The 46,963-nt window shown below is 40.3% G+C and carries 43 protein-coding genes and 3 pseudogenes (1 of these 46 running past the window's edge); 31 read left to right on the top strand and 15 right to left on the bottom strand.

The genetic code is table 11. The features are described from left to right. The 5 genes and pseudogenes from IAE19_RS12535 to IAE19_RS12515 form a co-directional block, all read left to right on the top strand. A pseudogene (locus tag IAE19_RS12535) lies at nucleotides 1-462 on the top strand (type VI secretion system tip protein VgrG); the annotation flags it as partial. Nucleotides 463-469: 7 nt separating this feature from the next. Then, nucleotides 470-1,003 carry a hypothetical protein gene (locus tag IAE19_RS12530; RefSeq protein ID WP_200461250.1) on the top strand — a complete coding sequence of 178 codons (534 nt, stop codon included), beginning with the start codon at nucleotides 470-472 and terminating at the stop codon, nucleotides 1,001-1,003. Further along, nucleotides 1,003-3,420: a hypothetical protein gene (locus tag IAE19_RS12525; protein ID WP_200461249.1), complete on the top strand. Its 2,418-nt coding sequence runs from the start codon at nucleotides 1,003-1,005 to the stop codon at nucleotides 3,418-3,420. Before IAE19_RS12530 ends, IAE19_RS12525 begins: the two co-directional genes overlap by 1 nt. Nucleotides 3,421-3,422: 2 nt before the next feature. After that, nucleotides 3,423-3,914 carry a hypothetical protein gene (locus IAE19_RS12520; RefSeq protein WP_200461248.1) on the top strand — a complete coding sequence of 164 codons (492 nt, stop codon included), beginning with the start codon at nucleotides 3,423-3,425 and terminating at the stop codon, nucleotides 3,912-3,914. Nucleotides 3,915-4,014: 100 nt separating this feature from the next. Next, nucleotides 4,015-4,424 (top strand): annotated as a pseudogene (locus IAE19_RS12515) (LysM peptidoglycan-binding domain-containing protein); the annotation flags it as partial. A 468-nt stretch (nucleotides 4,425-4,892) separates the two neighbouring features. Here the strand turns inward: IAE19_RS12515 and IAE19_RS12510 are convergent. Then, the gene (locus IAE19_RS12510; RefSeq protein ID WP_200461247.1) at nucleotides 4,893-6,716 is read right to left on the bottom strand and encodes an acyl-CoA dehydrogenase C-terminal domain-containing protein; all 1,824 of its coding nucleotides are present in this window, start codon (nucleotides 6,714-6,716) and stop codon (nucleotides 4,893-4,895) included. A gap of 239 nt (nucleotides 6,717-6,955) precedes the next feature. On the opposite strand from IAE19_RS12510, the gene IAE19_RS12505 reads away from it, so the two are divergent. Beyond that, nucleotides 6,956-9,265 (top strand): hypothetical protein, encoded by a 2,310-nt coding sequence (locus IAE19_RS12505; RefSeq protein ID WP_200461246.1) that lies wholly within the window; start codon nucleotides 6,956-6,958, stop codon nucleotides 9,263-9,265. A gap of 49 nt (nucleotides 9,266-9,314) precedes the next feature. Here the strand turns inward: IAE19_RS12505 and aroE are convergent, their stop codons facing one another. Then, nucleotides 9,315-10,103 carry a shikimate dehydrogenase gene (gene aroE, locus IAE19_RS12500; RefSeq protein ID WP_200461245.1) on the bottom strand — a complete coding sequence of 263 codons (789 nt, stop codon included), beginning with the start codon at nucleotides 10,101-10,103 and terminating at the stop codon, nucleotides 9,315-9,317. A gap of 247 nt (nucleotides 10,104-10,350) precedes the next feature. Between aroE and IAE19_RS12495 the strand changes: the two genes are divergently transcribed. Next, on the top strand, nucleotides 10,351-11,790 hold the full coding sequence (locus IAE19_RS12495; protein ID WP_200461244.1) for an OmpA family protein: 1,440 nt from the start codon (nucleotides 10,351-10,353) through the stop codon (nucleotides 11,788-11,790). A gap of 140 nt (nucleotides 11,791-11,930) precedes the next feature. On the opposite strand, the gene IAE19_RS12490 is transcribed toward IAE19_RS12495, so the two are convergent. The 3 genes from IAE19_RS12490 to ribA all read right to left on the bottom strand — a co-directional run bounded on the left by IAE19_RS12490 (nucleotide 11,931) and on the right by ribA (nucleotide 14,003). Then, nucleotides 11,931-12,137, bottom strand: coding sequence for a hypothetical protein (locus tag IAE19_RS12490; RefSeq protein WP_200461243.1), 207 nt, complete (start codon nucleotides 12,135-12,137; stop codon nucleotides 11,931-11,933). 196 nt (nucleotides 12,138-12,333) lie between these two features. Further along, a complete protein-coding gene (gene hemF / locus IAE19_RS12485) occupies nucleotides 12,334-13,272 on the bottom strand; it encodes an oxygen-dependent coproporphyrinogen oxidase (protein ID WP_200461256.1) in 939 nt (312 codons plus the stop codon). Between the two features lie 128 nt (nucleotides 13,273-13,400). Further along, nucleotides 13,401-14,003: a GTP cyclohydrolase II gene (gene ribA / locus IAE19_RS12480; RefSeq protein WP_200461242.1), complete on the bottom strand. Its 603-nt coding sequence runs from the start codon at nucleotides 14,001-14,003 to the stop codon at nucleotides 13,401-13,403. 310 nt (nucleotides 14,004-14,313) lie between these two features. Between ribA and dxs the strand changes: the two genes are divergently transcribed. The 9 genes from dxs to IAE19_RS12435 all read left to right on the top strand — a co-directional run bounded on the left by dxs (nucleotide 14,314) and on the right by IAE19_RS12435 (nucleotide 23,528). Further along, nucleotides 14,314-16,227 (top strand): 1-deoxy-D-xylulose-5-phosphate synthase, encoded by a 1,914-nt coding sequence (gene dxs, locus IAE19_RS12475; RefSeq protein ID WP_200461255.1) that lies wholly within the window; start codon nucleotides 14,314-14,316, stop codon nucleotides 16,225-16,227. Nucleotides 16,228-16,345: 118 nt separating this feature from the next. Continuing rightward, on the top strand, nucleotides 16,346-17,176 hold the full coding sequence (locus tag IAE19_RS12470; RefSeq protein ID WP_200461241.1) for an inositol monophosphatase family protein: 831 nt from the start codon (nucleotides 16,346-16,348) through the stop codon (nucleotides 17,174-17,176). Between the two features lie 69 nt (nucleotides 17,177-17,245). Continuing rightward, entirely contained in the window at nucleotides 17,246-17,665 is a 420-nt protein-coding gene (locus tag IAE19_RS12465; protein WP_227612256.1) for a hypothetical protein, read from the top strand. Nucleotides 17,666-18,045: 380 nt separating this feature from the next. Then, nucleotides 18,046-19,890 (top strand): DEAD/DEAH box helicase, encoded by a 1,845-nt coding sequence (locus tag IAE19_RS12460; protein ID WP_200461240.1) that lies wholly within the window; start codon nucleotides 18,046-18,048, stop codon nucleotides 19,888-19,890. Nucleotides 19,891-20,291: 401 nt separating this feature from the next. Next, nucleotides 20,292-21,110: an ABC transporter ATP-binding protein gene (locus IAE19_RS12455; RefSeq protein ID WP_200461239.1), complete on the top strand. Its 819-nt coding sequence runs from the start codon at nucleotides 20,292-20,294 to the stop codon at nucleotides 21,108-21,110. Next, nucleotides 21,107-21,886, top strand: a complete 780-nt coding sequence (mlaE, locus tag IAE19_RS12450; protein WP_200461238.1) for a lipid asymmetry maintenance ABC transporter permease subunit MlaE — start codon at nucleotides 21,107-21,109, stop codon at nucleotides 21,884-21,886. Before IAE19_RS12455 ends, mlaE begins: the two co-directional genes overlap by 4 nt. Next, nucleotides 21,886-22,569 carry an outer membrane lipid asymmetry maintenance protein MlaD gene (locus tag IAE19_RS12445; protein ID WP_200461237.1) on the top strand — a complete coding sequence of 228 codons (684 nt, stop codon included), beginning with the start codon at nucleotides 21,886-21,888 and terminating at the stop codon, nucleotides 22,567-22,569. The genes mlaE and IAE19_RS12445 overlap by 1 nt, the downstream gene beginning before the upstream one ends. Before the next feature lie 19 nt (nucleotides 22,570-22,588). Next, nucleotides 22,589-23,221 (top strand): phospholipid-binding protein MlaC, encoded by a 633-nt coding sequence (locus tag IAE19_RS12440; protein ID WP_200461236.1) that lies wholly within the window; start codon nucleotides 22,589-22,591, stop codon nucleotides 23,219-23,221. A 13-nt stretch (nucleotides 23,222-23,234) separates the two neighbouring features. Next, complete coding sequence (locus tag IAE19_RS12435) at nucleotides 23,235-23,528, top strand: lipid asymmetry maintenance protein MlaB (RefSeq protein ID WP_200461235.1); 294 nt, start codon at nucleotides 23,235-23,237, stop codon at nucleotides 23,526-23,528. Between the two features lie 52 nt (nucleotides 23,529-23,580). Here IAE19_RS12435 and IAE19_RS12430 read toward each other — a convergent pair whose 3' ends face one another. Next, the gene (locus IAE19_RS12430) at nucleotides 23,581-24,594 is read right to left on the bottom strand and encodes a CorA family divalent cation transporter (protein WP_200461234.1); all 1,014 of its coding nucleotides are present in this window, start codon (nucleotides 24,592-24,594) and stop codon (nucleotides 23,581-23,583) included. 157 nt (nucleotides 24,595-24,751) lie between these two features. Here IAE19_RS12430 and IAE19_RS12425 point away from each other — a divergent pair, with 157 nt between their 5' ends. Together IAE19_RS12425 and IAE19_RS12420 are read left to right on the top strand one after the other, a co-directional pair. Continuing rightward, nucleotides 24,752-25,336, top strand: a complete 585-nt coding sequence (locus IAE19_RS12425) for a TIGR00730 family Rossman fold protein (RefSeq protein WP_200461233.1) — start codon at nucleotides 24,752-24,754, stop codon at nucleotides 25,334-25,336. 15 nt (nucleotides 25,337-25,351) lie between these two features. Further along, nucleotides 25,352-25,747: an NUDIX hydrolase gene (locus IAE19_RS12420; protein WP_200461232.1), complete on the top strand. Its 396-nt coding sequence runs from the start codon at nucleotides 25,352-25,354 to the stop codon at nucleotides 25,745-25,747. On the opposite strand, the gene IAE19_RS12415 is transcribed toward IAE19_RS12420, so the two are convergent. Beyond that, nucleotides 25,713-26,393, bottom strand: a complete 681-nt coding sequence (locus IAE19_RS12415; protein WP_200461231.1) for a ComF family protein — start codon at nucleotides 26,391-26,393, stop codon at nucleotides 25,713-25,715. The genes IAE19_RS12420 and IAE19_RS12415 overlap by 35 nt on opposite strands. After that, nucleotides 26,380-28,425 (bottom strand): ATP-dependent DNA helicase RecG, encoded by a 2,046-nt coding sequence (gene recG, locus IAE19_RS12410; protein ID WP_200461230.1) that lies wholly within the window; start codon nucleotides 28,423-28,425, stop codon nucleotides 26,380-26,382. The genes IAE19_RS12415 and recG overlap by 14 nt, the downstream gene beginning before the upstream one ends. 37 nt (nucleotides 28,426-28,462) lie before the next feature. Here recG and IAE19_RS12405 point away from each other — a divergent pair, with 37 nt between their 5' ends. Both IAE19_RS12405 and IAE19_RS12400 read left to right on the top strand, forming a co-directional pair. Then, a complete protein-coding gene (locus tag IAE19_RS12405) occupies nucleotides 28,463-29,296 on the top strand; it encodes an NAD-dependent epimerase/dehydratase family protein (RefSeq protein WP_200461229.1) in 834 nt (277 codons plus the stop codon). Nucleotides 29,297-29,371: 75 nt separating this feature from the next. Continuing rightward, nucleotides 29,372-30,358 (top strand): putative solute-binding protein, encoded by a 987-nt coding sequence (locus IAE19_RS12400; protein WP_200461228.1) that lies wholly within the window; start codon nucleotides 29,372-29,374, stop codon nucleotides 30,356-30,358. Nucleotides 30,359-30,401: 43 nt separating this feature from the next. On the opposite strand, the gene plsB is transcribed toward IAE19_RS12400, so the two are convergent. Further along, nucleotides 30,402-32,969 (bottom strand): glycerol-3-phosphate 1-O-acyltransferase PlsB, encoded by a 2,568-nt coding sequence (gene plsB / locus IAE19_RS12395; RefSeq protein ID WP_200461227.1) that lies wholly within the window; start codon nucleotides 32,967-32,969, stop codon nucleotides 30,402-30,404. A gap of 283 nt (nucleotides 32,970-33,252) precedes the next feature. On the opposite strand from plsB, the gene IAE19_RS12390 reads away from it, so the two are divergent. Beyond that, nucleotides 33,253-34,125, top strand: a complete 873-nt coding sequence (locus tag IAE19_RS12390; protein WP_200461226.1) for an acyl-CoA thioesterase — start codon at nucleotides 33,253-33,255, stop codon at nucleotides 34,123-34,125. 114 nt (nucleotides 34,126-34,239) lie between these two features. Continuing rightward, on the top strand, nucleotides 34,240-35,502 hold the full coding sequence (locus IAE19_RS12385; RefSeq protein ID WP_200461225.1) for a dicarboxylate/amino acid:cation symporter: 1,263 nt from the start codon (nucleotides 34,240-34,242) through the stop codon (nucleotides 35,500-35,502). Between the two features lie 71 nt (nucleotides 35,503-35,573). Here the strand turns inward: IAE19_RS12385 and IAE19_RS12380 are convergent, their stop codons facing one another. The 6 genes from IAE19_RS12380 to IAE19_RS12355 form a co-directional block, all read right to left on the bottom strand. After that, nucleotides 35,574-36,518, bottom strand: a complete 945-nt coding sequence (locus IAE19_RS12380; RefSeq protein WP_200461224.1) for a metal-dependent hydrolase — start codon at nucleotides 36,516-36,518, stop codon at nucleotides 35,574-35,576. Nucleotides 36,519-36,651: 133 nt separating this feature from the next. Next, nucleotides 36,652-37,452, bottom strand: a complete 801-nt coding sequence (gene yihA / locus IAE19_RS12375) for a ribosome biogenesis GTP-binding protein YihA/YsxC (protein ID WP_200461223.1) — start codon at nucleotides 37,450-37,452, stop codon at nucleotides 36,652-36,654. Nucleotides 37,453-37,542: 90 nt separating this feature from the next. After that, a complete protein-coding gene (locus IAE19_RS12370; RefSeq protein ID WP_200461222.1) occupies nucleotides 37,543-37,986 on the bottom strand; it encodes an RrF2 family transcriptional regulator in 444 nt (147 codons plus the stop codon). 77 nt (nucleotides 37,987-38,063) lie between these two features. Next, entirely contained in the window at nucleotides 38,064-39,275 is a 1,212-nt protein-coding gene (gene hmpA, locus IAE19_RS12365; protein WP_200461221.1) for an NO-inducible flavohemoprotein, read from the bottom strand. Nucleotides 39,276-39,486: 211 nt separating this feature from the next. Continuing rightward, complete coding sequence (locus IAE19_RS12360; RefSeq protein WP_200461220.1) at nucleotides 39,487-41,037, bottom strand: helicase HerA-like domain-containing protein; 1,551 nt, start codon at nucleotides 41,035-41,037, stop codon at nucleotides 39,487-39,489. Nucleotides 41,038-41,058: 21 nt separating this feature from the next. After that, complete coding sequence (locus tag IAE19_RS12355; RefSeq protein WP_200461219.1) at nucleotides 41,059-42,252, bottom strand: PLP-dependent transferase; 1,194 nt, start codon at nucleotides 42,250-42,252, stop codon at nucleotides 41,059-41,061. Nucleotides 42,253-42,421: 169 nt separating this feature from the next. Here IAE19_RS12355 and IAE19_RS12350 point away from each other — a divergent pair, with 169 nt between their 5' ends. The 9 genes and pseudogenes from IAE19_RS12350 to rpsC all read left to right on the top strand — a co-directional run. Beyond that, nucleotides 42,422-43,153 carry a type 1 glutamine amidotransferase gene (locus IAE19_RS12350; RefSeq protein WP_200461218.1) on the top strand — a complete coding sequence of 244 codons (732 nt, stop codon included), beginning with the start codon at nucleotides 42,422-42,424 and terminating at the stop codon, nucleotides 43,151-43,153. 261 nt (nucleotides 43,154-43,414) lie between these two features. Then, a complete protein-coding gene (gene rpsJ, locus IAE19_RS12345) occupies nucleotides 43,415-43,726 on the top strand; it encodes a 30S ribosomal protein S10 (protein WP_004725677.1) in 312 nt (103 codons plus the stop codon). Between the two features lie 59 nt (nucleotides 43,727-43,785). After that, complete coding sequence (gene rplC, locus IAE19_RS12340) at nucleotides 43,786-44,424, top strand: 50S ribosomal protein L3 (protein WP_200461217.1); 639 nt, start codon at nucleotides 43,786-43,788, stop codon at nucleotides 44,422-44,424. 11 nt (nucleotides 44,425-44,435) lie between these two features. Next, nucleotides 44,436-45,038 carry a 50S ribosomal protein L4 gene (gene rplD, locus IAE19_RS12335; RefSeq protein ID WP_004985328.1) on the top strand — a complete coding sequence of 201 codons (603 nt, stop codon included), beginning with the start codon at nucleotides 44,436-44,438 and terminating at the stop codon, nucleotides 45,036-45,038. Then, entirely contained in the window at nucleotides 45,035-45,355 is a 321-nt protein-coding gene (gene rplW / locus IAE19_RS12330; RefSeq protein ID WP_200461216.1) for a 50S ribosomal protein L23, read from the top strand. The genes rplD and rplW overlap by 4 nt, the downstream gene beginning before the upstream one ends. 11 nt (nucleotides 45,356-45,366) lie before the next feature. Further along, nucleotides 45,367-46,191: a 50S ribosomal protein L2 gene (rplB, locus tag IAE19_RS12325; RefSeq protein ID WP_200461215.1), complete on the top strand. Its 825-nt coding sequence runs from the start codon at nucleotides 45,367-45,369 to the stop codon at nucleotides 46,189-46,191. Between the two features lie 13 nt (nucleotides 46,192-46,204). After that, a complete protein-coding gene (rpsS, locus tag IAE19_RS12320; protein WP_004985338.1) occupies nucleotides 46,205-46,480 on the top strand; it encodes a 30S ribosomal protein S19 in 276 nt (91 codons plus the stop codon). A gap of 11 nt (nucleotides 46,481-46,491) precedes the next feature. Beyond that, nucleotides 46,492-46,821, top strand: a complete 330-nt coding sequence (gene rplV, locus IAE19_RS12315; protein WP_004754247.1) for a 50S ribosomal protein L22 — start codon at nucleotides 46,492-46,494, stop codon at nucleotides 46,819-46,821. A gap of 1 nt (nucleotide 46,822) precedes the next feature. Continuing rightward, a pseudogene (gene rpsC / locus IAE19_RS12310) lies at nucleotides 46,823-46,963 on the top strand (30S ribosomal protein S3) (it continues 679 nt past the right edge of the window).

The following is a 46,963-nucleotide window of genomic DNA, read 5'->3' as shown; positions in this document are numbered from 1 at the left end:
ACAGGTGGCTACTTCAAGGTAAAGAGTGGGCAGAATGTGTTTGAGAGTGGGAAAATCGTAAATGCTGAACTCCCTAAAATGCCTGAAAGTGGAAGCTTTAGTCGTCGATTTGATTTTAGTGGGTTGGTTAATGCGGATTTATTGAAAGACGGATTTAAATATAAAGTGATTAATCACGCTAAGAAAACAGAATACATCGGTTTTCTTGATCAGTTCGCAAGGACGGAGCGGATTTTTAGTGATAACCCAGATAGCGTCGAAATTCTTTTACTTGGTAAGAATGATGAGAGTTCAGATAAGTTACAACTGGTTGAAGAAGTGATCGCGGAAGAATAAGGTCATGGTTCAGATGAGGTTTGTTGTGGTGGCGATGATGATCATAACCATGACCACGATAGTGATGAACATATTGAAGATACAGATTTACAAGCAGATTTTGAAAGTTTTGGACTTAAGGATTAATTCAATAATGAATACTGTAAAGATAATGATTGGTGCATGTATTTTGCTAAATAGTATAAATTTACATGCAGGAAGTGCTAAAAATTGTATGAAATATTGGAGCGAGCCAGCAGTACAAGTGATTGTATTAGAAGATGTTCAGTGTCCTGATATATGGGAAGATAACTTTAGTAAAGAAAACAAAAAAATAGCAAAAAACATTGGCTTTGATTTAAAAGATAAAAATTGGACATCTACAGGAACATGTAATCATGTTCAGTATAAAAATAAAAATTATTATATTTATGGGGCAGAAATGAAACATAATAAAACTGATATTATCATGATTTATAATGATATTAATTCATTCGCATATTCAAGGGAAATAGATCAAAAAAAAATTAAAAATGGGTTTGGAAAAGAAGATTTCGTAGATGTGAATTTATCTTGTAGTAAAGTTGGAGATGATGCAAATATTGTATCCGTTTTAAATGGATATTTATTTAAAGAAACATCTATTAGTAATATTTCTAAGTATAAGATTAATGACAGGTTTAAATAATGAAAAAAACTATACAGTTTCAAGATGGGTCATTACAAAATTTTGAATTAAATAGAAATGGATTTATACAAGCTGTTAGTTATAAAGAATCAAGTGCTGATTTGAAGCTAAGCTTAAGCCACAAATCTAATATAATAGCAGCAGCCAAAAAAAGCTCAGGAGGATATCGTGGTTTTTTCCAAATGGGAGAGTCTGCCTTATTTGAAACTGGATACTATTTAGGAGATTTAGGTGTAGATTTTAGAAAGCTAAACCCAGAGAAAGAGAAACCAAGAATAGATACGATTAGAGCAACTTTTGATAAAAATGACTGGAAAGGGGAGTGGTCAGGTAAAAATGGAATTCATTCTTTCAATGATTTTCTTACAAAGCCTGAATTACAATTAATGGCAGTTAGTGATTGGATAAATTATTTATGTAAACGTATGCAGATATTAAACTTCAATCAATATTATGGGAAAATTATTAACGGGGTCGAGGTAACTGAATCCGGAGCAATAGCTAGTGCTCATTTAATGGGTGAAGGAGGACTAGCAACTTTTCTTGGCTCACCTGTATTTAAGAAAAAATCAGCTGTATCTGATGGTAATGGAACACATATTTCTTCATACTTATCAATGTTCGGTGGTTTTGATTTAGAAAGCTGTTGCAAAAGAAAAATTTATATTACTCTAAAAGAGAGTACAGGCGTAGAATTAAAAAATAAAGAAGTAACAATTGTTTCTAAAAATAATGGTAAATATATTTCAGGAGAAACAAGAGTTAAGGTTAAGAGTGATGAGAATGGTAACCTTCCTGTTATTGTTAGAAACCCAAACACAGAAATAAAAATAGTTGCTGATGGAAAAGAGTCGAATAGTATTATTCAAAAAGCAAATGAAAAACAAAAAGCAACTTTAAGTGATTTTAAAGTTACAAGCCATTCTGCAACTTTAGCGACAGATAGCGTACCTCAACCGAGACCTCAGGTTAATAAAACACCTCAAGAAGTAAGAAATGAACAGGGACAATCTTCGACCTCTCAAGAGGCAGAGGCAACTCCTGCATTTAAAGATGTAAACTTTAATATTGAAATAGTCGAAGGGGATTCTGGTAAGGCAATCTCTAATATGAATTTTTTTCTTACCTACAAAGGTAATATTAAAAAACATACAGCTGATAGTTATGGGGTTAAGCAAGGCATTATTGCGGAGGAAGGACAAGATGTTGAGGTTTCAGTAGAAGGTGATGGGCAGAAACAGGTAATTCATCATTTTCAAGTTACTAAGGCACTAAAAAATGCAACAGTCAAAGTGAAGCTTCCTGTACATCCTTTTAATATTTCAGTAACTCAAAACGGCAAACCTGTTCCAAACACATTGTTTAGTCTCTTTTACCGAGGTCGAGAAATACCGAAAAGAACAAATAATTGCGGTGTAATGAATGTACGAATGTTAACGGGTTTTGTTTTTGGTTTCGGTATAAGAGGAAAAAGTTTAGTTTTAAGTCGTGTTGAAAGATCGAGCCCAACTAAACCCTTTATCGTAAATGGTAGTGCTGTTCAGGCATCGAAATTATATGAAGTTGCAGATGCAAAACGTAAACAGGCTGAAGATCTAAAAAGACAACAGCAGCAGAAAGATGTTCAGGAAAAGAAAGCAAAAGAAGAAGCAGAGAAAGCAAAAACTGAGGCAGATAAGAAGAATCAAACGAAGCAAAATAATACGTATACAGAAAGTGGAGGAAAGCCATTAACAACGGTAAGTAATCAATCACCGCCAACAAGTGATACGACTCGATATCATATTTATTATGATGGAAAAATCAAACGAGAGAATAAAGCTGCAACTGGTTTTGCTGAGTTCATTTATTATGACCAGAATGGTAAGACTCATAATTTAGGGAAATCTAAATTTGTTAAGGCGCCTATGCGTAAAGCAGGAAATGAGGTTATTTCTGGAAGCTGTTATCTTATTGATTTTACGAAACATGGCTCTTATAGGAGTGAGAATATTGGATATAAATGGTTTATGACAGGAGGGAATATAAGATTTTATTTAAATGGTATTACCATGTCAGGAGTCCTTGGTACATTCATGAGTCTCGGTTATGAGGAATACCCAAGTTCAGGAGGGAGTCTTATTGATGGTAGTTCACAGGCACCAAGTGTTACACATCGTAATGGTGAAGCATGTGATTTCAGATACATAGGAAAAAACAATGCACATAGAACGAACGCAATTTGGACACAAAATAATGATTATGATGAACAAAGGAATATTACTTTAGTTCGTGAGTTAAGAAAGTTTGGCTTTACAGTATTTTATACTCAGGATGGTTATAATAAGAAACCTAAAATATCAGGCACAAGCTATGCAAAAAACCATTATCACCATTTACATATTGGCGCATGTTTGCCTAAAATTGAGGATATTTAACAATGTATAAGTTATATATTTTTCCTTTGTGTTTCATCATGATAGCGTGTAATGCTAAACAAGAAACTAAGACTGTAGATAATAATTATTCATTAAATAATTTATTATCTGAATTTAAAAATATGAATATAGGCCGAGATTACACTAAGTTGGAAAAAGAAGGTCTTGTAAAGCAAGTAGATGATACAGAAATTATTGATAATTGTTTATATGCAGAAACTAAAGATGAAAATATTGATTATTTAGTCTTTGATAATAAGATTTCAACTGCCTCATATCAAAAATCTGAATTTATGGGAATTACTGCTGCAGATTTAAAATCTAAGGTTAAAGACTTAAGTTTAGTAAAAAGTGCATATGATGACAATACATACTACTTGCAACACCAATTTGATAATAATAATGGTGTTAAATTTTATATTGTTGAGAATAAGGTTGCCGAGGTTACATATGGGACACTTGATAAATTGAAATATCAAGAGGGATGTTCATGAAGAAACCTTTTCTTCAATATTATTTTTTTAAATGAGCATTATTAATAAAACTTTTTTATTATCATTATGCTTGATATTGCTGGTATGTAGTCCCTTTCCAAAACCAAATCAGCAGGAGAAAACCAAAATTATTGTTGTTCAGCAAACCGATACTTTGCCATTAATTTCAAAATTTACAGGGAATAAAGTTGATGAAATTAAAAAGTTAAACAGTATTACTAGTGATAGATTGAGCCATAATCAAAAGTTTAGAGTTTATGATCGTCAAGTCGCACCAACAGCAGCAAAGAAAAAAGAAGAGAAAAAGCCTGCAACACCATTGAAAGTCACACCAGATGCTTCTAAAAACAAAGAAAAAACACCTGTAGCTAAGGTGGAATCTCCTACACCTGTCAGTGCAAATAGTCTATTCCCACAAGCGTCTGGTGGAGAAAACATTATAAAAGGACTTTAGCTCGGATAACTGAATTACATGCTGTGTATCAACCATATGTTATTAAGTTAATAAGTAATGAAGAAGCAAAGGATATATTACAGAAGGATTTAAAAATATATCTAAAAGAAATGAGCAAAAAAACTCTAACTAATTGTTAATAAATTATTTATTGGTTCTTAGAGTAAAAATATTGTGGAAAAATTCAATAAGTATAAAAAATGCCTCAAAGAGTTTTAAATAACCTGAATCGCGGATAAGAAATTGACTTGAAAAAAGAGGATTAGAGCCGTCAGTTGAGTTACTACACAAAACTCACAGCGTCAGTAATTTCGTCTAACAAAAAATTTAAAATTTTTTCATATGCATAACTGTACAAATTTTGATTTTTGCAAAAAGTCTATTGTTTGATTAACTATTTTTCTTATGTTCCTAATTCAAACTCCGCCTCACACCCGCCATTGTCTAGGACCTATTAAACCGCAATTTCAATAAAAAACGCAGTCTAAACTGCGTTTTTTTAATCTCGAATTTCAAAAGATTAATTAATAATCAAAACTAAAATATTCAGAATCAAGCGAAGTTAAAGTACGAGATGGCGTCACCATTGACTCAGCATGGCCTTGCGTGCGTGGTAATAAACGATCGAAGTAGAAATCAGCAACTTTGATTTTAGCTTTGTAGAACTCTGGTGTTTCTTTGCCGTCACCTGCTTCTAATCTCTCAGATGCAATTACCGCTTGTTGTGCCCAGAAATACGCCATCATTACGTAACCTGAGAACATCAAGTAATCAACCGATGCAGAAGAAACAATATCACGGTCTTTACGTGCAGCAAGCATAATACGCACAGTCAATGTATTCCATTGAGCGCAAAGCTTAGTTAAATCCCATGCAAAACGGCGCAAGTATTTGTTACGGGCATGACGGCCACAGAACTTAAGAATTTCAGCCGTATAATCACGAACCACTTTGCCTTTAGATGATAACAATACTTTACGACCAATCAGATCCAATGCCTGTACACCCGTGGTCCCTTCATAAAGGGTAGAAATACGTGCATCACGTGCGATTTGTTCCATGCCCCATTCGCGAATATAACCATGACCACCGTACACTTGCATACCGTGATTGGCTGCTTCTAGACCTAGTTCGGTCAGGAAACCTTTTAAAATTGGGGTAAAGAAACCAAGTTTATCATCATAATCTTCAAATTTAGCCTGATCCCCAGTGATTAAGGCATCCGTCATTTTATCTGCAAGCTGTGCAGCATGATAAATCATCGAGCGGCCACCTTCTGCAATCGCTTTTTGGGTAAGCAACATACGACGCACATCTGCATGATGAATAATCGCATCAGCAACTTTATCTGGATCTTTTTTACCAGAAAGGGCGCGCATAGACATGCGATCTTTGGCATAAGGTAAAGCACCTTGAAATGACAATTCAGCATGAGCAATACCCTGAACCGCTGTGCCAATACGTGCTGTATTCATAAAGGTAAACATGGCATGTAAACCTTTATTAATCTCTCCAATGAGATAACCTGTTGCGCCATCAAAATTAAGAACTGCTGTGGCAGAAGCTTTAATTCCCATTTTGTGTTCGATTGAACCACAGACCACAACATTACGTTCTCCAACTCCACCATTTTCAGTTGGAATGAACTTAGGCACAATAAACAATGAAATACCACGAGTACCTGCAGGAGCATCAGGAAGACGAGCCAACACAATATGGATGATATTGTCAGTTAAGTCGTGTTCACCCGCAGAGATAAAGATTTTGGTGCCTGAAATTTTATAAGTACCATCGGCTTGTGGTTCTGCCTTGGTTTTAACTTGGCCTAAATCTGTACCACACTGTGGTTCAGTCAAGCACATGGTACCAGACCACGTTCCTTCAACCAGTTTAGGCATATAGGTGGCTTTTTGCTCATCTGTACCAAACTGCATGATGGTATTCATACAACCCATACTTAGACCTGGATACATGGTGAACGACCAGTTCGCAGTTCCCATCATTTCAGATTTAATCAGGTTCAGTGACATTGGCAAGCCTTGACCACCAAATTCCTCTGGATAAGACAAACCTTGCCAACCGCCTTGTACAAACTGATCGTAGGCTTCTTTAAAACCTTTTGGTGTTTTAACTTCACCATTGTCAAAATGGCAACCTTCTTCATCGCCAGACTGGTTTAATGGAGAAAGTACGTTTTCACAATAATCGGCTGCACCTTCTAAAATCATATCTACTGTATCTGCATCGGCATTTTCACCGTTCGATAAAGTTTTATAGTGTGAAGCATAATCAAATACTTCATTCATTAAGAACCGAATGTCACGGAGCGGGGCTTTATACGCTGGCATAGTTTTTAATCCTAAATTTAAAAATAGTTCTGGATTATCTGTATCGATGATAGGGATTATTCCTACTCATCTTTAAAAATACATTGATACTCGGTTATGAAAAAAATGTCAGAAAAGCGAATTTTGTAGATTTAGCCTAGAGCAAAGTAATCATTTTCTGCTACAGTTCAGGCACATTGTTTTGAACTGAAAACAATCATATTAAACTCTCAACTATAACTATATTAAAGGTGTAAAGCGTGAAGGTACGTTTAAAATATTTAACTTATTGTTTACTTGGTTTAAGTGTTTCAGGGTGTACACAGCATGTCATTAAAACCAATTCGGCGACTCAGGACAGTAGTAATCGTGTCATTTCTGGTCTAAATGCGCTTTATGAAACTCCCAGCTATGATTATCATGGCCAATTCAAAGTGGCGATTCAGCCTGATGAGTCAACAAAGGACAAGTCACTTGATCAAAAACTAGATGCACAAGTGCAACAAAAAGTTGAACGTTCTTTGAGTGAACAAGGAATTCGTCTTTCTCAAAAAGAAAAACAACAATTGTATCGTGCGATTGCCCAGCAGACCGATCATGTAAATGATGATGAACGTTTGGGAAGAGTCGAAAAAATGATGGATATGGGTATTAATATCCTGAATGATGTTCAGTTTAGTTATGATGGATCGGTACATTATCGTGAGCGAATGGGCTCTTTGAATTTAACAGCGCGTTATGAAAAACCTACGCTGCTGGTTCAGGCCAAATTGCCGATGATTGTGGATTTTAAAGACTATAAATTTTATACCAATTATTTTGCATTTATGCCGTATCTGGTCAATCGAGAGAATCAGAATAATCTTGCCTACATTGACTTTTCCAAGTATCAGAACTTTTTTAAACAGGTTGATATGAAAAAGTTCGTGGAATATTTCAAAGCCTCGGGTGCGGTGCCTTATATGTTGGCTCGACCTGAACAATTCCAGAAATTGCCGTTAAATTCGAAAGATCAAGCTGCTGGTGTTGTCGAGAAAATACGCGTAAATAGCACTCTAGAAGAATTTATGTTACAAGCTGATCTTTATAATAAGGTCAATGCACAATATCTAACGCGATCGGTGTTAGGGCTTAACGAAGACTCTTTAGAACAATGGGCAGAGAAAAAAGGAGAGCAACTGGCACAAAAAACTCCAGTAACAACAGCTAAGTTATCGCCTGAGCTAGAAGCTTATGATGCTAGTCAGAAATTATATGCATCAGTTACCGAAAAATGGGGTGTTACTGAGTCCGTATCCACTGTTGAAGAAGATCAGTCTGATGAAGGAATTGATCAGAATAATGACGAAATAACATCAGTACATGAAGACCAGAAGATAGTACAGAATGAGGAATCCGCATTATTAACTGAACAGCAATGTAGCGACTTGCAAAGCTCACATCAATCTGTGGTATATGGAGATATCAACTATTGTCAGGACTATTATGGTATTGATGTTTTCTCTGAACCCAAAGCAAGTGAAAAGAATCAGCAGGCTCGACAGAAAAAATTAGAAACGATATTCGCTACTTACGATCAAAATAAATGGATTGATGAGTATGCATTTAAAACCCTTTGGCTTAAATATCAGTCCGAAATTGATCAAACATTGCCGCCACTCACAGCGCGGACACCTTTTATTATGGATATGGGGCTGGATGCACAAGGTCGTCTGGTTAGCGCGGATTACGATCTGAATCTTTTACTGCCGCAAACTAATCGTCGTGTTCATTTTAATATGGATATGCAGATCACGAATTATGGCAAAGGCACGCCCATTAGTCGCCAGCAGTTAAAACAGGCAAAACCGTTGAGTGAGGTAAGTAAAGGATCTTTTCTGGAAAAAGTGGTTGGAGGTCTCACTCAGTCATTAGGTAATGACCCATCCTCTGCACTTAATGCGCCTTCCTCACTCTCATTTAACCAGCAACTTGAACAATTGGCAGCACAGGTTTATGACCAGACTCATTCTTATGAGAAAACATTTAGTGCAGTATTCACGACTCGATTTAGTGCCGATTATCCGGAATATGTCAGACATTATTCAGCTCAGGATCTAAAAGAAATTGCGAATGTTTATGCTTATTGGTATTCCGATGAAGATGTTTATGATCCACAAGGTCAAGTCCTGCGCGAAATTCAGGCGTTACAGAAAAAACATCATTTAGAGTTAGATGAGCAATTTGATAATGAGTTAGGCTCTGCTGTAGATGAAATCGTGATTCAGTCAATGAAAAAGTCTGGGGAACGCCAGAATTGGCAGCAACTCAAGAAAAGATATAAACAGCCCCAACAGTTGTTTGCAGTGCAATACCAGTCTCTTTTTGAAAAACAGGAAGATGTGGATTCATCACGTCGCCCGCTGCTTGCTCAGACCTCTAAAATTTTAGGACAATTTTTTGTAGATGCGCATCAGCAAAAATTGACCGAAAAATCTTTACAGGGATTGGCAAAAAACCATTTGGAATTTATCGATTACAAGTTGTTCGAGCAAGTCTATCGTCAAATGTTGTCTGAATTAGGGCAGTAATTTTCAATTAAGAAGCTACAGTCAAAACAGACGGTAGCTTCTTTTTTATTTATAGAAACTCTTTGAGTTCGGGTTTAACGCCATGCCAGATGGCAAAAGATTCTACAGCCTGCCCGACCAACATACCAAAACCCTCAGTGGTCGGTACACCACGTGCTTGAGCTTGCTTAATAAATGTAGATGGTTTGCCATACGCCATTTCATAAGCATGATGAAATTTTAATTCTGGTGGTAAAATTAGAGCCTCACCACTTAAGCTGGCAGACGTTGCATTAATCACCAAATCAAACTCACCTGACAACGTTGCTAACTCCATCATACTGAGTTCAGCTTCTGGTACAGCGTCTTTTAAATCATCGATCAGTTGTTCTGCACGTGCTAAGGTACGGTTTGCAATAGTGATCTGTCTGGCACCCGCTTTGACCAGTGGATAAATCACACCTCGTGTTGCACCCCCAGCGCCAAGTATCAAAATACGGGTGTCTTTTAGTGACCAATTGAGTGCAAGAATAGCATCGACTAGACCTTGCCCATCTGTATTGTCGCCATATAGCTGACCATTTTTTTGCCATAATGTGTTGACTGCTTTAGCAATTTTTGCCCGTTCTGTTAGAACGTCACACATCGCATACGCTTGTTCTTTGAAGGGGACGGTGACATTCATACCTGAGCCACCTTGTGCAAAAAACTCTGTCACACTTCCTTCAAAGCCATCCAGTGGCGCAAGACGTTTTTGATAATTCAGGGTAATTCCTAATTTTTCAGCAAAAGCATAATGTAATTCTGGAGAACGGGATTGCTCAATTGGATTGCCAATTACCGCAAATTTACCTGTCATTGCGAAGATCCATTACTATCAAAAATGGCATCACTATACGCTAAAAACTGCTGCAAAATAAATCACGTATTCAAGGCTTTTTTGAGATTGGACTTCTAGATGAGTTTGTATCTTTATGATGTTTTTGTGTTTCACCTAATTGCCTAATCTTTATCATATGATCAAAATGTAAACGCAAATTAGTAATTCTTCTTATAAATAACTGATTTAAGTTTAAGTCGTGGCACAACAAAAATGGAGAACAATAATGACATCAAATTTCAACCCGCTAGAATTACTGGCGGAGAGAGTGACACCACTTGTCGTCGATCAGACCCAACTCGAGATCGATATAGATAAAAAATCCTCATTACTCAAACAGTTCTATCCTATTATTTTATCCTTATTTCATAAGTTTCCTGATCGATTAAATGGCATATTACACGGTAGTCAGGCGCCCTTGCAGGAATTGTTAGGAAACCATCAAGGTGTATTGAATGAAATCTTGGACGCATTTTCAAAACATCATAGTTTACAGCCTGCGACGATCGAATCTCTTTTTAATCATGCGATTCCACTCAGTGCTAGAGCATTAAAAGAAGAAGTTGGCGAGGGAAATATTGTCTCTTATATCGGCTCTTATTTACCTCAAATTGCGAGTCAGCTTCCTGCTTGGGCGGCCCCAATTTTATCGGGTTTAGGATTGGGTAGTTTATTCCATACGGCGGCGCCTACAGCTCAGCCATTAAAAACAACTCCAGCAGATACGGGCGGCGGTTTTAAAAAGTTTTTGCCTTGGTTGGCTTTAATTATTTTGGCATTGCTCCTATTGTTTTTTTGGCGTTCTTGTCAGAAACAGACGCCTGAGACCCATACAGTTGCAGAATCTGCAGCGACTTCGGAAGCTGTAAGTCCAGCTGCTACAGCTCCTGCATCTTTAAGCCTTACCTCTGGTACAGGCAATCAGGTGTTGGGTTGTCAGTCAAATGTTGGAGATAGTGGACTTGCTTCTTTATTACAGGCTGGTATCGCTAAAGTCTTTGGTGCAAGTGCGAACTGTAATATTGCAACGGATTCTACTTATGCAACACAGTTGCCTGCTCAGGAAAAACTGGACACGATTTTAAATCTGGTGAAAGGAGTGCCAAATGCCAGTATTGAGTGGGTAGGTGATCAACTTACTGTGAATGCACCCGATGCAACCGCCTTAAAAGATTTGATTGATAAAATTAAAGCGGCTGCGCCTGAGTTAAATGTGGTTTCTGCAGCACCTTTAAATGTTGAACAATCTGTCAATAATAGTATTAATGCGAGTACGCAGGCTTTGTCAGGATTGAATGAATCATCAAACCCTGAACAAATTTTACGTGCCTTAAATATGCAGATTATAAATTTTGCCAGTGGTTCTGCTGCTATTCCCGATGCCAATAAAGCGGTGTTGGATCATGCTGCGGGGTTATTACAAAAAGTACCGAATCTTTCATTAAATGTTGAAGGTTACACTGACTCAACTGGCAATGCTGAAGCCAATAAAGTACTTTCACAAAAACGAGCACAAGCTGTGGTCGATTATTTGACTGGAAAAGGTGTAAATGGCTCTAGCTTAAAAGCAGTAGGCTATGGTTCTGAAAACCCCGTTGCAGATAATGAAACTGAACAGGGTAAATTTCGTAATCGCCGGATTGAGTTTAAATTGGCTGGCTCTTAATTTAAAACGTAGTTGAAGTTTGATAAAGTCGTCTGAATAAGGCGGCTTTTTTAATAGAGAATTGTAATAAAGAAAGAATAATATCTGGAAAAATGAAAGGTAGAGCTGACTTAAGGAGCAACAATTTCATTTACATACAATTAAGGATTACAAATCGATTCAATTTCTTCAATAAAGAAAATAACAGCCGCTAAAAATAGACCAATCGCAGCAAGCACAGTCACGGAGATAGAGATACTATCTGTATAAATGTTCTCATATTCAATAGTAATGCCTGAAGAAACTACGAGTGTAGCAATCAAGCTATATAAAACCAACATACGGTGGTTTTCTATAATATTAAGCATAATCTGACCTTTACATCTTTTGTAGATTAGATCAAAACAATATTAAATCAATATGACAACAGTTGCTGCTTCACTGTGTGAGTATCTTTTTTCAATTTTGTAATGACATGAGCTTTCATGTAGAAGCAGCATAACGCATAATGCAGAACATACAAGAGGCGATTTAATAATAAATAGTCTCATTTGCAAGTGAATATTACAGTTCTTTTAACCAATTATGCGGTTTTAGATAATAATCAGTAAGTTGCTTCTCTATCGAGTCTTCATCCCACTCCGGACGATAAGACCACGCCGCAAGATTAGGCAGACTGACCAGAATTGATTCAATCCGACCACCCGTTTGTAGGCCAAATAAAGTGCCACGATCATACACTAGATTGTATTCGACATAGCGGCCACGTCGATATAACTGAAACTCACGTTGTGCCTCTGTATAAGGCTGTTCGCGATGTTTTTCAAAAATTGGGATGATGGCTTCGAGATAACCATTTGCGACTGCTTTTATATAATCAAAACAGGTTTCAAACTCCCATTGGTTGAGATCATCAAAAAATAAACCGCCCACACCACGCTGTTCATCGCGATGCTTCAAATAAAAATAATCATCACACCATTTTTTATGTTCTGCATAGACGTGTTCCCCAAAAGGTTGACATAAATCAAAAGCTGTTTGATGCCAATGTTTAATGTCTTCGTCATCTGGATAAAATGGGGTCAAATCAAAACCACCTCCAAACCACCAGATCGGTTCCTGACCTTCGGGTTCTGCGACAAATAAACGAACATTTGCATGTGAAGTAGGAATATTAGGGTTTTTGGGGTGGATGACCAGTGACACACCTAATGCCTGCGCTTTCGCTCCCGCAATATTTGGATGCCGTTGCGTAGCGGAGGCGGGGAGTTGGCGGATATCAATGTGTGAAAACATGACTCCACCTTTCTCAATGATTTCCCCATTTTGCAGAACACAAGAACGTCCTCCTCCACCTTCTGGTCGTTTCCAGTCATCAATCATAAATTGTGCAGCACCACCGCCTTTGTGCTCTTGTTGCTCTAAAGCGGCACAAATGCGTACTTGTAGATCGAGTAAAAATTCACGTACTCGTTGGATATCAGTCGAAGTTGGATGCTGCATCATGAGCCTCAAAATAATCTTATTTTCTTTAAATTAAGCATAAAGAAATAACCAGGATAAGTAAAAAAGGATTTTATTAAGCGTTTTAATAAAATCCTTTTTGATTCAAATGTAATTATGGCGTGAGATTAGAAATCATCTTTTTTATAGAGGTGATCCATCCGTTCACGTTTAGTTTTTAAATAATGTTCATTAAACGGGTTACGACCAACGGTCAGTGGAACGCGCTCAACCACATTAATTCCTAAATCAGTTAAGGCCTTTAATTTGAGAGGATTATTCGTGACCAGTTTAACTTCTCTGACTTGTAAATGGTCCAGCATAATCGTGCACATATCATAATGACGTGCATCAGCTGGAAGATTTAATAAAAGATTTGCATCTACGGTGTCGTGCCCCTGATCCTGCAAGGCATAGGCACGAATTTTATTGGTCAACCCAATGCCGCGACCTTCCTGACGCAAATATAAAATGACGCCTTTACCTGTATCATTGATCAACTGCTGGGTGGCCTGCAACTGCGGGCCGCAATCGCACTTCAATGAACCAAACGCATCACCTGTCAGACATTCTGAATGAATACGAACCAATACGGGTTCGTTGGGCGCAGTTTCTAAACCTTTAGATAATGCGACATGTTCTTCACCCGTTTCAGGATCTTGAAACACAGAAATATTGAAGTCACCAAACTTGGTCGGGAGTTTTGAAGTTGCGACAAATTCGATAGCCACTAATTACATATCTCATCAGGAAAACGGCTAAAGTATAGCGTACTGGTTATATATTGGTAGAATTGAACTGCTGAATTTATGCATAATAATTTCTTTTTTGTATAATGCACACGATAATAGTTGATAAACAGTAAGATTATTCTGGATAATCTAGCCAACCACGCCGCAGGGAAAATCCTCCATGCGACCTTGTTAGACATGTGGCTGATTGAAGGTGACTTTAATTCGATACGATTATGATGTCATTCATCAGATCGAATCCCATTTACCCAGCTTAGGATTTGCCAGGCTTAAGAAGGCTTTGCCACATATGTTGTATACCGAAATACCAACTCAACGCCCTGTTACGCCATTGTTAGATGAGATTGATCATCCACAGCAATTACGTCAGCTCGAGCAAGGCCAGTTGTCTCAAGTGGCTGATGAGTTGCGTCAGTTTATTTTATATGCAGCAGGACAAAGTGGTGGACACTTTGGCGCAAATTTAGGTGTGATTGAGCTTACTGTTGCGCTTCATTATAGTTTTAACACTCCACACGATCGTTTAATTTGGGATGTTGGTCATCAGGCCTATCCACACAAAGCATTGACTGGTCGACGTGAGCAATTGACTACCATTCGCGCGCAACATGGTTTGGCTGCATTTCCAGCGCGTGAAGAATCTGTATTTGATACGTTTGGTGTTGGGCATTCTTCGACTGCAATTTCGGCAGGTCTGGGCATGTCGCTTGCGCGACGTTATCAGCAAAATCCATGCGAAGTAGTCTGTATTGTAGGTGACGGTGCCATGACTGCAGGCATGGCATTTGAAGCCATGAATGATGCTGTGGCGCATGATGCAGATTTGATTGTCGTGTTAAATGATAATGATATGTCGATTTCCTGCAGTACGGGTGGATTTGCCAAGCATTTAGCAGCTATTTGGGAACATGGTCATTCAGTCAATATTAATGATGATGGCGATGCTTATGTGCAGCCTCATCCGCAATGGACTTATAACTCACGTTTGCACCAATCTGCTACTGATGCCGCAGATAATTTATTCAAAGCAATTGGTTTTGATTATTTTGGTCCTTTTGATGGCCACGATGTTGAGCAACTTGTCAGTGTTTTTAATGCGCTGAAAAAACGTAAAGGCCCCCGTCTGGTTCACGTTTATACAAAAAAAGGTAAAGGATTTGAGCCCGCTGAAGCTGATCCGATTACCTACCATGCGATTACTAAAATTTCGCCTGTTGCTACGACTCCAGTGGTAAAAACATCGCCCAAATATTCTGATGTATTTGGTCAATGGCTATGTGACGAAGCGGCACAGGATCCTCGCTTATTGGCCATTACCCCGGCGATGTGTGAGGGGTCAGGCATGGTGAAATTTGCAAAACAATACCCTGAACGTTTTTTTGACGTTGCTATTGCTGAACAACACGCAGTAACACTTGCTGCGGGGATGGCGTGTGAAGGCTTAAAACCAGTCGTGGCGATTTACTCGACTTTTTTGCAACGTGGTTATGATCAGTTTATTCATGATGTCGCATTACAAAATTTGGATGTGACTTTTGGAATTGATCGTGCAGGTTTAGTCGGTGAAGATGGTCCCACCCATGCAGGTGCTTATGATTATGCTTATATGCGTACCGTGCCAAATATTGTGATCATGGCTCCAAAAGACGAAAATGAATGCCGTCAAATGCTGCATACCGCTTATTTATATGCAGGTCCTGCTGCAGTCCGTTATCCTCGTGGAAATGGTGTAGGGATCGAAATTCAGCAGACATTTACACCGCTAGAAATAGGTAAAGCTGAAATTGTGGTTGAATATCATGCTGAATATGAAGAACAAATCAGTATTTTGGCTTTCGGTAGTCGAGTAACTGCAGCCATAGAAGCAGCTGAACAACTAAGCAAAACGCATGATATTGCGGTGCGTGTGGTTAATATGCGTTTTGTAAAACCTCTCGATGAGCAAGTAATTCGTGATTTGGCTGTGAATACTAGTTTATTCGTGACAGTTGAAGAACATGCTGTTATGGCGGGTGCGGGTAGTGCGGTAAATGAGTTTTTAGCCAAAGCACAAATTCTTAAACCAACTCTTAATTTAGGCTTACCAGATAGTTTCATGGCTCAAGCGACTCATGCACAAATGTTGCATAGCTGTGGGCTAGATGCTGAAGGAATCCAAAAATCAATAGAAAAGGTGTGGTTAAACCTTATACAAACAGCTTAAAGCGATCAGCTAAAAAAATCCTAACATTTTTTACCCAAAAGCGCGCTAATTTGATAGAATCTGCGCGCTTTTATGCATTATTCTTTGTCAAAGTTTTCAAATTTGTAGTGGGTGTTCAATGGAACCTATGGTGGTCATGGCTGCGCGTGCAGCTCAAACAGTTGGTCAAGAGCTTTTAAAAGCACATCAGAATCGTCATAAGCTCGATCTACAAGTTGAAGAAAAAGGCATTGACGGTCCAGTGACGCGTGTTGATCGTTATTTAGAACAACTCACTATTGATACTTTGCGTAAAAGTTATAAAAATCACAGCTTTCTGGGCGAAGAATTTGGCCTGCAAGAAGGTAAAGGTCATGATGCAGATTGGTGCTGGGTGATTGATCCGTTAGATGGTACACAAAACTTTATCAATGGTTTTCCGCATTTCTGTATTTCGATTGCTGTACAGCATAAGGGTATAACCCAGCATGGTGTGATCTATGATCCAGTCCGTGACGAATTGTTCTCGGCTAGTCGTGGTCGCGGTGCGGTTATGAATCAGCGCCGTATCCGTGTTAACGTCCGTGACAGTTTAGATAATGCTTTTTTAGCGGTGGGTCATCCATATCGTGCCAAGCGCAATGGTGAAATTATCTCTTATGCGGAGCAACATTTCGCTTCGTTATTAGCGGTGACTCAGGCAGGCGCACATATTCGTCGTGCAGGTTCTGCTGCATTAGATTTAGCTTATGTTGCGGCAGGTCGTTTTGATGGCTTCTTTGAAGTAGGCCTAAAGCCGTGGGATATCGCAGCGGGCGAGTTAATTGTGAAAGAAGCAGGCGGTATTGTTGTAGATGCGCGTGGTGGCAGTGATTCGATGGAAAATGGTCAGGTTTTGGCTTCTTCATTGAAAATGTTAAAACCTTTAATGCAAACCGTAGTACCTGCATGGGGCGACATGGCGAAGTAAGTCTTATCTCCCATAAAAAGCTCTCTAATATCGAGAGCTTTTTTTTGACTATAGAAAATAGAATAAAAAATGATTATTGACCGATTTGGTTATGACTCTTATGCCCAAGAAAATATAGAGTGTTATTCTAGAATAATCGATAGCGCATCACGAGATTTCACAACAATTATTGTTTGTTCTTCAGGCTTTATGACTTATCGTGAAGATATTCATTCAGATTATGTAAAAATCAAAAAACAGATATTGGAGCATCCTCTTACTTTTGTATTGTTGCCTTCTCTTTGTCTTGAACGTCGTGTACAAGAAATACTGAAAAGGCAAATGGGGAGATCTTATTTAAAAATGCAGTTAGACAAAGAACAATATAAAATCACTAAGAGATTTTATATTTATTCACAATTACCTTGTAAAATGATTCTGACGAATGTAGAACCGTTGTGTGTTTCAAATAATATTAAAAATGAAATATATCAATATATTAAATTTTAATTATTAGGATTTCTAGTCTGAAAATGCAATGAAATGTTTTGGTTTTATGTAAAAAAAATCAAAAACCTATTAAAAAGGGTGACTTTTAAAAACTTTCTGTTATACTCTCGCCACGCACTTAAATTTCCGTTCATTACCTGAACATTCTGTTCTATTCATTGTATGCGCACGCTGTCCATAGAGAGGACCAATTCTTGCGCCCAAATCGCTCAGCGATTCTTCAGGTTCCGGCCGTAATCATGCGTGCGTATAGTCTACATCGTCGTTATTCGGATTGCTGCTGAATACCAAATAATTCAGCCTAAGATGCCGTGCCGCCTTTTGTCGATGTCCATATTTGTATTTATTAAAATGGAGCACCCATTAGGGTGAAACTCTCTATGAGCAAAACTTTTGCCGATTTCTCTCTACATGAATCTTTACAACAAGCATTACAGGATCTTGGTTTTACTAGCCCAACACCTGTTCAAGAACAAGCGATTCCTGCAGCTTTAGAAGGTAAAGACCTTTTAGTTTCAAGCCAGACTGGTTCTGGTAAAACAGCAGCATTCTTATTGCCAACATTGCATTCACTTGCAGGCCAAGACACGTTCCTTCCATTTAAAGAACGTATGCGTGCAGTGACTCAACCGAATATTTTAGTCATTTCACCAACGCGTGAATTGGCTCAGCAAGTCAGCCAAGACGCAATTGCATTTGTACGCCATATGAAGGGTGTGCGTATTGCCGCAATTATGGGTGGTATGCCATTTGCAAAACAGATTCAACAATTAAAAGGTGCGCAAGTTGTTGTTGCAACACCGGGTCGTTTGCTGGATTTGGTCAATCGTCGTCAAATCAAATTAGATAAAGTTGATGCTTTAATCGTTGATGAAGCGGATCGTATGCTTGATCTTGGTTTCTCTGAAGATCTTGAAGCAATCAGTGAGTTGGCTGCAAATCGTAAACAAACCTTGATGTTCTCTGCAACATTTGCAGACCGTATTATTCGTCTTGCAGAATGCATGATGCAGGATCCACAGCGTATTGCTATCGAAACTGGTCACTCAACCAATACCGATATCACCCAGACTTTACACTGGACGGATGGTTTTGAGCACAAGAAAAAATTGCTGACTCATTGGTTAAGTGATGAAAGCATGGATCAAGCGGTTGTTTTCGCAAGCACACAAGAAGACACAGATATGCTAGCTGAAGAGCTTGCAGAAGCGGGTCATTCAGTTGTTGCGTTACATGGCGCGATGCCACAAACCGTGCGTAACCGCCGTTTACGTAGTATTCGTGAAGGTAAAGCTAAAATTCTGGTTGCAACTGACGTTGCGGCACGTGGTTTAGACGTACCCACCATTTCTCATGTGATTAACTTTGGTTTACCAATGAAGCATGAAGATTATGTACACCGTATTGGTCGTACTGGTCGTGCGGGACGTACTGGTCAAGCGATTACTTTGGCAACTTATCGCGAACGCGGTAAAATCCGTGCCCTTGAAGATTATTTAGAAGCACGTTTAAGCGTTTCTGAAATTGAAGGTCTTGAGCCATCTCCACCTCCTGCGCGTTCAGGTCGTGATGGCGGTGGTCGTGGTCGCGGTGGAAATGGCCGTAGCGGTCGTGATGGCGCTGGTCGCGGTTTCGGTGGTGGACGTCGCTTTGAAGGCGAAAGCAACTTCAAACGCCGTGAAGGTGGTCGTGATGATCGTCCACGTCGTAGCTTTGATGATAAACCACGTGGTGAACGTCCAGCATTTGGTGGTGAAGACCGTCCGCGTCGCGAGTTTAATTCAGATCGTCCACGTCGCGAAGGTGGCTTTGAAGATCGTCCAAAACGTAGCTTTGGTGGCGAAGACCGTCCACGTCGCGAGTTTAATTCGGATCGTCCACGTCGTGAAGGTGGCTTTAATGATAAACCTCGTTTCGATGCCAATGATGACAACCGTGGTAATCGTGTAGATTATAAACCACGTCGCGAAGGTAGCTTCGGTGATCGTCCAAAACGTGATTTCGGTGATCGTCCAGCACGTCGTGAAGGTGGTTTTGGTGATCGTCCACAACGTTCTTTTAGTGAAGACCGTCCAAAACGTACTTTTGGTGGCGAAGATCGTCCAAAGCGTACTTTTGGTGGTGAAGACCGTCCAAAGCGTACTTTCGGTGGTGAAGACCGCCCACGTCGCGGTGTAAATGAAGAAAGTTTTGGTCGTGATCGTACACGCAAAAATGACCGTTAAGATTTAATTTTCTTAAGACATCTAAAAGTCGATACGTTCACGTATCGACTTTTTCTTGTAATAAAACTGTCAAAAAATATATAATGTGATAACTGTGTCATATTTTTATTGTAAAAATGAAAGAAAAAAAAGAGATTAATGTAAAGTTCTTATTGAAATGGCGTTATTTTAATTTACGCCAATTGGGGGCTGCTCTAGTTATTGGTAATGCCCTATATTTTTCTTATAGTACTTACTTTCATCATGATATTTCCCCTAAAACTCTCGCAATGCAACATTACCCAAGCGACAATATTGAACTGATCAAGTAATTGGTCGTTTCATTGTTAAATAACAAGAATTTCGCAAAGGTTCAGTGCTATATTATGCGAGCTTAAAAATATGCAGGAACATATACTGCTATGAATAATCCTATACTTTCGACTGCTCAGGCACTGATAGAAGTGAAAAATCTGGGTTTCAATCGAGGGGAACGTATTATCTATGACAATGTTGATTTAACCATTCGACGTGGTCAAATTACAGGCATCATGGGCCCATCCGGGACTGGAAAAACCACATTATTACGCTTGATTGGTGGGCAGTTGACTCCCGATCGTGGTGAAGTCTTGTTAGATGGTAAAGATATTGCCAGCATGTCTCGTCAGGAATTATTTGCTGCGCGTGCTCGTATGGGTATGCTATTTCAAAGCGGTGCGCTGTTTACTGATATGTCTGTGTATGAAAACGTCGCATTTCCAATCCGCGCGCATACTGATTTACCTGAACATTTAATCGCAGAATTGGTTGGACTTAAATTAGAGTCTGTTGGTTTGCGCGGTACGGAACATTTAATGCCAAGTGAATTATCAGGTGGTATGAACCGTCGTGTCGCATTGGCACGTGCCATTGCGCTTGATCCTGATTTAATTATGTATGATGAACCTTTTGCAGGTCAGGATCCGATTGTAAAAGGGGTGTTGACCCGTTTGATTCGATCACTGCGTGAAGCATTGGATTTAACGACGATTATTGTCTCTCATGATGTTGCTGAAACACTGGAAATTTCAGATTATATTTATGTGATTGCAGAAGGCAAAATTCAGGGTGAAGGTACACCAGAGCAATTACAGACCTCAGCGTCCCCATTTGTAAAACAATTTTTAACAGGCTCTGCTGAAGGGCCCGTTGAGTATCAATTTAGTCATCAAGCATATTTGAATAACGAGGTACATCCATGAATGCGATTGCCTGGTTAGGTCGACTTGTCATTGAGCGGATGCGTGGAATTGGTGAGGCGACGGTCATGTTGCTGCGAATTATCTTTTCTCTTCCCTCGGCAGGCGGTTTTGGTCGATTTATTTATCAAATGCACCGTGTCGGTGTTATGTCCCTCCTGATTATTGCAGTATCAGGATTGTTTATTGGGGCAGTTCTTGGCTTGCAAATGTATAACATTCTCGTAACCTTTGGTAGTGAAGCAATGTTAGGGACAGCCATTGCATTAACCTTGTTGCGTGAGCTGGCGCCAGTGGTTGCTGCTTTGTTATTTGCAGGACGTGCCGGTTCTGCGCTGACTGCTGAAATTGGTTTAATGAAAGCCACAGAACAACTTTCAAGTATGGAAATGATTGGGGTTGATCCGTTAAAACGTGTGGTGTCTCCAAGACTTTGGGCTGGTATAGTCAGTTTGCCAATGCTTTCGATTATTTTTGCGGCGATTGGTATTTTTGGCGGTAAAGTCGTCGGTGTTGATTTTCTGGGTGCTGATGAAGGCTCATTCTGGAGTGGCATGCAAAGTTCGATTCAGTTTATGCATGACATTTTTAATGGGACAGTGATTAAAAGTATAGTCTTTGCACTTATATGTACATGGATTGCGGTTTATCAAGGGTATGCCTGTGAACCGACTTCAGAAGGTATTGCGACATCAACCACTCGTACAGTGGTGTATTCATCGCTGTGTGTTTTAGGTTTTGATTTTGTGTTGACTGCGGTCATGTTCGGAGGTGTTTAATGAAATCACGTACTAGTGAGCTGGCCGTAGGGATTTTTGTAATTATCTTTGGCGTGGCTTTGTTTTTTTTGGCCATGAAAGTGAGTGGTTTGGTCGGCACCAATTTAAATGACAGTTATCACATGACTGCTCGTTTTGATAATGTTAATGGCCTGAAATCACGGGCTAAAGTCACCATGAGTGGTGTTACAGTTGGGCGGGTTGAATCAATTACCCTTGATCCTGTTACTCGTTTGGCAACGGTCAATTTTGATCTGGATGGCAAGTTAACTTCATTCAATGCGGAACAATTAAAAACCGTTCAGCAAAATGCATTAGATGAATTACGTTATAGTTCTGATTATACGCAGGCAAATGCTGCGCAACAAAAAGAAATGGAACAGAAACTGATTGCCAACATGAAATCCATCACTAATATCGATGAAGATGCTTATATAATGATAGCAACCAATGGTCTATTAGGTGAAAAATATCTCAAAATTGTACCAGGTGGTGGATTAAACTATTTAAAACGTGGCGAAACCATTACCAATACTCAAGGTACAATGGATCTTGAGGATCTGATTAGCAAGTTTATTACTGGTGGTGCCAATAAATCATCATCAGGTAGCTCGGCAGAAGACTCGGCATCCCAGCCGCAGGCAGCTACATCTGACAGTGCCGAACCTTCTTTTGTTGAGTAATTTTTTAGGAGCGATTCTTGTGAAGACGTTGTTCAAACAAACCCTTACAGCCAGTGTATTATCAACTCTTCTTGCGGGTACTGCATTTGCTGCGCCAGCAGAAGCACCACCGGCATTTATTAAGCGTGTTGCTGATAACTTTATTTCGCGTTTACAAGCGGATCATGCAAGATTGCAAAATAATCCTGACGCTGTAAAGGCCATTGTACGTCAGAATCTTGATCCATATATCGATTCACAGGCATTTACTCGCATTGTGATGGGAACTTATGCGACTAATCAGAACAGTACAGCGGCACAACGTGCGCAGTTTGAAAAGAACTTTCGTGAAACCCTGATTGAAAACTATGGTACGGCATTTGCGAAATACAGCAACCAAAGCTATACCATGCGTCCTTATAAAGAAACAGGCAGTCGTAACCCTGTAGTCACGATTGACTTCAATAATAAGGGCGATAAGATTCCAGTTTCATTCCAGCTTACCGATGCTGGTAGCCAGTGGAAAATCCGTAACATCAATGTTTCTGGGATTGATCTGGGCTTACAATTCCGCAATCAGTTTGCTTCAACTGTACAGCGTAATGGAGGTAATCTGGACAAAGCGATTGCCAACTTTAAACCAGATGCTGATGCTGCTGTAAACAAGAAATAAGTGAAGGTTCACCGTGATTGAAATGGTCGATCAGCAATTGGTGCTGTCAGGAAAGATTGATTTTGAAAATGCGCAGACTATTTATCAAAATGGTTTGCGACTGATTCAACAACATCAACAATTTCCTTTGGTGATAAATCTAAGCCAATTGCAACATGGTAGTACGTTGGCATTGGCAGTTTTGGTGCAATGGTTAAGAAAAACACCCAATGCCCAAGGTTTACACTTTCAGGATGTCCCTGAAAAAATGTTGAAGATTATCCAGTCCTGTCATTTACAGGATGATTTGACACTACTTCACAGCTAGTCAAAGTTTAATAAAAAAGCACCGAATTCGGTGCTTTTTTATATACACCACTTTAAACCCATTTCTTCCAACGGAAATAGATCATCGGTCCCACAAATGAGACGATAATAATCACTGCAACAGTCAAGAAGCTCATGGTGCCATGTGCAAAGGGCAATTCTTGTGTGTTCATCCCATAAATACTAGCAACTAACATGGGAGGTGCGAGCATACTGGGCAAAATAGAGAATCGACGAATCGTATCGTTCTGCTCAGTGTTAATAAACCCAGAGGTAGTATCTAGCAAGAAACGCACTTTTTGGAACAAGAACGCATCATGTTCTACCAATGAGCGAACATCTTCACTCAATTCTCGAATATCAGCATCATAAATATGACTGCCTAACGCACGTGGGCGAGATAAAAAAGTCAGGACACGGCGTAAATCGATCAAGCAAAGTTGAGCTTTACCTAGTACGTCTTCTTGTTGTGCCAGACGGGTAATCATGTCGTCCAAATCTAAAATCTTTTCACGGTGATGATTATTTAGTACTTCTGTGGAATATTTTTCCAGATCCTTGTGGATATCTTCGAGGATATCCGCAAGCTCATCTAGCTTAGCTTCGAGTAAGCCCAGTAAGATCCAAGTCGGATCTCTATAATCCATGTCATAATCATTACGCCGAGCGCGTGCACGAAACGCTCTAAAAGCGACTAGTTTTTCACCACGTAGTGTAAATAAGCGCTCTTTATGCAAAATAAAGGCAACTGTTTGGACCGTTGCTAAAATGTGGCTGGTATCTTCATCATCGCCATCCACCTGATAGTTTTTATTTTTCGTTAAAAAATAGGTACTGATATGCAAAATTCCATCATCATCGCGGTAAAATCGAGCAGAGGATGAAATATCTTCAAGCGATTTGAGCGTAGGCAAATTTCGGTCATACGCATCGATGACCCATTGCTGCTCTTCCTGAGAGGGTGCAATCAGATCGATCCAGACCAGATCCTGATGCAGATCAAAATCACCATTAATGGTTGCATCTTCAAGGCTACCGCGCTCTGTGGCGTAAAAGGCTTCAAGCATAACGTCTTTTCTCCCTTGCGCAGTATAGGTAAATTTGATGGGTGTATTTTAGACAAGGATTCACTTAAAAACACTCATTGTTATCGTTTTTTCTGAAAAAATCTCGCTTAAGCTTATATTGTAAGCATGACAGCTTAAAAACATGGTTAAAAGTTATATGAATTCAATCTGTATTTTTTGTGGTTCAGCGGTTGGTACCGATCCTTTATTTTTACAAGCAGCTCAAGTAACAGGAGAAACCATCGCCCAGCAGGGAAAAACACTCGTGTATGGTGGTGGACGTTCAGGACTAATGGGCGTGGTTGCAGATAGTGCCCTACAGGCGGGTGGATGTGTGATCGGTGTAATACCAACCGCTTTGGTTGATCGTGAGCTGGCCCATCCACATTTGACCGAATTACATATCGTTCAAAATATGCATGAGCGTAAAACCAAAATGGCAGAGCTATCCGATGGTTTTATTGCATTACCAGGTGGTGCAGGTACATTAGAAGAGATTTTTGAACAATGGACTTGGTCACAGTTGGGTATTCATCAAAAACCCTGTGCATTTTTAAATGTTCAAGGTTTTTATGATGATTTACTTAAAATGATTCAGAGCACAGCAGATAAGGGTTTTACCCAATCGCGTTTTGTAGAAAAATTAATAGCATCAGATCAAGTTGATTTGATTCTAAGTGCTTTTGAACATTATCAACCTGCTACGCCAAAATGGGGTGCACAGGCAGAAGTTCGCCCTTAATATTGAGGCATAGATGTGAAAAAAATTACCGTTGCTGCAGCCATTATTTTAAATGATGCCCATGAGCTACTAGTTGTGCGTAAGAAAAATACTCAAGTTTTTATGCAAGTGGGTGGCAAGCTAGAACAGGATGAACCGCCTGAACAAGCGATTGAACGAGAAATAAAGGAAGAAATTGGCTGTGATATTCAGATTAATCAATTTGTAGGTCGGTTTGAAACTGCAACTGCCAATGAGCCTGATCATCAACTGGTTAGCTATGTTTACTTGGCAAAGTTAAAGCAAACACCGCAGATTGCTGCTGAAATTGCCGAAATGAAATGGGTCACTCTAGATGATACCGTCACCGCACTTGCGCCTTTAACACGTGAAGTGGTTATGCCATGGTGTCGAGATTATTTGCAAATTTAGCGGTTTTATCTGTTGCAGCCGCAATGCAACACGCATGAATCTGTTGGCAGCCTAATTGTTGTAAAGCCTGATGTAAGGCATAAATTGAGCTGCCAGTCGTGACGACATCATCAATGATTAAAACTTTTCGATAGCGAATTCTGGGTTTTTCCAATACCACAAACTGTTGCTCAATTCCTTGAATGCGTTCCAGCCGATTTAGTCCTTTTTGAGAATGTTGCTCAAGACGATGGATAGGCTGCCAAATAGGAATATTTAGCTTTTTTGCAAGTTGTTGTGCCAAGAGTAAAGACTGGTTATAACCCCGTTCAATTAAACGTGCGTCCGAAATAGGCATAGGGACGATAGCTTGAACTTTAGGGTGTTTAATCTGGGCAAGTAATTGATCAAGTAATGGTTGATGATGTAGTTTTTGTTCGTACTTAAATTGCTGCAAAATACGATCGAGTGGGTAATGATAATAACATGCCGCCATGATTTGTAATTCATGGCGATTAATCGGTTGCTTAAGCCAAGGAAGTTGCTGCCAGCAACTTTTACATAGAACATAATGCTTCAAACGTGGACTGGATTCACACAGACGGCAGGGTAAAAGTTTTTGTCCCATTTGTTGCATAGAGGCTTTAAGATAGTCAAACATAGGCATAGCGCGGAGCCTCTGGTAGCCAGCGTTTAAGTAATGCATCGGCTTGTTTTGGATAGTTTTTTAAAACTTGTTCAGCGACATAATGTGCCTGTGTCAGTAAATGATCATCCCGTTCAAGACGAGCCACCCGAAACCCCATATCACCTGTCTGTTTAGTTCCTAAAAGCTCCCCAGGACCCCGAATTTCCAGATCTTTTTCCGCGATAACGAAACCGTCATTACTTTCTCTTAAAATGGACAAACGTTCGTGTCCATTTTGCGATAAAGGTGTTTTATATAATAAGGCACAAAAGCTGGCAGTTGCACCTCGTCCAACACGACCACGTAATTGATGAAGCTGAGAGAGTCCCAATCGTTCTGCATTTTCAATCACCATAATTGAAGCATTTGGTACATCGACCCCGACTTCAATGACTGTGGTGGCAATCAATAATTGCAGTTGATTGGCTTTAAATGCCTGCATGACGCTTTGTTTCTCATCTGCTTTCATTTTGCCATGCACCAAACCGATATTCAGTTCAGGAAAACGCTCTTTCATTTCTTGATAAGTAGCTTCAGCAGCTTGTGCATCCAGTGTTTCAGATTGTTCTACCAACGTACATACCCAATAGGCCTGTTTACCTTCACCACAATTGCTTGCGATGCGATTTAAAACCTGTTCGCGTCGATCCAGTGGAATAGTCACGGTTTGAATAGGAGTACGTCCCGGAGGGAGTTCATCGATAATAGAGGTATCCAGATCGCCATAGGCACTCATCGCCAATGTACGGGGAATGGGAGTGGCAGTCATGACCAACTGATGCGGAGTGAGCTGATCATTTCCTTTATTTCGAAGTGCCAAACGTTGATCGACACCAAATCGATGCTGTTCATCAATGATAACAAGACCTAATTTAGCAAATTCGATATTATCCTGAAACAAAGCATGGGTTCCTACGACCAACTGTGCCTGTCCACTTTTAATGCTGTGCTCTGCCTGCGTACGAGCTTTACCTTTTTGTTTTCCAGAGAGCCATGCAACTTGGATTCCTAAAGGTTCAAACCAGCTTTTAAAGTTTAAATAATGTTGTTCGGCCAGAATTTCGGTAGGTGCCATCAGTGCAACTTGCCAGTGCGCCTCCAGTGTATGACAAGCTGCCACCGCCGCCACTAAGGTCTTGCCTGCTCCAACATCGCCTTGTACTAAACGTAGCATGGGCTTGGGTTGTTTAAGGTCGGCGATGATTTCTTTAGAAACCCGTTTTTGTGCTTGAGTCATTTCAAAGGGAAGTTCTGCCAATAAAGCTTTAGCAAGCGTCTTGCTTGGACTAAAACTGGGAGAAGCAATTTGTCGAATATAGGCGCGTCGTGTCAGTAAACTAACCTGATGTGCGACCAGTTCTTCAAAAATTAAGCGTTGTTGCGCTGGGTGTGAACCCTGAGCCAGTTGCTGCATATTGGCGTCAACTGGAGGTTCATGAATATAGTGCAAGGCCTGTTTGAGTGCATAACCATTGGTGTATTGTTCAGGCAATAATTCAGGTAAATGATCACTGTATTGTTTAAGTGCCTGTTTGACATATTCACGTAGCTTAGGCTGAGTTAAACCTTCCGTACTTGGGTAAATAGCGGTGAGCTGAGTTTTGGGTAAAGCAGTATGTTCTGTTACCAGTTGTATTTCAGGGTGATAAAGTTCTAAGCCCCTTGCGCCGACACGCACTTCACCAAAGATTCGTAAACGATGACCTGCTTTTAATTTGTCAGTCAGATTTTTATAGATATGATAAAAACGTAAAGTAACTTTGCCATAATCATCCTGAATTAAAGCAGCCATAGATTTGCGCTTACCCGGCGGAAAATCAATGGATTTAACTTCACCTTCGAGCAAATAGCTACGACCTACCATCAGTTGGTTCATGGGAATGACCGTGCTACGATCTTCATAATCACGTGGCAGATGAAAAAGTAGATCATCCGTGGTGAAAATATTGAGTTTTTCCAGAAGTGCTGCGGCAGCATTGCCTACACCCTGTAACTGCTGGATTGAAGTCATATCCCTCCACGTCAAGACCACTATATCAGGATCATGCATGCATATTTTATTTATCGGCTATGGTAAAACATCTCAACGAGTTGCCCAATATTTATTTGAACAAGACTCGAGTAAACAGCGATATAAAATTACCACAATTAGCCGTAGTACGAAAACAGATGTATATGGTAATCACTTGATTCAGGATGTACATCATCTTGATTTAAATCAGCTTACAGCGGTTGATCTGGTATATGTAGCTTTGTCTCCTTCGCAAAGTAGTGTAGAGGCTTATCGTCACACGTATCTGGATTCAGTTGAACCAATTGTCCGGGCATTAAAGTCACATCCTATTCAGAGAATTGTGGTAGTTTCATCTACACGAGTTTATGGTGAACATCGGGGTGAACGTGTAGACGATGCCTCGCCCGTTCAGCCCATCGACGAGCAGGGACAAATTCTGCATGACATGGAATTAAAATGGCAGACGGCCTATCCTGAGCAGACCGTGATTATTCGTCCTGCTGGTATTTACGGTCAATCTATTACACGGATGGTCAAAATGGCGCAAACTACCCGTAGTTATGCAAATATTCATTATACTAATCGGATTCATATAAATGATCTGGCACGTTTTTTAGCTGTTCTAGCGACATTACAATACGTTGATTCATCGTATATCGTGACCAATAATCAGCCTTTACCTTTGCATGAAATCATCCAATGGTTTCAGCAACAATTACATTTACCTTTAGTGCAACTGAGTAGCCGACATATCTCTGGAAAGCGTTTGTACCCGACACGTATGCTGCAAACTGGCTTTACATTAAAACATCCAGTTTGCTTTAATGACTATACAATTTGTTTGCAACAACATAGCCAAAACTCATAATTTAATTAAACTAAAAAGTGTGGGCCAATATATAAAGATATTCAATTAAAATTGATAAATAGAAGATTGGGGAACATGTTTAAAAACATCTTTAAGAGTCTGTTCCTGTTTGCAATGATGCAGCATGTCATGGCCGCAGAAGTGACATGGTGTGTTTATGACCCAATAGGAACACAAGGTGATATTACACGACGTTTAAAAGACCTGACGCTCTATATGCAACGTGAGCAGGTTAATGTGCAATTAAAAATTTATAAGCGCGAAACAGATGCAATTGTACAATTTGATCAGAAGAAATGTTCAGGTCTGGTCGCCACCAATTTTAATACCCGAAATTATAATCAATTTATGGGAAGTACGGCAGGTGTGGGATTTATTACAAATAATAAGACTGCACAGCATTTTATTGAGCTGTTGAATCGGCCTGCATTACGTTCAGCGATGCAACAAGGTGAATATGAGGTAGTGGGTTTCATTCCATTGGGAATGGCTTATATGATGCTTAAGACCCCAACCATTTATAAAGTGACAGATCTCAAAAATAAACGTATTGGTGTCTTACCCGAACTTGCACCACAAAGTACGTTGGTGCGTAGTGTTCGTGCTGAACCTGTTGTCGTGAATTTTAATAATGCAATTGATGCTTTTAAAAATAATCAGGTTGATATTTTACCTGTGCCTATCTACGGTTTATTGCCTTATAACCTTAAAAAAGAATTTGGTGAATCGACACGGGTTATTAATTTTCCAGTGGTGTACGCGGGCTTAAATATTGTGATCCGTTCGGCCGACTATCCGACTGGTTTTGGGGTGACGATGCGTAACTGGTTTTCTGCTCAAGCAAGTGTACTAGTAGGGCAGGTGGTGCGTTGGGAAAATCGATTGCCTGCATATTACTGGATGGATGTTTCTCCTGCCGAGAAACAAGCCTACGAGGTCGTGATTGCGAAGGTGAGAAATCAATATTCCCAGAATTTCTTTTATGACCCGCGTTTTGTTAAACTTATTAAAAAATTACGCTGTAAAGATGAACCGCAATATTTTGAATGTCATCTCTGGTGAAAAAATGGCAACCGAAGTTGCCATTTTTATATCTCTTTAGTGTTTAAGCCTTTTTGCGTTTTAAACGACGTTTTGCTTGCTGTGAGGCAACCGCGTCTAATGCCGCTTTAAGTTCTTCATCATTAAAGGTGGTGATATGTTGTAACATTTGTAAAGTTGCTTCATCTAGCACCAATTTCGCACCTTCAGCCATATTGCTAAAGTTGCGCTCAAATTCAATTGCACCTTGCTCATTGGTACAAATGTAACCTTGTTGGGTTAATACTTTAATAAAGCTTTGGAATAAAGATTTATCAAAGAACTCAGGCGAATTAAACTCATACAGGACGGATAGACGCTGTCCGAGCAAATGGCTTAAATCCTCAACTTGTCTGACTGAAATGTTACCCGAACCACGTTGGGCAATTAATGCCAGTGTCATGTAGTAACGTTCCAGACTTTGTTTGACTGGCGCAGCCAAAATCACTAATTGATTATGATCTTCTGAATTTGGTGCAGGACTGACCAAATCACCTTCACTATCTTGCTCAATCAATTTGGCATTAACTAAAGCATCAGCATATTGACTAATCTGTTGTTCAAGTTGCTCAGGTTTCCATTTTAGGAATAACTCTGCCTGTAAAAATGGATAGAGGGTTTTGATCACATTTGTCAGATTTCTCTGGCTGATTTTGCCATTATGCTCAACCAATGCGGCAATCAAAGAAGGCAAAACAAATGCATGTAGAATATTATTGCGGAAGTAAGTCAGTAACACGGCCTGATTATCTTCAATTGCAATAATATCACCTAGCACATGTTGTACGCGTTTAATCAGTTTAAGTTTCAAACCATAAGCGATGATTTCTTTACCCGATAATGGCGTGACTTGAGTTCGTTCATCATAGGGAAGAGTTGTGACGAGGTCACGATAAGCATCCAATTGCTTGATGCATAGCTCTTCATCCAACGTGTGTTTTGGGGTTGCCAGTAAGATCAAGGATAATAATGAAACTGGATTAATCACCACGGCACGGTTGATATTTTCTAAAATGGCATGTGCTGAACTATTGATAGCATCTGAAACCTGAGGCGGAATCGGATCATCATTTTTTTCAATTTTAATTTGATCTGCATCATGAGCTTTAAGCAAATCATCCAGAAAAACAGGTTCGCCAAAATTGACATGAACTTTGCCAAAGATACGCTCAATTTTGCGTAAAGTTTTGACTATCCCGAAGATCGATTCTGCTTCTTTGGGTTTACCCTGCATTTCACCGACATAGGTTGAACCTTCCATCAAACGCTCATAGCCGATATAGGTTGGAACAAAAACAATCGGTTTGGCACGACCGCGTAAATGACTGTGCACAGTCATGGCAAGCATGCCTGTTTTAGGCGGAAGTAAACGGCCTGTGCGCGAACGTCCCCCTTCAATAAAGTATTCAAGGGGAGTATTGCGCGACAAAATGCTGTACAAATATTCCTTAAATACCGAAGTATAAAGACCATTGCCACGGAAAGAGCGACGAATAAAGAATGCTCCGCCACCGCGAAGTAATTGACCTACAAACGGCAGATTTAAATTATCCCCGGCAGCAATATACGGCACCATCAAACCACGACGATAAATAACATAAGACAGGAGTAAATAATCGATATGACTACGGTGACAAGGCGTATAAATAATTTCATAGTCCTTGGCTAGTTCACGTACCGTACTAAAATTGTGAACGTCTACGCCGTCATAAAGTTGCGTCCAGAGACGAGTCAATGCCATATCTGCAAAACGTACCGCTGAATAAGAATAATCCGATACGATTTCATTGAGGTAGCCAATCGCACGACGTTCGGCTTCGAGCATGCTGACTTTACCGCGAATACTTTCACGACGAATCGCATCTTGTACATCACGCGATTTAATTAATGACTCCATGACGTTACGTCGATCGGATAAATCTGGACCGAGTACCACTTCACGCTGACTGTCTAGAAAATCATTGAGTGTGCTGACAATGTAAGTTGCAGGTGACAAATTTGGATAATGTGTCGTTGCATAATTAACCAACTGACGTAACGACTGCGGTTCATGAAACTCAACATAGGTTTGACGACCATGTAGACCAATATTCATCAACTGTTTAACTTTACCAGGTGTAGCCCATGTGTCTGTAAACAGCAATTTAAACCACGAATCTTCTTTATCAGGAGAACGTCCCCACAGTACAGTGACAGGAACCAACTCAATATCATAGTCTGAATGTTTATCTAAAAACTCGATAAAACGCAGCAAACGAGGAGGAAAAGCATGCGGTGGAGGGTTCAGTAAATTTTTTTCGTCGTGGTGCTGTAAAAATAAAACCGAAGCTTTTTCTTTATAATCTTCTATCGCTAGCGGATCTAACGCTGGCTTTAGATTTAAACGGCGTGTTTCTCCATCAATCACCAACGCATTGCTACGAGAATAATTCTGTAATACATAGCAGACGACTTTTTTTGATGCAGGCTGTTCTGCGATCTGGATATCAGTGGGTTCCGAAGGGACTTCCCCAAGAACATGTGGGGTTACCACGAGGTCAAGCAATTTACTCGACAGCCGCCGATACATCTGACCGAAGCCACTCTTGGCCATAAGAACTCCTACTCAAACAACAATGCTCCCACCAAAAGGACAGGAACTGCTTTAGTGAAATGATGTGAAAAACAATGGGCTATTTTCTGATAAATTACATGGATTGCGCTAGTGTTTATCGTTAAAAAACGTATTTTTAATACGAATAGCAATTCTAAAGTGTGACATGCTAGTCAACTAATCTTTAGGGTTACACTCTGAATTTATGGAAAAATATAGTATATCTGTTTTATAGTTTACAGTTGTATTGTTTTTAAACTAGTGACATTTTCAAAGGTATCTCATGAATGCATTAACCCAGGAACTTGTCGAGCTTTTATCACTTGAAAAGCTTGAAGATCATTTATACCGTGGCGCGAGTCGTAATCTGGTCGGCAAGCGGGTGTTCGGTGGACAGGTTCTGGGACAGGCGCTACGCGCTGCTTCTTATACGACAGATCGTCCGGCACATTCGATGCATGCCTACTTTTTATATGGTGGCGATATCAATGCACCTATTATTTATGAAGTTGACCCTTTGCGTGATGGACGTAGTTTTGCCAGCCGACAAGTCCGTGCCATTCAACATGGACGTACGATTTTCTCGGCTATGGTGTCTTTTGCTTATCCAGAAGAAGGTTTAAATTATCAGCCTGAAGAACCAGAGTATCCTGCACCAGAAGATTTAAAATCAGAAGATGAGCTGAAGGAAGGTTTGGTTAGTTTTATTCCTGAAAATGTACGTGCAAGTTTTATGCGTGAACGGCATATTGAAATTCGTCCTATTGATCCAGTCAATCCTTTTCAGCCGCAACCGCAGGCGCCAAGAAACGCACATTATTTGCGTACGCATGATCGTATACCCGCAGAACTGGATGATGTGGCATTGCATCAGGCGATCGTAGCATTCTATTCTGACTTTACTTTAATGACCACTTCCTTAAAACCACATGGTTTAAGTTATCTCTCTCCAAGTCTGCAATGTGCTAGTATTGATCATGCAATTTATTTTCATCGTCCTGTACGTGCAGATGAATGGATGCTTTACGATATGGATGCGACGGTTACCTCAAATTCTCGCGGTCTAAATTTTGGACGCATGTGGCAAAACGGACAGCTAGTCTGTAGTACCGTTCAGGAGGGTCTTATACGGCTTCGCGAAATTGAAACGCAATAGGTCAATTTGACTCAAATAAAGCCGCCACCATGCGGCTTTATTATTTCTAAATCACAAGATATGCTAAAAAATATTCGATTCTATTGAGCGTGCATGTCATAGTAATTCCAAAGAATGAGTCAAATTTCAGATAATATGAGCTTAAACACACAAATTTTAATTGCAGCTATTTTAGGTGTGGCTTTTGGGTTTTTGTTAAACCTCTATCCTGACACTGCTTTTTTTCATCAAAGTATCTATGGACTTGGCATTATCAGTAGCATTTTTATTGGATTACTGAAAATGCTATTGGTGCCGCTTATCTTTTCTTCAATTGTGGTGGGTGTTTCCAACTTGCAGGCCAGTGGTCAGTTTGGGCGTGTCTGGAAAATTACCGCCTTATGTTGCTTAACCACCACGACACTTGCCTTAATTTTAGGGATCGGTTGCGCGCATTTATTTGGTGTAGGCAAGGGCATGGATATCGCCATTTTTAGTGACGCTATGAGTAATCATCAAGCCCCAGATACTTTGTCACCCTCGACTTTTTTTACAAATTTTATCCAAAACACCCTAATTAACCCCTTTAAAGCCTTTAGTGATGGGAATGTCTTGGCAGTGGTAGTCTTTGCTTTATTCATTGGGGCTGCACTCATTAAAGGGGGAGATCGCTTTCAGTCAGTACGAGTTCTCAGTCTACAGTTTTTTGACATTATGATGATGCTGGTGGGGTGGGTGATGAAACTGGCACCGTTGGGGATTTTGGCTTTACTGGCAAAGCTAATTGCAACGGAAGACATTAAAATACTAAACAGTCTGGCTGAATTTGCTTTGGTCGTCACGGGTACGACTATTTTTCATGGTGTTGTCGTTTTGCCTTTGTTATTGTGGATTTTTGGGAAAATGAATCCCATTACCTTTTTTAAAGGGACACGTTTAGCGCTTATTACGGCTTTTGCTACCAGTTCCAGCTCAGCCACCATGCCATTAAGCATGAAATGTGCACAAGAGAATCTAAAAGTTCGACCGCAGACAGTGGGCTTCGTCATTCCTCTTGGTACGCAATTGAATATGGATGGCACTGCCTTGTATGAAGCAGCCGCAGCGCTATTTGTTGCGAATCTGGTAGGCATGGATTTAACCCTTACGCAGCAATTGATCGTGTGCTTGACAGCCATGATTGCGTCGCTGGGAGCGCCAGGAATTCCAAGTGCGGGAATGGTGACGATGATTATGGTTTTACAATCGGTTGGACTTCCTGCTGAAGCGATTGCAATTTTACTGCCGATTGATCGTATTTTGGATACCGTACGTACCGTGGTAAATGTGCAAGGGGATATGATGATTAGTGTAGTCGTGGATCGTTATGCCAAAGGTGATAACGAGGAAACCTCATGAGCGTTATAAAACCTAAGCCTTAAAAAATAAAAAAGCAGAAATTATTTTCTGCTTTTTTATTATTCCATGGTTTAAGCGGCAGCCAGAACAGCACGTTTTGCTGCAGGTGAATGATCCAGATAGCGAACAGCATCTTCGGTATTACCTTCTTTCACCGGATCATACCAAGGCATAAGATAATCAATTTGCTGAGCCACGAGCCAGATTGGATTGGGGAGAAGCTGGTTGTCTTTACGCCCTTGTTTATACCATTCGAGCCAGATCCATGGACGAAATAAACTTGGTTTATGTTCTGCAAAACGAGGATCTTGTTTCATAATATGGGCTGCACCATCTACCCATAAGCCGAGTACCCCGACAATAACAGCCACACTTAAGTAATAACGGGCAATATAACCGCCCCCTAAATGACGATATAGATCAAAAGCGACCGTGCGGTGTTCTATTTCCTCAGCACCATGCCATTTGACCAAGTCGACCATTTCTGGATCTGCCCCTAGTTCCTGCCACTTTTGATTATACAGTGCGTATTTCCCCAACACGCAGGTCATATGTTCAACCGTAGCAATTACTCCTAAACGGAATAAATCCCATTGATGTTCTAGTACCTTGGGAACTTCAATATCCAGTGGTTTATCTGCCAGTAATTTTGTAAACAAAAAATTCATGATCTCCAGATTACGCTGAATATCGATATTACGTGCTGACAAATATTCTTTATTGGCGGAAGTATGCGCGTTGGCATGCATCGCTTCCTGACGAATAAAGGCTTGTACATCTTGTTTTAGCTTTTCATCACTAATTTGCGGTAAGACTTTATTATAAAGACGGCAGAACCAAAATTCGCCGGCAGGTAAAATGTTATTAATTTCATTAATAAAATAACTGGCAAAAGGATGTTCTGGAATCCAGTCAACGGGAGTTTCTTTCCAGTCGAATTTTACCTTACGCGGTTGAATGCGATAGTGAATGGAAGAGCCGGGTAATTTACGCTTAAAAAATGAAACAATACTCATATCCTTACCTTTATTTGTTCTTGTCGAACTTTTGCTGGTTTTTCCTGAGTATAAAAAATGCCCCTGTATTTTGCTTTGCAATACGGGACATTCAGTTATCATTAGGTGATGATATGACAGAAAAAGATGTGATTTATTCTTCTTTTAGCGTTACATCTTGCTCATCGAGATCATTGTCATTGGCTTCTGGAATCTGGCTCAAATCAAATTCAGGTGTATGATCCAGCGTATAATTTAGACGTCCCGCCATTACGCTGGCTAATTCTTCAAGTCCCTGTTTATTCAATGATGAAAACAGTTGAATGGAAAAATTCAGCTTCATTTTTTTTAAGGTCTGCTTTACATCAAGCAGGGCTTTATTGGCTGGGCCTCGGTTCATTTTATCGGCTTTGGTCAGCAAAATATGCACAAACAATTTACGTGAATGAGCCCATTCCAGCATCATGGTATCGAAATGCTGTAACGGATGACGAATATCCATCAATAGTACCAAACCTTGTAGGCTTTGGCGGTGAATGAGATAATTTTCTAGCTCTTTTTGCCACACACGTTTCATGTCTTCTGGGACAGCCGCATATCCATAGCCTGGTAAATCGACCAATCGCTGATCAGGATTACCTAAGCTAAAGAAGTTAATCATTTGGGTGCGCCCCGGCTTTTTTGAAGCGCGAGCTAATTGTTTCTGGTTGGTTAACGTATTAATAGCGCTAGATTTACCCGCATTGGAGCGTCCAGCAAAAGCTATTTCATAACCAGTATCTTCTACACAGAGTGCAAGTTTAGGAGCACTCATTAAAAATTCAGCTTTGCGTAGCCAATTGAGTGCCTTTACTGAATATTCAGTAATAGCCGGATCCGCCTTTTTCTCATAACTAATTTTTTGTTTAGGTGCGAGTTTGGCTTTGGTATCTTTGGATTTCGCATAGCTATGCATAGAGATTAACTTTTACAATCACAATATATTTAAAATGCATTATAAAGGATGAGAGCAATTCACGCGAATTTTAAGGCAATTTGGCGCAAATTATGAATGAATGGCAACAAATGCGATAGGTGAGTTGATAGAAGCGGTAGGGGGTGCAGCCAAAACATCAGCCAAAGTATATTGATCTAATGTTTGATAAAAACTTTCCAGTGCCTGATCTAGAATACCTTTGAGACCACAGTGAGTCCGTAATACACATGGGGGAGTATTGCATTCGACAATCTGATGATCACCTTGCAATATTCGCACAATTTTACCCAGCGTTAGTTCTAAGGCCTGCGGATTGAGACGGATTCCACCTCCTTTACCGCGTGTAGTTAGAATCCACTCTTGTTTGCCCATAAAATGTACAATTTTAACAAGGTGGTTCTGAGAAACATGCAAATCCTGTGCGATTTCTGCAATCGTATACGGCATTTCACTAGGGCGTGAAATGTACATTAATATACGCAAGGCATAATCGGTAAATTTATTGAGCTGCATGAGTTTACTTAATCTATTGCTTTAAATAGAAAAGGCTAGTCTATCACAGGCTAGCCTTAGACAAAATGCCGAACCAATTAGCTGAGTTTGACCCCACCCGTACCAAATGCTTCAGTATGAATATTCTGTGCAGGAATGCCACGTTCCACAAGGACCTTATGCTGTTCAGCCATAAATGGCATTGGGCCACACAAATAGTAATCGGCATTTACAGGCAGTAATGCAGCATCCATAGAAGCAAGATCCAGACGACCAGCGATATCGTAATCCTGACCAAGTACATCAGCTTCATGCGGGAATTCATAAGCCGTAAAGGTATTTAAGCGTGGATATTTTGCTTTTAGTTCTTGGATATGCTTTTTCATTGCATGCACCTGACTGCTGCGACACGCATGAATGAAATTTACGGGCTGCGGCATATCCAGTGTTACTAATTGATTAAGCATTGCAATCATTGGGGTTACGCCCACGCCACCACTAATAAAGATATTGCGTTTGCTGCTGTCGATTAAATAGAAATTACCAGTCGGAGCAGACACCTCAATTTCTGAACCTTCAGGCAAACGATGTAATGTGCTTGAGACCCAACCACCGGCCAAGTCACCTTTTTCATCTTCACGTTTAACGGAAATACGCAGATAGTCGGTTTGTGGACTAGTCGACAATGTATATTGACGTGGCTGTTTTAAACCAAGCTCATCAACAAAAACACGGACTGAAATATATTGACCAGCTTCGTATTTTGGTAATTCACCCTCATCTACAGGAGCAAGGTAAAAAGAGGTAATTTCTTCACTTTCTACCACTTTTTTGGCGATTTTAAAATTACGCCAGCCTAACCAGCTTCCTTGAGTGTGTTGGTGTTGAGCATAAATCGCTTTTTCTGTACTGATAAAAAGGTCGGCCAATTGCCCGTAAGCTGCGGCCCATGCCGCGATTAATGGGTCTTCCATCGAAATACTTAAGACTTCACTAATGGAATGCAACAGATTTTCTCCTACGATTCCATAATCAGGCGATTGAATGTTTAAGCTCACATGTTTATGTGCAATCAATTCGACCACAGGTAATAGTACTGATGGATCTTCAATATTTTCAGCGTAAGCCAGAACTGCACCAGCCAGAGCTTGAGCCTGTGCACCGCTACGCTGATGGCCCATATTAAAAGTTTCTTTTAATTCAGGATGATTACCCAACATTCGATTATAAAAATAACCTGTCAATGCAACACCGTTTTCGCGTAATACAGGTACAGTTGCTTTTACGAGATCAATTTGTTGTGGAGTCATGGCTAGACCTTTTATCTGGCTTTTATAAGATGTATTTAAAATACATTTTATAAGGTGTATTTGCAATATATCTTTTAATGAAATGCTTAATTTTATTAAGGGATTAATTAGATCGTATTTTCACACTTGATTGGTTTTTTACAAAGAGCGTATTAAGCACTGATTTTATATCCCGCTATATGCCATAAAATCAGTGCTTTGATAAATTTATTTATCTTTTCCCAAATAAAGAGCCCAGTAAGCCACGCACGAGTTTCTGTCCTGTTGGGCCGCCTAGCGTTCGTGCTGCACTTTTAGCGAAAGTACCAAGCACATCTTGAGTCAGCTTTTCTCGGTCACGTTGAGATTTTTCGTCAGCTTTTTGCTGTTCTCGTGCTAAACGTTCTTGTTCCTTGGCTTGCTGTTTGGCAACTGCCTCTTGTTGTTTGGTTTGTTGATCTGCTTCCGCTTGTGCTTGCTGTTGCTGCGCGCTTTCATTCACCTTACGTTGTAACATTTCATAAGCACTGTCACGATCTACTATGTGTTCATATACTCCAGCCACGATACTGTTTGCCATGAGGGCTTTGCGTTCCTCTGGCATTAAGGGAGTAAATGAAGAGTAAGGTGGCATCACCCAGCCACGTTCCACAATCTGTGGTGTCCCTTGTTCATCTAGAAAACTAATTAAAGCTTCCCCTACAGCCAGTTCAGTAATGGCTTGATCAACTTTAAATTCTGGATTTGCCCTAAATGTATCTGCAGCTGTTTTGACGGCTTTTTGATCTTTGGGAGTGAAAGCACGTAATGCGTGTTGTACGCGATTACCCAATTGACCCAGTACGGTTTCCGGTAAATCCAGTGGGTTTTGAGTAATAAAATAAATTCCCACACCTTTGGAACGAATTAAGCGTACCACTTGTTCAATTTTCTGTTGTAAAGCAGGACTGGCATTATCAAATAACAAATGCGCTTCATCAAAGAAGAATACCAGTTTTGGTTTATCCAGATCACCAACTTCAGGCAGTTGTTCAAATAACTCGGATAGCATCCACAGCAAAAAGGTAGCGTACAGTTTTGGGGTATTCATGAGTTTATCTGCGGCGAGCAGATTAATATAACCCTGACCATTGCTATCGGTCTGGATAAAATCCAGAATATTTAAGCTTGGTTCACCAAAAAATTGTTCACCACCTTGATAGCCTAACGCCAACAAATTACGTTGAATTGCGCCTAAGCTGGCAGGGGATAAATTACCATAATCTGCTTTGAGTTCACTGGCATTGTCACTGACATAACTCAGCATGGCTTTTAAATCTTTAAAATCAACTAATAATAAACCCTGATCATCGGCAATACGAAATACCGCAGAAAGTACCCCTTCCTGAGTGTCATTTAAGTTCAACATTTGTGCCAGTAACAATGGCCCAATTTCAGACACCGTGGTGCGAATAGGATGGCCTTGCTCACCAAATAAATCCCAAAAAATCGTAGAAGATGCTGCAAAAGCAATGCTATCTATGCCTAGAGATTTTATACGCTCATCAAATTTGGGGCTATTGCTACCTGCTTTGGCAATGCTGGACACATCGCCTTTGGCATCTGCTAAAAATACAGGAACACCAATACGGGAAAAGCTTTCTGCCATGACTTTTAATGTGACCGTTTTCCCCGTTCCCGTTGCTCCCGCAATCAATCCATGACGGTTGGCAAATTCAGAATGTAAAATAATATCCTGATTGATATCGGTGGTTTTTTTGGCAATGACAATCGGTGTACCCATATTTTTTTCCTATTCTTATCACTATTCAAGTTGTTGGAGTGCGTTTTGAATATCTTCTATTAAATCTTGAACGGATTCCAGCCCTACGCAGAAGCGAACCAGTAAACCCTGTTGTAAATGTGTATTGGCCAAGACACGCATATGCTTTAAATCGTAGAGCATGACCAGACTCACAGGGCCACCCCAGCTAAAACCAAGCTTAAATAAATTTAGAGCATCACAGAAGCGACGAATTGCACTCATTTCATATTTAGGATCAAAAATAACACTGACTAATCCTGCACTCTGTCCATCTAGACATGTCTCCTTCCAATAAGTATGTCCGGGACTATCAGGGTTCATTGGATGTAAAACTTGTACAAACACAGGTTGTTGCTTTAGCCATTGCAGTAAAATTTGTGTATTTTCAGCCTGTTGTTGATAACGTAACCGGATATGTGGCAGGCTACGTATGATCTGGGCAGTATCATCTCCAGATACGCAAATACCTTGGGTGGCATGCATTTTAAAGAGCTGGTGATGCAATTCTCGATTTCGAGTTATTACGCTGCCCATTAATATATCGCCGCCGCCACTTGGGTATTTAGTCAAGGCATGTACAGTGATGTCTACAGCTAATTGTTCATCTGAAAACTCAAATGCATTAAATGCCAGCCCTGCGCCCCATGTATTATCGAGTGCAGTCAATACATTGGCTTGTTGGGCTTTTTTCACAAGATTTTTAAGATCAGGAAATTCTAAAGTAACTGAGCCTGCTGCTTCGAGCCAGATCAGTTTGGTTTTTGTAGAAGGTGTGAATGAATCTGCGTCGATCGGATTGTAGACTTTTACTACAATCCCATAACGGAGTTGCAGATTTTTTAAATGTTCCATGTTTGGCCCGTAAATATTGTCGGGAACCCAAACTTCATCGTCTTGACTTAAAAAAGTCGAATTGACCAGATTAATAGCAGATAAACCACTTGGTGCAAGTAAGCAATACTCTCCGCCTTCAAGCTGCGCTAGTTGATCTCCCAGAGTATAAGTAGTGGGAGTACCATGTGTGCCGTAGCTATAATCATAGGCATCCGTCCAACGTCGATCAAAAAGGTGCGATGTTGATTGAAAAATGATGGTCGATGCACGAAACAGGGGAGGTTGAATAGTATGAATATATTGAGCTGCCTTTCTTGGGGCGTGGATTAAACGAGTTTGTGAACTTTTTTTTGCTGTCATGGTGTTTTCATTTGTTTGCTTTGAGTCTAGATTAAAAAAAATAAATCTTTTCTGCTAGTTTTAAGCTCATATTTGTGAGTATTTCTTTACAGGCGCTTATGTCGTTTAAAGTTGGCTTCATTTTTGCTATGACTTAACTAATACCAACAACAATATAGGTTCTAAGTGCATGAAGCCGCATTTAAAAGTGCATTATTTTCAGCATATTGCTGGTGAAGGGTTCGGAAGTTGTTATGATTTTTTGAAAACACATCAGGCAAAAATTACTGCAACTGAGTTTTTTGCATTACCGCTTGATTTACCCCTTGAAATCGAGGCATTACCTCGTATTGAGGATGTTGATTTGCTCATCATTATGGGGGGTGCAATGAGTGTTAATGACGAAGCCAACTTTCCGTGGCTGAAAATTGAAAAACGCTGGATTCGCCGTTATCTGGCTGCTGGCAAGCCTGCGATAGGGTTGTGTTTGGGTGGTCAACTTATCGCCAATGCATTAGGTGCAGCAGTCAGCCGTAACCCTTTTCAGGAATTGGGCTGGACAACTGTACATCGTGTACCACAATTTTCAGCACAATGTTTTCCCTTGCCGCCGTCTTTTAATGTAATGCAATGGCATAGTGAAACTTTTGAAATTCCGAAAGGAGCTATTCATCTGGCTGAAAATGCGGTGTGCCGTAATCAAATGTATCAGATTGGTCAGAATGTTCTGGGTTTTCAGTTTCATCCAGAAATCACACCTAAAACGCTGGAGCTGTTTTTAGAAAATGATGATGAAGTTGTCACATTCCAAGGAGAATATGTTCAGTCACCGTATCAACTTAAGAAATCAAGTAAGTCAAATTTTATAGAAGGAAACCAATTACTCAATCAGGCCATTGAATATGTAATGAAAGCATCATAATCAGATGAAGATAAACAATATCAAGAATAAAACATCGCTATTTTACGATTAAGTAACAAATAGAATTGCATAAGAGTTAGACAGTCGCTATAATGGGCGACCCTCAAATTGTGAGGTCATTTACTGCAAAGAAAGTAGTAAATGCATGACAGTCGCGGCATCGATCGTGACCTTAGTGATTTTCACTGCCTTTGACACTTACCAATAGGTGAGGTGCGTCAAGGGTGATTCTTTATATATTTTGGCTTGGAGTTTACTGGTATGTCTAACCAGAGAATCCGTATCCGTCTTAAGTCTTTTGATCATCGTCTGATTGATCAATCTTCTCAAGAGATCGTAGAAACCGCTAAGCGTACTGGCGCACAAGTGTGTGGTCCAATCCCGATGCCTACTCGCATCGAACGCTTCAACGTTCTTACTTCACCGCACGTGAACAAAGATGCGCGTGATCAGTACGAAATCCGCACCTACAAACGTTTGATCGATATCGTTCAACCAACAGATAAAACTGTTGATGCATTGATGAAATTGGATCTTGCAGCTGGTGTTGATGTTCAGATCGCATTGGGTTAAGGCTTTCGGGTTAATTAGTGCCTGGCATTAATTAAGCTGCTTTTTTAGAGGTTACACACATGGCTATTGGTTTAGTCGGCCGCAAGTGCGGTATGACCCGTATCTTTACAGATGCCGGCGTCTCTGTGCCTGTTACAGTGATTGAGGTTGATCCTAACCGTATCACTCAAATTAAAACGCTTGAAACTGATGGTTATCAAGCTGTTCAAGTTACTACTGGCGAACGTCGTGAATCTCGCGTAACCAATGCACAGAAAGGTCACTTTGCGAAAGCGGGTGTTGCTGCTGGTCGTTTGGTTAAAGAGTTTCGCGTTACTGAAGCTGAGCTTGAAGGTCGTGAAGTTGGCGGTAATATTGGTGTTGATTTGTTCACAGTTGGTCAAGTTGTTGACGTAACTGGTCAATCAAAAGGTAAAGGTTTCCAAGGCGGTGTTAAGCGTTGGAACTTCCGTACCCAAGATGCTACTCACGGTAACTCAGTTTCTCACCGTGTTTTAGGTTCTACAGGTCAAAACCAAACTCCTGGACGCGTGTTCAAAGGCAAGAAAATGGCCGGTCACCTAGGTGATGAGCGCGTAACAGTACAAGGTCTTGAAATTGTATCTATCGACGCAGAACGTTCTGTTCTTGTTGTTAAAGGTGCGATTCCTGGTGCTACTGGTGGCGACGTAATCGTTCGTCCTACGATCAAGGCCTGAGGGGAAATAACGTGAATTTAAAAACTGTTTCCGGCTCTGCTGTTGAGTTGTCTGAAGTTGCTTTTGGACGTGAATTTAATGAAGCGCTTGTACATCAGGTGGTTACAGCTTATTTAGCTGGTGGTCGTCAAGGTACTCGTGCTCAAAAGTCACGTGCTGAAGTGTCTGGTGGTGGTAAAAAACCATTCCGTCAAAAAGGTACTGGTCGCGCTCGTGCTGGTTCTATTCGTAGCCCAATCTGGGTTGGCGGTGGTAAAACATTTGCTGCTCGTCCACAAGACTGGTCTCAAAAAGTTAACCGCAAAATGTACCGCGGTGCAATGCAATGTATCCTAGCTGAACTTGTTCGTCAGGATCGTCTTGTATTGGTTGAAGAGTTCGCTGTTGCAGCTCCTAAAACTAAAGAATTGCTTGCAAAACTTAACGACTTGAATGCAGCTCGTGCACTTATCGTGACTGATGCTGTAGATGAGAACTTATATCTTGCTGCACGTAACCTTCCACATGTTGATGTGGTTGATGCTGCTGCAATCGATCCTGTTAGCTTGATCGCGTTTGATAAAGTTGTCATGTCTGTAGCTGCTGCTAAGAAAATTGAGGTAGAACTCGGATGAACAACGAACGTATCTATCAAGTCCTAAGAGGACCGGTCTTCTCAGAAAAGGCACAAGTTTTAGGTGATACTGCTGGTGTTCAAGTATTTAAAGTTGATTTAAATGCAACAAAACTTGAAATCAAAAAAGCAGTAGAACAACTATTTGGTGTAGAAGTTGTTAAAGTTAACACAACTATTACTAAAGGTAAGACTAAGCGCTTTGGTAAAACATTAGGGCGTCGTTCTGATGTTAAAAAAGCATACGTCACCCTGAAAGCTGGCCAAGATGTTGAAATGGCTGACTTGGGCGATACCGCTGAAAGCGCAGCGGAATAAGGACGAAAATTATGCCGATTCAAAAATGTAAGCCAACGTCTCCAGGACGTCGCTTTGTAGAGAAAGTGGTTCATGACCATCTTCACAAAGGGGCGCCTTATGCACCGTTGGTTGAAGCTAAAAAACGTACTGGTGGTCGTAATAACAACGGTCACATTACAACTCGTCACGTTGGTGGTGGACATAAGCAAAACTACCGTATCGTTGACTTTAAACGTAACAAAGATGGTGTTCCTGCAACTGTAGAACGCATTGAATACGATCCTAACCGTACAGCGCATATTGCTTTGTTAAAGTATGCTGATGGTGAGCGTCGTTATATCATCGCGCCTAAGGGTTTGCGTGCGGGTGATAAAGTTCAGTCTGGTAACGATGCTCCAATTCGTCCAGGTAACTGCTTGCCACTTCGTAATATGCCTATCGGTTCTACACTACACAATATTGAACTAAAAATCGGTAAAGGTGCTCAAATTGCACGTTCTGCTGGTACTTCAGTTCAGTTGTTGGGTCGTGATGGTTCTTATGCGATCATTCGTCTGCGTTCAGGCGAAATGCGTAAAGTACACGTTGAATGCCGTGCTGTAATTGGTGAAGTTTCTAACCAAGAAAGCAACCTTCGTTCATTGGGTAAAGCTGGTGCAGCGCGCTGGCGTGGTGTTCGTCCTACCGTTCGTGGTATGGCGATGAACCCAGTTGACCATCCACACGGTGGTGGTGAAGGGCGTAACAAAGGTATCCAACCTGTAAGCCCATGGGGTCAAAAAGCGAAAGGGTACAAGACTCGTACCAATAAGCGTACGACTAAGATGATTATTCGCGATCGTCGCGTCAAGTAAAGGAATCTGACTAATGCCTCGTTCATTAAAAAAAGGTCCATTCGTCGACGCGCATTTGTTCGCTAAGGTTGAAGCTGCTGTTGCTGCTAACAACCGTAAGCCGATCAAAACTTGGTCTCGTCGCTCAATGATCCTTCCGGATTTTGTTGGTTTAACAATTTCTGTTCACAATGGTCGTAACCATGTTCCAGTAATCATTACTGAGCATATGGTTGGTCATAAACTCGGTGAATTCGCGCCAACTCGTACCTATCGTGGTCACGGTGTTGATAAGAAATCTAAACGTTAATGGGTGTCATGATGGAAGTAACTGCTAAATTACGCGGTGCCGCTATCTCGGCACAAAAGGCACGTTTGGTTGCAGACCTAATCCGTGGCAAATCTGTTGCTCACGCGCTTAATATCTTAAACTTCAGCAATAAAAAAGCTGCGGTTTTGGTAAAAAAAGCTTTGGAATCTGCAATTGCAAATGCTGAACACAATAACAGTTTAGATGTGGACGACCTTAAAGTTTCTACGATTTACGTTGATGAAGGCATTAGCCTTAAACGTATTATGCCACGTGCCAAAGGCCGTGCAGATCGTATTACTAAGCGTACTTGTCACATCACCGTTAAGGTAGGGGTTTGATATGGGTCAGAAGGTTCATCCAATCGGTATCCGCCTAGGTGTTGTGAAACGTCATAACGCTAACTGGTATGCGAGTCCGAAACAATACGCTGAATATTTGCTTAAAGATCTTCAAGTTCGTGAGTTTTTAACTAAAAAACTT

The sequence above is a fragment of the Acinetobacter sp. S40 genome, from assembly GCF_016624705.1.
GTDB lineage: Bacteria > Pseudomonadota > Gammaproteobacteria > Pseudomonadales > Moraxellaceae > Acinetobacter.
The sequence above is the reverse complement of the archived record's forward strand: the minus strand, read 5'-3'. Positions and strand labels throughout refer to the sequence as shown.

Bases quoted from the DNA above. Each gene is read 5' to 3' on its own strand.
- IAE19_RS12525 (WP_200461249.1), top strand. From the start codon at position 1,003: ATGAAAAAAACTATACAGTTTCAAGATGGGTCATTACAAAATTTTGAA.
- IAE19_RS12530 (WP_200461250.1), top strand. From the start codon at position 470: ATGAATACTGTAAAGATAATGATTGGTGCATGTATTTTGCTAAATAGT.
- IAE19_RS12455 (WP_200461239.1), top strand. From the start codon at position 20,292: ATGAATAATCCTATACTTTCGACTGCTCAGGCACTGATAGAAGTGAAA.
- IAE19_RS12430 (WP_200461234.1), bottom strand. From the start codon at position 24,594: ATGCTTGAAGCCTTTTACGCCACAGAGCGCGGTAGCCTTGAAGATGCA.
- IAE19_RS12370 (WP_200461222.1), bottom strand. From the start codon at position 37,986: ATGCAGCTCAATAAATTTACCGATTATGCCTTGCGTATATTAATGTAC.
- mlaE (WP_200461238.1), top strand. From the start codon at position 21,107: ATGAATGCGATTGCCTGGTTAGGTCGACTTGTCATTGAGCGGATGCGT.
- IAE19_RS12400 (WP_200461228.1), top strand. From the start codon at position 29,372: ATGTTTAAAAACATCTTTAAGAGTCTGTTCCTGTTTGCAATGATGCAG.
- IAE19_RS12415 (WP_200461231.1), bottom strand. From the start codon at position 26,393: ATGCCTATGTTTGACTATCTTAAAGCCTCTATGCAACAAATGGGACAA.
- IAE19_RS12405 (WP_200461229.1), top strand. From the start codon at position 28,463: ATGCATATTTTATTTATCGGCTATGGTAAAACATCTCAACGAGTTGCC.
- recG (WP_200461230.1), bottom strand. From the start codon at position 28,425: ATGACTTCAATCCAGCAGTTACAGGGTGTAGGCAATGCTGCCGCAGCA.
- yihA (WP_200461223.1), bottom strand. From the start codon at position 37,452: ATGCATAGCTATGCGAAATCCAAAGATACCAAAGCCAAACTCGCACCT.
- hemF (WP_200461256.1), bottom strand. From the start codon at position 13,272: ATGCAGCATCCAACTTCGACTGATATCCAACGAGTACGTGAATTTTTA.
- rplV (WP_004754247.1), top strand. From the start codon at position 46,492: ATGGAAGTAACTGCTAAATTACGCGGTGCCGCTATCTCGGCACAAAAG.
- rpsS (WP_004985338.1), top strand. From the start codon at position 46,205: ATGCCTCGTTCATTAAAAAAAGGTCCATTCGTCGACGCGCATTTGTTC.
- IAE19_RS12490 (WP_200461243.1), bottom strand. From the start codon at position 12,137: ATGCTTAATATTATAGAAAACCACCGTATGTTGGTTTTATATAGCTTG.
- IAE19_RS12495 (WP_200461244.1), top strand. From the start codon at position 10,351: ATGACATCAAATTTCAACCCGCTAGAATTACTGGCGGAGAGAGTGACA.
- IAE19_RS12470 (WP_200461241.1), top strand. From the start codon at position 16,346: ATGGAACCTATGGTGGTCATGGCTGCGCGTGCAGCTCAAACAGTTGGT.
- rplC (WP_200461217.1), top strand. From the start codon at position 43,786: ATGGCTATTGGTTTAGTCGGCCGCAAGTGCGGTATGACCCGTATCTTT.
- plsB (WP_200461227.1), bottom strand. From the start codon at position 32,969: ATGGCCAAGAGTGGCTTCGGTCAGATGTATCGGCGGCTGTCGAGTAAA.
- IAE19_RS12445 (WP_200461237.1), top strand. From the start codon at position 21,886: ATGAAATCACGTACTAGTGAGCTGGCCGTAGGGATTTTTGTAATTATC.
- rplW (WP_200461216.1), top strand. From the start codon at position 45,035: ATGAACAACGAACGTATCTATCAAGTCCTAAGAGGACCGGTCTTCTCA.
- IAE19_RS12520 (WP_200461248.1), top strand. From the start codon at position 3,423: ATGTATAAGTTATATATTTTTCCTTTGTGTTTCATCATGATAGCGTGT.
- IAE19_RS12425 (WP_200461233.1), top strand. From the start codon at position 24,752: ATGAATTCAATCTGTATTTTTTGTGGTTCAGCGGTTGGTACCGATCCT.
- IAE19_RS12355 (WP_200461219.1), bottom strand. From the start codon at position 42,252: ATGACAGCAAAAAAAAGTTCACAAACTCGTTTAATCCACGCCCCAAGA.
- IAE19_RS12465 (WP_227612256.1), top strand. From the start codon at position 17,246: ATGATTATTGACCGATTTGGTTATGACTCTTATGCCCAAGAAAATATA.
- IAE19_RS12460 (WP_200461240.1), top strand. From the start codon at position 18,046: ATGAGCAAAACTTTTGCCGATTTCTCTCTACATGAATCTTTACAACAA.
- IAE19_RS12350 (WP_200461218.1), top strand. From the start codon at position 42,422: ATGAAGCCGCATTTAAAAGTGCATTATTTTCAGCATATTGCTGGTGAA.
- IAE19_RS12360 (WP_200461220.1), bottom strand. From the start codon at position 41,037: ATGGGTACACCGATTGTCATTGCCAAAAAAACCACCGATATCAATCAG.
- rplB (WP_200461215.1), top strand. From the start codon at position 45,367: ATGCCGATTCAAAAATGTAAGCCAACGTCTCCAGGACGTCGCTTTGTA.
- dxs (WP_200461255.1), top strand. From the start codon at position 14,314: ATGTTGTATACCGAAATACCAACTCAACGCCCTGTTACGCCATTGTTA.
- IAE19_RS12510 (WP_200461247.1), bottom strand. From the start codon at position 6,716: ATGCCAGCGTATAAAGCCCCGCTCCGTGACATTCGGTTCTTAATGAAT.
- rpsJ (WP_004725677.1), top strand. From the start codon at position 43,415: ATGTCTAACCAGAGAATCCGTATCCGTCTTAAGTCTTTTGATCATCGT.
- IAE19_RS12380 (WP_200461224.1), bottom strand. From the start codon at position 36,518: ATGAGTATTGTTTCATTTTTTAAGCGTAAATTACCCGGCTCTTCCATT.
- aroE (WP_200461245.1), bottom strand. From the start codon at position 10,103: ATGACAGGTAAATTTGCGGTAATTGGCAATCCAATTGAGCAATCCCGT.
- hmpA (WP_200461221.1), bottom strand. From the start codon at position 39,275: ATGACTCCACAACAAATTGATCTCGTAAAAGCAACTGTACCTGTATTA.
- IAE19_RS12385 (WP_200461225.1), top strand. From the start codon at position 34,240: ATGAGTCAAATTTCAGATAATATGAGCTTAAACACACAAATTTTAATT.
- IAE19_RS12390 (WP_200461226.1), top strand. From the start codon at position 33,253: ATGAATGCATTAACCCAGGAACTTGTCGAGCTTTTATCACTTGAAAAG.